This window comes from Sphingopyxis granuli (assembly GCF_001559015.1).
Classification (GTDB): domain Bacteria; phylum Pseudomonadota; class Alphaproteobacteria; order Sphingomonadales; family Sphingomonadaceae; genus Sphingopyxis; species Sphingopyxis granuli.
In genome coordinates, this window is record NZ_CP012199.1 from 4,301,415 (window position 1) to 4,359,085 (window position 57,671).

Here is a 57,671-nt window from a genome sequence, read left to right on the forward strand (position 1 = left end):
GGAAAAACTGAATCTCCACAGGCCATAGCGCGGCGTGCCATAAACCTGCAACGACCCTTATCCGGCAGATTTAAGGCTCAATGCTCTAAACTCTGATGATTTTGGATTGACCCCCTTCGTCATTGCGAGCGGAGCGAAGCAATCCAGAGCGGTTTATGCCTGCTCTGGATTGCCGCGCGGCTTCGCCGCTCGCAATGACGATTCCATTCGATGTCATCTCCATTCGATGTCATCACGCTCCAGGACAGCACCCCCACCGCCTCGCAATGATCGCGATCACAGCGATGACGCCGTGCGTGGCGGATCCTGTGCGCTGCGCGGCAGCGGGTGGACTCCTGCCCCTGTTTCCAGCAGGATAGATACGCCAGCCGGCGCAGGAGAGTTGAGGCGATGATGCAGCGATGGCAGGGGCTGGGCGCACGCTTGGCCGGAAAGATGCGGCTGGCCCTGCTGGTTCCGCTCGGTCTCGCGCTCGCGGCGGCGGGCGGCGACACGGTGCCGCAGGTCACGCTCGCGACGCCGGGCAGCGCCAGCGGCGGTGACGGCGCGATCAGCCGCTTCACACTGCGTTTCTCCGAAGACATGGTGCCGCTCGGCGATCCGCGCGCGAAGGCGCCCGCCACCCATGACTGCAAGGTACCCGGCACCGGACGCTGGGTCGATACGCGGACGTGGGTGCTCGAATTCGACGCGCCGCTGCCCGGCGGCAAGCGTTGCCACGTCGAACTGCGCTCCGACCTCGCCACCGCGCGCGGCGTTTCGGTCGTCGGCAACGGCCGCTTCGCGATCGACACCGGCGGTCCGTCGGCGCGCGCCGTGCTCGCCGGGGGGACCTATGACGGGATCGAGGAGGATCAGCTCTTCCTCGTCGCCACCAACGTCGCCGCCGACCGCGCTTCGGTCGGCCGCTTCGCCTATTGCGCGGTCGACGGGATCGGAGAGAAGATTCCGGTCGACGTGCTGCCGCGCGATACCGCAGAGCGGATTCTGACCGGGCTCGGCGACGGCGACTGGTCGCGCCAGTCCTTCGCCTATGACGCCGGCCTGCCGCTGCGCCTGCCCGCGGCCGGCGCCGATCGTGACGCCGCGCTCGATCGCATCGTGCCGGTCAAGTGCCGCCGGCCGCTGCCGCCGGGCCGCGAGATGGCGCTCGTCTGGGATGCCCGCATCCAGCAGGCCGGCGTCCCCGGCCGTACCGCCGGTCGCGACCAGCGCTTCGACTATAATGTGCGCCCGGCCTTCACCGCCAAGATGGCGTGCAGCCGCGTCAATCCGCAGGCGGGCTGCAACCCGATCAAGGACGTCGTGGTCAAGTTCGCCTCGCCGGTGGCGCGCGAGACCGCACTCGCCGCGACGCTCGCCACCGCCGATGGCAAGCGCCTGACCGCGAAAGCCGACGCCGACGATGCCAATGATCGGTGGCTGACCCAGGTCCGCTTCGCCGGGCCGCTGCCGCAGAATGTCGACGCGACGCTGACCCTGCCCGCCGACGTCGTCGACCAGAGCGGCCGCAAGCTCGCCAACGCGTCGAACTTCCCGCTGAAATTCCACATCGACCGCGCCCCGCCGCTGGTCAAGTTCGCCGCGAGCTTCGGCATATTGGAGGCGAAGGAGGGCGGCGTGCTGCCCGTCACGGTGCGCGGGGTCGAATCGTCGCTCGTCCAGGCGAACCTCAGGATACCGGCGACCGCGCTGAAGGTCGGCGACGACGATGCGGCGGTCGCGCGCTGGCTGAAGCGCGTCGACGACGCCGACGACACCGACTATCGCGAGGAAAAGAACGCGCGCGGCGAAGAGGTTACCGTCAATTACACCGGCACGACATCGGTGTTCGACGGCGCGCCGGCGGGCGGCGAGCGCCGCGACCTGACGCTGTCGCCCCCCGGCGGCGGCAAGGACTTCGAGGTCGTCGGCATCCCCCTGACCGAAAAGGGCTTTCACGTCGTCGAGATCGCGAGCCCCGAACTCGGCGCCGCGCTGCTCGGGCGCAAGGCGACGCGCTATGTCGCGACCGCCGCGCTCGTCACCAACATGGCGGTGCATTTCAAATGGGGCCGCGAAAGCTCGCTCGCCTGGGTGACGGCGCTCGACACCGGCCTGCCCGTCGCGGGTGCGGAAATTCGCGTCAGCGACAGCTGCACCGGCCGCCTGCTCGCACGCGGCACCGCCGACAAGGCGGGCCGCCTCGCCTTCCCGAAAGGCCTGCCGCAGCCCGAAACCTGGTCGAGCTGCGACACGGACGCCGACCCGTCGAACAGCGAAGGCCATGCGCTGATGGTCACCGCGCGCGCGGGCGACGATTTCAGCTTCACCCTCACCGACTGGGGCAGCGGCATCCGCCCCTATGACTTCGACCTGCCCTATGGCTGGTCCGAACGCGGCGACATCCTCCACACCCTGTTCGACCGCGCGCTCGTCAAGGCGGGCGAGACGGTCAACATGAAGCATATCCTGCGCCGCCCCGTGGGCACGGGCTTCGCGGTTCCGCAGCCGATGGCGGGCCGGCTCCGCCTCGTCCATCGCGGCTCCGACACCGAGTTCGAAATGCCCTTCGCCATCGACGCGAGCGGCAGCGGCGACACGATATGGAACGTTCCCGCCTCGGCGCCGATGGGCGACTACGACCTCGTCTTCGTCACCAAGGACAAGGATGGCGAGGACAAGACGATCTGGAGCGACGCGTCGATCCGCGTCGACGAATATCGCCTGCCGACGATGAAGGCGACGGTCACCGGGCCCAAATCGGCGCTCGTCCGCCCGACCGCGGTGCCGCTGGCGCTGTTCGTCGGCTATCTGTCGGGCGGTCCCGCCGGGAACCTGCCCGTCGAGGTGCGCACCGCCTTCACCCCGCGCTGGTCGCCGCCCGAGGATTATCGCGACTGGGACTTCGACGGCCAGCCGGTCCGCGAAGGGGTGGTCCAACTCGACGACAGCGGCGAGGAACCCGAAGCCGACATGCCGCTCGCGCGGTCGGTGCCGATCACCCTCGGCGCCGACGGTACCGCGTCGACGAGCGTGGTCGTCGACCAGCCGATCGTCCGGCCGACCCAGATGGCGGTCGAGATGGATTATCAGGATGCGAACGGCGAGACGCTGACCAGCAGCCGGCGCATCACCCTCTATCCGTCGGCGGTGCGGCTGGGGGTCAAGACCGACGGCTGGCTGATGCGCGACAACGACCTGCGCCTGAAATTCATCGCGCTCGATCTGGACGGCAAGCCGATCGGCGGCCAGCGCGTCGCGGTGACCCTCTACAATCGCGAGATCATCACCGCGCGGCGGCGGCTGATCGGCGGTTTCTACGCCTATGACAACCAGATGCGCACGACGAAGCTCGATGCCGCGTGCAGCGCGACGACCGACAGTCTCGGCCGCGCGAGCTGCGCGATGGCGCCCGGCGTCTCGGGCGAGGTCACGGTGGTCGCGACGACGACCGACGCCGACGGCAACGAAGCGCGCGCGGTTCGCTCGGTCTGGCTCGCGGGCGACGACGACTGGTGGTTCGGCGGCGATAATGGCGACCGCATGGACGTGATCGCCGAACAGCCGCGCTACGCCGCGGGCGACACCGCGACCTTCCAGGTCCGCATGCCCTTCCGCGAGGCGACGGCGCTGGTCACCGTCGAGCGCGAGGGCGTGCTGTCGAGCTTCGTCACGCCGCTGAAGGGCACCGACCCGGTGGTGAAGGTCAAGCTGCCCGCGACCTATGCCCCCGACGTCTATGTCTCGGTGATGGCGGTGCGCGGGCGCGTGACCGGCGGCGAAAGCTGGTTCCGCAAGATGAAGCGCGCGGTCGGCTTCCGCATCGAAAACAGCGAGGGCGCGCCGCCGACCGCGCTCGTCGATCTCGCCAAGCCCGCCTATCGCATGGGCATCGCGCGGATCAAGGTCGGCTGGGAAGGCCACCGGCTCGGCGTCAAGGTGAAGGCCGACAAGGACAAATATGCGGTGCGCGAAACCGCGAAGGTGGCGATCGAGGTCAGGACCCCGAACGGCAAGCCCGCCGCGGGCGCCGACGTCGCCTTCGCCGCGGTCGACGAGGCGCTGCTCCAGCTCGCGCCGAACGACAGCTGGGCGCTGCTCGACGCGATGATGGGCGACCGCACGCTCGACGTGCTGACCTCGACCGCGCAGATGCAGGTGGTCGGCAAACGCCACTATGGCCGCAAAACACTCGCCCCCGGCGGAGGCGGCGGCGGCGACCTCAGCGGCCTGACGCGCGAGGATTTCCGTCCCGTCCTGCTGTGGAAGGGGCATGTCCCGCTCGACGCAAAGGGCCGTGCGACGGTCGAGGTGCCCATGTCCGACAATCTGTCGGGCTTCCGCCTCGTCGCGATCGCCACCGACGGCGCGCAATATTTCGGCACCGGCGAAACGAGCGTGCGCACCGTGCAGGACCTCGCGGTCTTTGCCGGGCTTCCCGAGCTGGTGCGCGCCGGCGACACCTATGACGCGCGCTTCACGCTGCGCAACGGCACCGACCGACCGATGGAGGTCGTTGCGACCCCGACGCTGTCGCCCGCGGTGGCGACCGGCCAGTCGCTGACCGTCACCATCCCGGCGGGCGGCGCGGTGCCGATCAGCTGGTCGATGACCGCCCCCGCCGAATCGGGACCGCTTGAATGGACGATCGAGGCGGTGTCGAAGAACGGCCGGCAACGCGACCGGCTGGTTTTCGCGCAGCAGGTCGAACCCGCCGTGCCGGTCGAGACATGGGCCGCCAGCCTGTTGCGCGTCGGGTCGGACACGTCATTGCCGATCGCCATTCCGGCGGGGGCTCTGCCCGGCGGCACCGTCGACATCGCGCTGGCGGGCACGCTCGCGCCGCCGCTTGCCGGGGTGCGCGACTATATGGCGATCTACCCCTACGACTGTTTCGAGCAATCGACTTCGCGCGCGGTCGCGCTCGGCGACCTCGGCCGCTGGCAAGCGCTCGCGGGCGCGATGCCGACCTATCTCGATGACGACGGCCTGCTGCGCTATTGGCCGAGCAGCCGGCTGGAAGGCTCGCCCGAGCTGACCGCCTATGTCCTCGCGATTACCGCAGCGAACGGCTTCGCGATCCCCGAGGCATCGAAGACAAAGATGGTCAAGGCGCTGCAGGCGGTCGTCGAGGGACGGCTGACCCGGAAGGGATATGGTCCCTACGACATCCGGCCGGTGCGCGTTGCCGCGCTGGCGGCGCTCGCGCGCAATAATGCGGCCAGCCCCGCGCTGGTGGCCGCGATCGACATGGCGCCCGCCGACATGGCGACCGGCACGCTCGCCGACTGGCTCGTCGCGATCGAGCGGACGCCGGGCGTCCGGGGCGCGGCCGCGCTGCGCACCGCCGCCGAGGCCGAACTGCGCAAGCGGCTCGTCTACGAAGGCATGCGTCTCGACCTCGTCGACGACGCGAAGGCGCCATGGTGGATGATGACGAGCGGCGACGAGATGGCGATCAAGACGCTCGAAGCCGTGCTCGGCCGCAAGGGCTGGGAAGACGACGCGGGCCGGCTGATGGTCGGCGTCGCGCAGCGCCAGCGCAAGGGCCATTGGGACACCACTCCCGCCAACGCCTGGGGCGCAGTGACGGTGCGCCGCTTCGCCGATCTCTATCCGGCGAGCGCGATCACCGGCACCACCACCGTCGGCCTCGCGGGCGCCAGCGCGTCGCAAGGCTGGCCGCTGCCCGCCGACGCCGCGCCGCTGCGCCTTCCGCTCGCCGCCGCGCCGATGACGCTCGCCCACCAGGGCAGCGGAGCGCCATGGGCGACCGTCCGCGTCCGGGCGGCAGTGCCGCTCAAGGAACCGCTCAACGCCGGCTATCGCATCAAGCGGTCGATGCACATCGTCAAGGCGGCGAACAAGGACCGGCTGACGCGCGGCGACGTCGTCAAGGTGCGGATCGAGATCACCGCGGCCGCGGGCCGGACATGGGTGATCGTCAACGATCCGATCCCGCCCGGCGCGACGATCGTCGGCAATCTCGGCGGCCAGTCCGAAATGCTTGCCGATCAGGCCAGCGGGTCGGGCTGGCAGCCAAGCTATGTCGAGCGCGGGCGCGACAGCTGGCGCGGCTATTTCGGCTGGATGCCCGCGGGCAAGCACGCGGTCGAATATGTCGTGCGGCTCAACGGATCGGGCCGCTTCACCCTGCCCGCGACGCGGGTCGAGGCGATGTATTCGCCCGCGATCCGCGGCCAGTGGCCGAACGCACCGCTGACGGTGGCGGCGGAGTGATGGAGCTGAAGCGCATCTTTCCATCGCCGTGATGATGGCGCGCATCGCAAGTTCGCAGTCCGACGATGACTGAACACGTCCCCCGCAAACGCCGCTGGCGCAACGCCTTGCTGTGGACCGCACTTGCCATGCTCGTTCTCGTCACGATCGCGCACCTTCTCACCCGCCCGCCCGCGATGCCCGATTACGAAACGGTGCGCGCCGGCTGGAAGCCCAGCGAGGCGTGGCTCTACGACCGCGACGGCCGCCTTCTCGACAGCAAGCGCGTCGATTTCGAACGGCGGCGGACGGCGTGGGTGCCGCTGGCGGCGATCAATTCCGCGCTGCGCGATACGGTGGTCGCGGCAGAGGACAAACGCTTCTGGTCGCACGGCGGCGTCGACTGGCTCGCGATGGCGAGCGCGGCCCGCGCGCGCTGGGGCGGCGGCCGATCGCGCGGTGCCTCGACGCTGCCGATGCAGCTCGCCGCCTTCCTCGCGCCCGAACTCGCACAGCCGGGGCAGCGCGGCTGGCGCGCGAAGCTTCGCCAGATGCGCGCCGGGCAGGCGCTCGCATCGCATTGGACCCGCGAACAGATGCTCGAGGCCTATTTCAACCTCGTGCCGCTGCGCGGCGAGGTGCAGGGGGTCGGCGCCGGCGCGCGCAGCCTGTTCGGCAAGCCCCCGGCACAGATGACGCGCACCGACGCCGTGCTGTTCGCAGCGCTGCTCCCCAATCCGGCGGCCGATGCCGGGGTGCTCGGGCGGCGCGCCTGTCGCCTCGCGCGTGACGACGACTGCGCCCCGCTGCGCGCCGCCGCCGCGACTCTGGTGTCGGGCGAGCGCGCCGCGCGCTTCGACCCCGCCCTCGCGCCGCACCTCGCCGTGCGCCTGCTCGACGCGCCGGGCAAGCGCGTGACGACGACGATCGACCGCCGCATCCAGGGCGCAGCGATCGTCGCGATGCGCCGCCAGCTCGCCGGGCTCGGTGCCGATCGGGTGCGCGACGGCGCGGTGGTCGTCCTCGACAACGCCACCGGCGACGTGCTCGCCTATGTCGGCGGGGTCGGGCTGAAATCGACCGCCGCCGCGGTCGACGGCGCCAACGCCCAGCGGCAGGCAGGCTCGACGCTCAAGCCGCACCTCTATGCGCAAGTGATCGAAAAGGGCTGGCTCACCGCCGCCTCGATTCTCGACGACAGCCCGGTGCAGCTCGACACCGCCTCGGGCCTCTATGTCCCCAAGAATTACGACCGCAGCTTCAAGGGGCCGGTCAGCGTGCGCCACGCACTCGCCGCGTCACTCAACGTCCCCGCGGTGCGCGCGCTCGTCATCGACGACGTCCAGCAGTTCCGCGACCGGCTGTGGGCGCTCGGCTATCATGGACTGGTCGAGGACGGCGACTATTACGGCTTCAGCCTCGCGCTCGGGTCGGCCGAGGTCAGCCTCGTCGAACAGGCGAACGCCTTCCGCACCCTCGCCAACCGGGGCCGCTGGTCGCCGATCCGTTTCGTGAAGGGCGCGGCAAAGGGGGAGGAACGCCGGATCGTCGATCCCGGCGCCGCCTTCATCGTCGCCGACATCATGGCCGACGCCACGGCGCGCGCCGACGCCTTCGGTGCCGACAGCGCGCTGCGCCTGCCCTTCTGGGCCGCGGCGAAGACGGGGACATCGAAGGGGATGCGCGATAACTGGTGCGTCGGCTTTTCGGATCGCTACACGGTCGCGGTCTGGGTCGGCAATCTGGAGGGGGATTCGATGCGCGCGGTGTCGGGCACCTCGGGCGCGGCGCCGGTGTGGCGTGACGTGATGCTCGCGCTCCACGCCGGCCGCCCCGGCAGGCCGCCGGGGATACCCGAAGGCGTCGAGGCGCGCCGCGTCAACCTGCCCGGCACGCGCGAGCCGCCGCGCCGCGAATATTTCCTGCGCGGCACCGCGCAGGCCGAGATGGCGGCCGCCCCCGCCGCCGCGCGCCGCCAGCGCATCACCAGCCCGGTCAGCGGCAGCGTCTATGCGCTCGACCCCGACATCCCGGCGGGCCGCCAGCAACTCGCGGTCGTGGTCAGCGGCGAGGTCACGGGTTTCCGCCTGATTCTCGACAAGCAAGTGCTCGGCGACGCCGACGCGGGACAGCAGATCGTGCCGCGCCCCGGCAGTCATATATTGACCCTCACCGATCCCGGCGGGCGGACGATCGACCGCGTGCGCTTCACGGTGCGATAGGACAGGCCGGCCACCGAACCGCGCCCGGAGCCGCCAAATTCACGGCGGAGCGATGGAAGCGAAGTTAAGCCATTCCCCATGAAATTATGTTGCGCTGACCGGCGGAGCGGTTAGTCTGCGCCGCCAGGAGACGGGCGGCGGCCCTTGCCGCCCGACAAGGGGACACTCGCATGGTATTTGGTCGTGTCAAACCGCTGGACGCCATATTGGCGACGGCGGAAAAGAAATCGTTGCACCGTTCGCTCGGCGCCTTCCAGCTCACCATGCTGGGGATCGGCGCGGTGATCGGCACCGGCATTTTCGTGCTGACCGCCGAGGCGGCGCAAAAAGCCGGGCCCGGCATGATGATCAGCTTCGTCATCGCCGGCTTCGTCTGCGCCTTTGCCGCGCTCTGCTATGCCGAAATGGCGGCGATGGTGCCGGTTTCGGGATCGGCCTATACCTATAGCTACGCGGTGATGGGCGAGCTGATCGCCTGGATGGTCGGCTGGGCACTGATCCTCGAATATGCGGTGGCCGCGGGCGCGGTCTCGGTCGGCTGGTCAGGCTATGTCGTCGGGCTGGCGGAGAATGCGCTGGGGATCGACATACCCTCCACATGGGTGCTCGGGCCGTTCGACGGCGGGATGATCAACCTGCCGGCGATGGCCATCGCGGGGCTGGTCACCTGGCTGCTGGTGATCGGCACGCGCGAATCCGCGACCGTCAACGCGATCCTCGTCGTCATCAAGGTGGCGGCGCTGACGCTGTTCATCGCGCTCGCGGTGCCGGTGATGAACATGGAGAATTTCGAACCCTTCGCACCGCTCGGCATCGGGGGGATCGGCGCCGCCGCCGCCTCCATCTTCTTCGCCTATGTCGGGTTCGACGCCGTGTCGACCGCGGCGGAAGAGACGAAGAACCCGCAACGCAACATGCCGATCGGCCTGATCGGCAGCCTCGCCATCTGCACCGTCTTCTACCTGCTTGTCGCCGCGGGCGTCATCGGCACCGTCGGCGCACAGCCGGTCGGCATCGACGCCGCCACCGGTCACGCGCTCGAACCCGGAAGCCGCGCGCTGGCGTCGGCATGCGGCGCGATCGGCGACCAGGCGGTCGTCTGTTCGAAGGAGGCGCTGGCCTGGACGATGCGTGAAATCGGCTGGCCGCAGGTCGGCAACCTGATCGGCCTCGCCGCCGGGCTTGCCCTGCCGTCGGTCATCCTGATGATGATGTTCGGCCAGACGCGCATCTTCTTCGTGATGAGCCGCGACGGGCTGCTGCCGCAGGCCTTCTCGCGGATTCACCCGAAGTTCCACACCCCGCATGTCATCACGATCATCACGGGCATTGCCGTGGCGCTGTTCGCCGCCTTCTTCCCGGTCGGACAACTCGCCAACATCTCCAACTCGGGCACGCTGTTCGCTTTCGCCGCCGTGTCGATCGCGGTGATGACGATCCGCCGCACCGATCCGACCCGGCACCGGCCGTTCAAGACGCCGATGATCTTCGTCACGGCGCCGATCGCGGTCCTCGGCTGCATCTATCTGTTCTTCAACCTCGATCACAAGAGCATCACGCTGTTCCTGATCTGGGCGGCGGTCGGTCTCGTCGTCTATTTCCTGTACAGCCGCTCGCGCAGCTATGTCGGCCGCGGGATCATCGACGTGCACGAAGACGATCCCGACGCACCGCCGCAGCCGGTGCCCCCGATCCCCTGAGCCGGCGATCGGAACTCGAAAGACGAAAGGGGGCCTCGCGCCCCCTTTCTCTTGCGCGGCCTCTCTGCTGCGCGGGCCGCCACCGTCCGGCGCGTCAGAAGGGGGTTTTGGCCGCGGTTCCCGGCCGGGTGAACAGCTTGCCGCGCTCGGCCCACAGGACCAGCGCCAGGCCGATGACGGCGCAGGCGCAGAAGGCATAGGCGAGCGGCAGCGTCGTCCCGTCGTACAATTGCCCGATCAGCGCCCCCGCCCCCGCGGCGAGCAGCGTCTTCGCAAAGCTCTGATAGGAGGAGGCGACGCCCGCCATATGGCCGAAATCCTCCATCGCGATCGAACCGAAATTGCTGCCGATGAACCCGATCAGACCGACGTTGATCATCATCAGAACCGTGAACATCCACAGCGTCTCGCCGCCGCTCAGCGCGACGAGGATCTGTGCGATCGACGTCGCCATGAAGGCGAAGACGGCGCTTTGCGACACGCGCCGTGCACCGAAGCGCTCGACGATCGCCGCGTTCGAGAAATTCGCCGCCGCGATGCCGATGGCGACGCAGGCGAAGACCAACGGAAACAGGCTTCGCGCGTCGAAGACGTCGGCGATGATCTGCTCGCTACTATTGAGATAGCCATAGAGCGCGGCCTGCATCATGCCCGAGGCGATCATGTAGCCCGCGGCGCGGCGGTGCCGCGTCACCGTCGCCCAGCCCGCAACCATCGTGCGCCAGTCGAGCGGGCGCACGTCGGCGTGAGCGAGCGTTTCGGGCAGCCGGCGCAGCCAGAGGATCATCACCACCCCCATCACCGCGAGGACGATGAAGATCGCACGCCAGCCGGCGACCGCCTCGACCCCCGCGCCCATCGTCGGGGCGATGATCGGCACGACCATGAAGACGAGGAAGATCAGCGACAGGCGCTTCGCCATCGCATCGCCCGAAAAGAGATCGCGGATCACCGCGACGACGATCACGCCCAGCGCAGCGCTGACCAGCCCATGCCCGAAACGCAGCGCGAGCAGCATCGGAAAGCTCATCGCGAGCCCGCAGCCGATCGACAGGATCACATAGCCGACCAGCGCCGGCACCAGCACCCCCTTGCGCCCGAAGCGGTCGGCGAGCGGGCCATAGACGAGCGAACCGATCCCGATGCCGAGCAGATAGACCGAGATCACATATTGGCGGTGGTTCGCCACCGCGACCTCCAGCCCGCGGCCGATCGCGGGCAGCGCGGGCAGCATCGAATCGATGGCGAGCGCGTTCAGCGCCATAACCATCGCCATCATGATCACCATTTCACGATCGCCGGGGAGGCTCAACCGCGGCGAAGGCTCTGTCATTTTGTGCATTGCAACAATGTATGCACATGCCGCCGCTTTGGATAGCCCCTATCCACGTGCCGGCCGGCGAAAGACTGGACGGCCCCATAAGCAAAGGGCCGCCCCGGTCGCCCGGGACGGCCCCTTCGCCGGAAATATGGTCCGGACCGGACGGTCAGGCCTGGCGGGTGCCAGTCATCGCCATCGAACCGAAGGGACCGGCCTTGATCGTGCCGGTCAGCGTGTCGCCGTCGATGGTCGCTTCGCATTCGAGCGTCATCGGCATCGGCACCTTCATGTTCATCGTCCAGTTCAGCTTGTTGCCGTCGACCTTGCCGTTCTCGACGTCGAGCGATCCCATCGTGCCGGCGTTCTGGCCGGTGAAGCTGTCGCCCTCGCTCTTCACGGTGAAGACCGACTTCTGGTCGCCCATCGGCGACTTGGTCACGCAATCATAGCTGCCGTCGACTTGAGACATCGAAACCCTCCTACTGAAACTAATGTCAATTAGCTGGAGCCACTGTTTCGACGTTCAAACCCAGTCCGTCAAGCTGTGGTTTCACGATCGAGGCGTCGCCGACGACGACATAGACGAGATCGTCGACGCTCAGCGCCTCGCGCGCCACGGCGTCGACGGCGGGCATGGACATCGCCTCGTATTTCGCGGCGATCGTCTCGTAATAATTGTCGGGGCGATCGAACTTGACGATCGAGCGCAGCCCGCCGAGCACGTCGCCCGACGTCTCGAAGCTGCCGGGCAATTCGCGGACGCTGCCGTTGACCGTCCGCTCCAGCTCCGCCGCCGTCACCCCCTTGTCGCCGAGGAAGGTCTGGAGGTCGCTGCGGAACTCGCGGATCGAATCGCCGGTGCGGTCGGTCTGCACCGGCGCGACCACGACCCAGGTCAGCCGGTCCTTGTCGGCCGAGACCGCCGAACGCACGCCATAGGACCAGCCCTTGGTCTCGCGCAGGTTCATGTTGAAGCGCGACAGGAAGTCGCCGCCGAAAATGTCGTTCGCGGCGCGCAGCACCTCGAGGCTGTCGGAGCCCTTTGCGGCGAGCACCTTGCCCGCCATGATGACCGATTGCGGCGATTTGGGCCGGTCGACCAGCAGGATGCGCGGCTGCGGCGCGGGGATGGCGATGTCGAAATGCTTCTCGCCCTTCGGCGCCGCGGGCGGCTTCCACTGGCCGAGCGTCGCGTCGAGCTGCCGCCGCACTTCGGCGAGCGTGGTATCGCCGACGACGAAGATGCGGGCGTTGTCGGGGCGGATCCACGCCGAATGGAAGGCGACGAGCTGGTCGCGCGTCGCCGCCGCGACCGCCTTGGCATTCCCGAGGCCCGAGGGCGGGATACCATAGGGATGGTCGGCGCCATAAAGCGCCGGCCGCAGCACGCGCGAGGCGATCGCGTTCGGGTTGTTGAGCTCGGCCTTCAGGCGGTTGAGCTGCTGCGCGCGCACCCGCTCCAGTTCCTGCGCGTCGAAGGCCGGGTGGCGGATATAGTCGGCGAGCAGGCCAAGCGAGGCGCTGAGGTTGGGCTTGAGCGCGAACAGGCTGAAAATCGTCTCGTCGGCGTTGGCGGTCCCGTCGATCTGCGCGCCGAGCCGCTCCTTCGCCTCGGCGAAGGCAATCGAATCGAGGCTGGTCGTCCCCTCGTCCATCAGGCTGAGCATCAGCGACTGGGTGCCAAGCGCATCGTGCGGGTCGGCGGCATAGCCGGCGTCGAAGCTGACCGCGACCTGCACCGTCGGCACCGCGGTCCGCCGCGCGAAGACGACCTCGATCCCGTTGCGCAGCGTCGTGCGCTCGATTGCCGGGAAGTCGAGCGCGGTGAGCCCGCTCACCGCCGGCAGCTGCGACCGGTCGGCGATCGCCGTCGCCCCCGCCGCACCCGTATCGGGCCCGACGTCGCCGAGCGCCGCGTTCCAGTAGCGGTCGGGCGCGACGGCCGCCGCGGCTTTGCCCGCCGTCACCGCGCCGCCGCGGTTCTCGCCGCCCTCGGTGCGCTCGCCGGGCGTGTAGGTGAGCGAGAAGGCCGGTCGCGCCATCCATTTGCGCGCCACCGCCGCCGCCTGCTCGGGGGTCGTCTTCGCAAGCCGGTCGAGCTCGGTCCGGTAATGATCCGGATCGTTCGAATAGAGCGCGCCCTCGGCCAGCGTCACCGCCTTGCCGCCGAAGCCGCCGACCGATTCGAGCCCGGCGATCGTGCCGCCCAGATAGCTCGCCGCCGCGCGTTGCAGTTCGTCGGCGGTCGGCCCGGTTTCGAGGAATCTGGCGATCTCTGCGTCGAGTTTCTGGCCGACCAGCGCCGGATCGACGCCTTCCTTCACGTCCGCCTGGACAATCAATATGCCCGCATCCTCAAAGGTTTGCGCATAGGCGGCGACCGCCACCGCGACCGGGTCCTTGCGGACCATCGCATTGTCGAGCCGCGAAGAGGAAAGCCCGCCGAGCACGGTCGCCGCCATCTGCAGCGGCACCGCCTCGGGATCGTTGAGACCGGGGATCGCCCACATGCGATAGAGGCGCGTCGTCGGGATCAGGTCACGGACCTCCCTGGCGAGCGGCGCGGGCAGCGTCGGCACCGACACCGGTGGCGCGGTCACCGCGGGGCCCTGCGCAATGTCGCCGAACCATTCGGTCACCTTCGCCTTCGCGGTCGCGACATCGATGTCGCCCGCGAGCACGAGCACCGCGTTGTTCGGTCCGTAATGGTCGGTGAACCAGCGCTTCACATCGTCGAGCGACGCCGAATCGAGGTCGGCCATCGAGCCGATGGTGCTGTGATGATAGGGATGGCCGGTGGGAAAGAGATTCTCGAAAATCTCGTAGCGCAGCAGGCCGAAGGGATTGTTGTCGCCCTGCCGCTTCTCGTTCTGGACGACGCCGCGCTGATTGTCGAGTTTGTCCTGCGTCACCGCGCCGAGCAGATGCCCCATGCGGTCGCTTTCGAGGAACAGCGCGCGGTCGAGCGCGCCGGTCGGCACCGTCTCGAAATAATTGGTGCGGTCCATGCTGGTGGTGCCGTTGAAATCGGTCGCGCCGACCTGTTGCAGCGGCTCGAAGAAATCGCCGGGCGCATTCTCCGATCCGTTGAACATCAGATGCTCGAACAGGTGCGCGAAGCCCGTCTTGCCCTTCGGCTCATGCTTCGACCCGACGCGATACCACACCGACACCGCGACCACCGGCGCCTTGCGATCCTCGTGCACGATCACGCGCAGGCCGTTGTCGAGCGTGAAAGCCTGCCACGGAATGTCGACCGCCTTCACCAGTTCGGCGACCGGCGCGGGCTGCGCCGCCTTGCTTTTGGCGAGCGCGGGACCGGCGGCGACCAGCGCGGTCGACAGGGCAAGGGCGGCGGCGAGACGGGAAAGACGCGGCATGGACATCCTCTCGAACGGGGAGAAACCGGCCGGCCTGCGGACCGGCCGTGCCGAACGGCAGTGTATCAATGGTGTAGGACGGCCGTGCGGGGCTTTCAAGGCCGATAGAAACGCGCCCCGCTGGCGCGCAGCGCCGCCGGGTCGAACAGCACCGGCTTCAACCTGTGCGCCACGAACAGCGGCGCCTGGTCGTTATAGTGCGGACTGTCCGGCCGCGTCGTCGCGGCCCCGAAGGGCTGGATCGATTCCGAATGCACCCGCCCGTCGCGGTCCCACGTCACGAACAGGATGAAGCTGTCGCCGTGGCGCACTTTCAGCCGCCCGTCGGGCTCCACATCCCACAGCGTCGAGGCGCGGATCGTGTCGTTGCCGCCGTCGAGCGGCAGGTCGACACGGTGCGGTCCCTCGCCGTGCCGCAGCCGCAGCACCGTGCCCAGCTTCGGATCGAGCGTCGCGAAATGGTCCTGTAGATGCACGACCGTCTGCTTGAGCACGGTCAGCGGGTCGGGCGGCGGGCGTCGCTGGTAATGGCGCCCGCCCGCGGGGCGCAGCAGCATCAGCGCCAGCGCATCGCCATGCCCCTTGCCGTCGAGGTTCCAGTCCCACTTGCGCAGCAGCCGCTGCGCCTCGGCCAGCGCCGGGTCGCCGCTGACGTCGAGCGCGAGCAGCCGGTCGATCCACGCCTTGGCATAGCCGGTCTTCGCATAGCTGGTGTCGTATTTGATCGCCTTCAGCCGCGCCTCGTCGATCGGCCCCGACGCCTCGAACAGCTCGATCAGCCGCGACGCGCGGTTGGTCATATCGTCCTCGATCCCCAGCAAGGGCGAAAAGGCCGCAGCGTCGAGCTCGTCGCCCGGCCCCGCCGCGACCCACGGCGTGTTGTTCGCGTTCATCACATAGCCCGAGCGCGGATTGACCAGCGCCGGCACCCGGTCGAAGGGCAGCGCCTTCGTCCACAAATTCGCCGATGTGTCGCCCGGCAGGACGCCGCGCCAATTATAGCCGGCGGGCCGGTCGGGGAACATCGCATTATAGAAGAAGCCGATATTGCCCCTGGCATCGGCATAGACGAAATTGGTCGCCGGCACGCCCTGCCCTGCCATTGCCGCGCGCCACTCGGCGAAATCGCGCGCCTTGTTCAGCCGGTAATATTGCGTGACCATGTTCGCCTGGTCGATCCCGGCGTAGCGGATGGCGAAGGCGCCCTTGGCACCGACGATCACCGGCCCGTGCACCGAGCGATGGACGGTGCGCGGCACCGGCAGCACGAAGGGACCATATTTGACGCGCAGCCAGACCCGCTTCGTTTCCAGCGGCACCCACTTCCCGTCGAAGCGGTAATTCTCGCCGCTGTCATCGAGTGCCAGCTGGTAGACGTCGATCAGGTCGGGCCGGTTCACCGTGTTGGTCCAGCCGAGATACTTGTTGTGACCGAGGAAAGGATAGGGCGACCCCGGAAAATTCGCCCCGGCGAAATCCCAGCCCTCGCCCGAATGGACGACCAGTTCGTACCAGGCGACGCCGCCCGTCCACGGCTGGTGCGAGTTGGAGACGAGCCGCGTCGCGCCGTCGGTCGAGCGCGACGGCGCGACCGCCATCGCGTTCGAGCCATTGTCGTCGGGATCGCGCCCGACCGGGGTCAGGTCGCGCGCGACCGGCTGCCCCTTGGGGTCGAGCGCCGGCCCGCCCTCGCGCGCCAGCGGCGTGCCCTCGGCGAGCGAGCCAATCGTCGAATCGAGCCCGAAGAAGAAGGGCGACCGCAGCACGAAGCCTGCGACGACATCTTCGCCGGTGACGGGGAACAGCCCCGACAGGCGGACTTCGTCCGGATGCTTGTCGGCATAATGATTGAGCCCGGCGGCATAGGCGGTGAACAGCGCCCGCACGTCCGCAGGCAGGCGCGGCCAGTCGCGCGCGGTCGTCGCGCGCACGCCGAGCAGTTCGGCGACATAATCGATCTTCGCCCCGTCCTCGCCCAGCATCGCCCCGGCGCGCCCGCGGGTCATCGCAAGCACCTCCTGCCGGGTCGAGAAATCATCCTCGGCATGGGCATAGGCGACGCCATAGGCGACGTCGGCATCGGTCTTGCCGAAGATGTGCGGCACCCCGAATTTGTCGCGCGCGATCTGGACGTCGGTCGGCCGGAAGGCAGGCGCGGCGGGCGCCTGCGCCGTCAGCGGCTCCCACAAGGCCAGCCCCAGCGCGGCGGCCGCCAGCAGCAGGAGCAATCCCAGCACAGCCCGTCGCAGCATGTCCGCCATCCTTCCTGTCTTCGGCCGCGATGGTGTGGCGGGCGAACGGTGCGAAGGCAAGCGGCTGTGTCGCCTGGGGGCTTCGGAAACGATTCGCGCAGAGGCGCAGAGATCGCAGAGATCATGTTCACGCGGAGCCGCGGAGGCGCGGAGATATGGTTAGGGCCGACAGGCCCCATATTTTCCCGATCTCGGCGCCTGACGACAAGGTGGGCGAGAAGAAGCCGCTTCGCGGCAAGCGCGAGTTCTCCGCGTCTCCGCGGCTCCGCGTGAACCCGATTCAAACTCTCTGCGATCTCTGCGCCTCTGCGCGTATCTTCCCCAACCCTGCGCTCCTCCCGGCCGATTTTCGCCGCACCTCCCCCTCTCCACGCGAATCTCGAAACGCGCTCTTGTGTTGCATAACGGCAACACTATCTCTGTCGGCAAGAAAGGGGATCCTTTACATGAACCTCGAAAAATTCACCGACCGCGCCAAGGGTTTCCTCCAGTCGGCGCAGACGATCGCGATCCGCATGAACCACCAGCGGATCGGCCCCGAGCACATCGCCAAGGCGCTGCTCGAGGACAAGGACGGCATGGCCGCCGGCCTGATCCAGCGCGCCGGCGGCGACGCCGCGCGCGCCGTGCAGGGCATCGACGCCCTGCTCGCCAAGGTGCCCGCCGTGTCGGGATCGGGCGCGCAGGCCACGCCGGGGCTAGACAATGACGCGGTGCGCCTGCTCGATCAGGCCGAACAGGTCGCCACCAAGGCCGGCGACGGCTTCGTCACCGTCGAGCGGCTGCTGCTCGCCATGGTGCTCGCCGCGACGACCCCGGTCGGCAAGGCCTTCGCCGACGCCGGCGTGAAGGCCGACGCGCTGAACACCGTCATCAACGAGCTGCGCCGCGGCCGCACCGCCGACACCGCGGGCGCCGAGGACAGCTTCGAAGCGCTCAAGAAATATGCCCGCGACCTTACCGAAGTCGCGCGCGAGGGCAAGCTCGACCCGGTCATCGGCCGCGACGAGGAAATCCGCCGCACCGTGCAGATTCTCGCGCGCCGCACCAAGAACAACCCCGTCCTCATCGGCGAACCCGGCGTCGGCAAAACCGCGATCGCCGAAGGGCTCGCGCTGCGCATCGCCAACGGCGACGTCCCCGACAGCCTCAAGGACCGCCGCCTGCTCGCGCTCGACATGGGCGCGCTGATCGCGGGCGCCAAATATCGCGGCGAGTTCGAGGAGCGCCTCAAGGGCGTGCTCGACGAGGTCAAGTCGGCCGAGGGTGAGATCATCCTGTTCATCGACGAGATGCACACGCTGGTCGGCGCCGGCAAGGGCGAGGGCGCGATGGACGCCTCGAACCTGCTCAAGCCCGCGCTCGCACGCGGCGAGCTCCACTGCATCGGCGCGACGACGCTCGACGAATATCGCAAATATGTCGAGAAGGACCCCGCGCTCCAGCGGCGGTTCCAGCCGGTGTTCGTCGGCGAGCCGACGGTCGAGGATTCGATCAGCATCCTGCGCGGGCTCAAGGAGAAATACGAGCTGCACCACGGCGTGCGGATCACCGACGGCGCGATCGTCGCCGCGGCGACGCTGTCGAACCGCTATATCACCGACCGCTTCCTGCCCGACAAGGCGATCGACCTGATGGACGAGGCCGCGAGCCGCATCCGCATGGAGGTCGAATCGAAGCCCGAAGAGATCGAGACGCTCGACCGCCGCATCATCCAGATGAAGATCGAGGAAGCCGCGCTCGGCAAGGAAAGCGACGACGCGTCGCGCGACCGGCTTGCGAATCTGCAGGCCGAACTCGCCAACCTCGAACAGCAGTCGGCCGAACTCACCCAGAAGTGGCAGGCCGAAAAGGAGAAGATCCACGCCGAGGCGAAGATCAAGGAACAGCTCGACGCCGCGCGCGTCGCGCTCGACCAGGCGCAGCGTGCGGGCGACCTCGGCAAGGCGGGCGAACTCAGCTACGGCACCATCCCCGCGCTCGAAAAGCAGCTCGAGGAGGCGCAGGCCGTCGCGGGCAATGCGATGCTGCGCGAGGAGGTCACCGCCGACGACATCGCCGCGGTGGTCAGCCGCTGGACCGGCATTCCGGTCGACCGGATGCTGGAGGGCGAGCGCGAGAAGCTGCTCGGCATGGAGGCGCATCTCGGCCAGCGCGTGATCGGGCAGGACGAGGCGGTGCGCGCGGTCTCGACCGCGGTTCGCCGCGCGCGCGCCGGGCTGCAGGACCCGAACCGGCCGCTCGGCAGCTTCCTGTTCCTCGGCCCGACGGGTGTCGGCAAGACCGAGCTGACCAAGGCGCTCGCGCGCTTCCTGTTCGACGACGACAATGCGATGGTCCGCATCGACATGTCCGAATTCATGGAAAAGCACAGCGTCGCGCGACTGATCGGCGCGCCGCCGGGCTATGTCGGTTACGAGGAAGGCGGGGTGCTCACCGAAGCGGTGCGTCGCCGCCCCTATCAGGTCGTGCTGTTCGACGAGGTCGAGAAGGCGCATGGCGACGTGTTCAACATCCTGCTCCAGGTGCTCGACGACGGGCGGCTGACCGATGGGCAGGGCCGCACGGTCGACTTCACCAACACGCTGATCATCCTGACCTCGAACCTCGGCAGCCAGGCGATCGCCGCACTCCCCGACGACGCGCCGGTCGAGCAAGCCGAGCCTGCGGTGATGGAGGTGGTGCGCGCCCATTTCCGGCCCGAGTTCCTGAACCGGCTCGACGAGATCGTGCTGTTCCACCGCCTGGGCCAGCAGCATATGGGCGGCATCGTCGACATCCAGGTCGCGCGCGTGCAGAAACTGCTCGCCGACCGCAAGGTGACGCTCGACCTCACCGACGCGGCGCGCAGCTGGCTCGGTCGTGTCGGCTACGACCCCGTCTACGGCGCCCGCCCGCTCAAGCGCGCGGTGCAGAAATATCTGCAGGACCCGCTCGCCGACCTCATCCTCAAGGGCGAGGTCAGGGAAGGTCAGACGGTCAAGGTCGACGAGGGCGACGGGGCGTTGGTGCTGACGCCGGTATAAGGAGGCCAAAGACAGGACCACCGGTCTGGATTCGATCCAGACCGGTGGTTCTGAAATCCGCTTCTACCGTATATTTTGCCGTTTTGTCAGGCCAGGCACCTGGCGTTCGATGCGCTGGAGCCTACTGCCCACTCGGGCGGCTGCGACTGAAGTCTATGATGTCGCGGGCGGCCGCATTGCCGGAATCCGCCAGACGGCGCCACTCACCGCGCGTCTTGCACACCCGTTCCTTGCGGGCGAGCGAGCCGGTCACGTCGACCCGGCGGCAAACCATTTCCGCATCGGGGTCCTCTTTCTTGTCCGCCACGGGCTGCGGGTTGGACGCCTGCAAGAGGGCGCTCAGGATAATGGATGCCACGTACATGTCTGCCCCTTCCGGCCAATCAGCCCGAATTACCAATGGATCGCGCCACTCGCAAGAGGCTCATCGCGCCGCCGGCTCGGTCAGCGCGTCGGCCGTCCGGCAATAATCGGCGATGACGGCCTGCTCTTCGGGGCTCAAATGCGGGTTCCACACGTCGAAGATGAGGATGGCGCGCAGCGAGTCGCTTTCGTTCCAGGCTTCATGTTCGATGGTGTCGTCGAAAGCGAAGGGCCGGCCTTCGACCCATTCGCGCGTTTCCCCGCCGACGCGGAAGCCGCAATGCGGCGGCACGATCAGCGGCAGATGGATGATCGCCCGGGTATTGGTGACGCCGGTGTGCGGCGGAATGCGTGTATGCGGGCGCAACATCGAGAAAAAGGCGCTGGGCGCCCGGCCCGGAATATGCGCGCTGGGCGTCGCGGCGAGCGCGGCGGCGGTTTCCGGACAGCGGTCGAGGACGGGCTGGTTGGGCTGGCCATATTCCCACAGGAAACAGGCGCTCCAGTCGGCATTGTGATCCAGCTGGTCCCACTGGCTGCCCGATGCACCTTTGTCCATGCGGACATAGGGCCGCAGCGCGTCGCCGGGATCGGCGAGCAGCGCCTCGAGTTCGGCGCGGATCGCCGGAGCGCGCGCGGCCAGATCGTCGAACCACGGAAAATGGCGGTCGTCGAAATATTCGTCGGCCGGCAGGAACGGATAATGGAGGCCCGCGCACTGGTTCCGATAGACGCGGCGACGCCCGAGGGCATGGTCGAGGAAAGCGGTGGAACGCCGGCGCGCCGTTTCATCGAGCGCCGAGAGGCGCGAACCGAATTCGCGCTCGACGAAGCCGGCGAGCGCGGCCTGCTGCGCCTGGCAATAGGCGCGCGCATGATCGAGAATCTGCACAAAGGCCGGCGCGGGATCGGCGATCTGCTCGCCGAGCTGGAGCACCGCCGACCAGCGCAGAAGCGCGTCGCGCGTTTCGCTGCGCCGTTCGTGCAGTTCGGCCAGCCGGACGAGCGCGGCAACGTCGCGCTGATCGGTCTCGAGCGCGCCTTGCAGGGCCTGCCGCTCACCGTCGTCGTCACCGAGCAGGCGGTGCGCATGCGCGAGGTTGCGCCACAGGCTTCCGGCTTGCGGATCGATCGAGACGGCGTGCGTGAACAGCCGAACCGCGGTCGCGGAATCACCGGCGTTCAGCGCTGCGAGCCCCTGGGCATTGGCTTCGTGGGACGAAAGAGTCGACTTGGACATGGCTTTCCCTACGCTGCGAACGGCGCATTGGAAAGACGGCACTTGTCGCCCGGCCGGTCCCGATTATGGTGCGACTATGGTTTCCACACCCGCTTTCGATCCCGCCGATCCGACTTGGCTTGCCCACCGCTACGACATGGCGGCGGACCGCCTGCTGTTCCGTCACGTGCCCCACGCAATGCACGCCGCGGGACCATTTCTGACCGACGAACTTGTCGGCGGGCAGCCCGAGATTATCGCGCCGCGCGCCGCGAGCGTCGAGGCCGCGCGCGGTAACGCCGGCGCAATCCATTTCCTGTTTCATTCCGCCTTCTGCGCCTCGACGCTGCTCGTGCGGGCGCTGGATATTCCGGGTCATTCGATGGGTCTTTCCGAACCCGTCCTGCTCAACGACATCACCGGCATTCATCGCCGTGGCGAGCGCCGGGGGGCGGAGCTTGCACATCTGCTCGACGATGCGCTCCTGCTGCTCGCGCGGCGCTGGACACCAGCGGAGGCGGTCGTGGTCAAGCCTTCCAACATCCTTGCGGGGTTGATGACGCCGATGATGGCACTGCGCCCCGACGCCCATGCGCTGCTCCTGCATGCGCCCCTGCGCGAGTTCCTGCTGTCGGTCGCGCACAAGGGTTTGTGGTGCCGTCTGTGGGCGCGCGAGCTTCTAGAAGGATTGCTGCGCGAAAATCTCGTCGATCTGGGCTTCGAGGCCCGCGACTATTTCCGGCTCAGCGACCTTCAGGTGGCGGCGGTCGGATGGCTGGCCCAGCAGCGCCTGTTCATCGCACTGGCCGAACGCTTTCCCGATCGCGTCCGCACCCTCGATTCGGAAAGCCTGCTGGCCGACCCCGCGGCCACGCTCAAGGCGCTCGCGGACTTTTCGATGCTTCCGGCCGCAGCGGCGGCAGGCGGCGACCTGGCCGGCCGCGCCGTCTTCTCGCGGCACAGTAAATCGGGCGCCGATTTCTCGGTCGAAGCGCGAAAGCAGGAGCGCGCCGCGGCGACGACAGCCTATGGCGACGAGATCGACAAGGTGCATGATTGGACGCTGGCAGTGGCTGACGCCGCCGCGATCCCGCTGGCCCTGCCGAACGCCTTGTTACCTCCTGCCGGTGCGCGTTAGCGCGGGACGACTATCGCGAGAATCGCCGGCCAAAGCGGGGTCCGCGCGAGGCGCACCATGCTATCTGAAACCTTGCTTTCGTGGGGGTTCCGGAAGGCGGTACGGTCTTCACCAAAGGCGATATGGCTTTGCATCGGGAAGATGGATTGGTTGCCCCGCTCGCGTACGGCGTTTCGGATCGATTTCCCTGACATAGCGAGAGGCGTGAATGGCGTTACCGCCCAGAAGAACCGTGTCTCCCCTTCGAACAAAACCGTTCGAGCCATTCTTCGGCGATCACCCATAAAAAAAGGGAGCGGACATCACTGCCCGCTCCCGATTTTTTCGCCTATTCGCTCTTAGAAGCGGACGCGAGCCGCGGCGACGTAACGGCGCCCGATCGAATCGTAGGTCGACGGGAAGGTGTTGCCGCTGTTGTAGGTCGTCGAACCCGCTTCACCGCCAACCAGCGGCGGCTTCTTGTCGAACAGGTTCTGCACGCCCACCGTCACGGTCAGGTTCTCGAGAACGTTGAACCGCGTCGTCAGGTCGAAATAATCATATGCCTTAATACGATTAAAGTTGACCTGCTTGCCGGACAGGGTGCCCGTGCCGGCGCCCAGCGCGCCCTCGAAGATTTCGCGCGAGTTGTCATCGAAACCACGGTCCGCGTAGTCGCTGGCCAGACCTTCATACTTGCTACCGCCGATGTGGCGCCACAGCAGCGAGACGTCGAAGTCGTCGAAAGCCAGCGAGGTGCGAAGCGACCACTGCCACTCGGGGATCGGCTGACCGCAGTTCGCCGAGAAGTAGCCGACGCAATCACGGTTGTAGCCGCCCGGAGCCGACTGGAACTTCGACTGCTCCGTCCAGTTCAACTGGCCGGCAAAGCTGAGGTTCGCAAAGCCCACGTCGCGCGAGTAGTTCAGGTTGACGTCGATGCCGCTGGTTTCCAGCGTGCCGAGGTTCGACGTCGTCAGGAACAGACCCGGCGTCGTGTTCGGATCACCGTTCAGACCACCCGTCAGCGGATCGCGACGGATCGAGGTGCAAGCGGCCGTTGACGATGCGCCTGCCGCCGGCGACGAGGGATCGGCACCGAAACAGGCCGAGATAGCGTCACCAGGAGTCGGCGACGTGATCGCACCCGTGATCTTGATGTGGTAATAGTCGACCGACAGCGACAGTTTCGGAACGAAGCTGGGCTGCAGCACGACACCCACCGTCCAGGTCTTGCCGATTTCCGGCCCAAGGTTCAGGTTGCCGCCGCCCGTAGCGTTGGCCTGACCCGAAATCGGCTGGGCGATGAAGTCCACCGTGCTGGCCGGCGTACCCGGCGCGAGCTGCGCAATACAGACAGCGCGCAGTTCGCCGGTCGGGTTAGCACGAATGACGTTGCCGTTATCGTCGCGCGTCGCGCACGGATCGTCCTGCAGGTTGGTCAGTGTCGTATTCACCGGTGAGAACAGTTCGGCGATATTCGGCGCACGAACCGCCCGCGCATAGTTGCCGCGGAACTTGATGTCGCTGATCGGAGTCCAGCTGCCGCCGACCTTCCACGTCGTGGTGTTGTACGACGGGCTGCCGACCGCATCGACCTTGTAGGACGAATAGCGGATGCCGCCTTCGATGGTCAGATCCTCGAAGAAGGGCTTGTCCTGAACCAGCGGAACGATGAGTTCACCGATCGCTTCATAGACGTTGAAGCCACCATCGATGTTCGGCGCGGCGCCACCGGCACCGCCGAGGTCACCGCCAGCTGCGAGTGTATCGGACGCCTGCGACGCCTTATACTCGCGATATTCGCCGCCGACCGCGAAAGAGATCGGGTCTGACGCCATCGGGCTGGCAACGCCGAAGTCACCGCTGAGCATCGCGCGGGCCTGCGCCATCGACGTCTTGGTGCGGACCGTCGACACTTCGTTCAGGAAGCTGATCGCCTCGGGCGTCCAGCTGCTGTTGCCTTCCACGCCGAACCAGTTGATCGGAACGCAGCCTGCGGCCGCGCCGTCAAAACAGCTTGTCGTGTTGTTCGCGAGGAAGCTGTCGCGCACCCGCGAGTTCAGCGTATAGCCGCCGATCTGCTGCAGGTTTTCGGATTCGCCATAGCTGCCGAAGACATCCCAGCTGATCGTATCGGTCACACCACCACGGAAACCCAGCCGATAATCGAAGAAGTTGGTCGTGTATTCGCTGATACGCGGGCCGACTTCGGTCGCACGACGGAACAACGAACTCGTCACCGTCCGATAGGCTGCATCGCCGGGCGTCAGAGACGGATCGGCGGCGGCGGTGCAGGTCGCTACATCAATGCCGTTCGCATCACAGAAGGTGGTGCGCAAAGCATCGTTGAGGAACGGGTTGTTCAGCGGAATATCGACCCCGATGCCGAAAGCGCCAGACGGTGCGATGATCGTGCTGACGGTATTCTTCGAGAAAACGCCGCGCGTATAGACTTCCAGCGCATCGCTGATCTCATAGTTGGCGGCACCGTACATGTTGAACCGCTTGAAGGGTGTCTGGTAGACGTTGTACGGGTTGAAGTTGAACGCCGTAAAGGTGGTGCCCGGATTGAAGTCCGTGCCGGCGGCGTTGATTTGCCGCGTACCCTGACCCGGAAGCGAGAAGCGCGAGGGAACTGCGGTTCCCGAACCGCCCGCACCGCCGGAGCTGGAGCTGAGAGCATAGAGGCCATGCTCGCGGCCGCCCTGATAGATGGGGTCCGATTCCTGATAGCCGATGCTGAACACGGCGTTGCCGCGGCCATCGTCGAAGTTCGCACCGATCGTTACGTCGGCGCGCAGCGTGTGGCCGTCGCCGCGCTCGGTGATCTGGTTCGAGATATTGGCCTCAATACCCGCGAAGTTGCGCTTCGTGATGAAGTTGACGACACCCGAGACGGCGTCGGCGCCATAGGTGGTCGAAGCACCGCCGGTCAGGACGTCGACGCGCTCGATCAGCGCCAGCGGAATGTTGTTGAGGTCGAAGCGGCCGTTCAGTTCGGCGGGCACCAAGCGGACGCCGTCGATCAGGACGACGTTGCGGTTCGAGCCGAGGTTGCGCAGGTTGACGAACGACGCACCGCCGTTGCCGTTGTTGACCGCCGAGCCGATCGACGGCGTGACGCCGGGCAGTTCGCGCAGCAGTTCTTCGGCGACGTTCGCCTGCTGCATGTCGATCTCATCCGCGCCGATGGCGGTAACGGGCGAGGCCGATTCCAGGTTCGGGTTGCGGATCAACGTGCCGGTCACGACGATTTCCGAGCTGCTGGTCGCGCCTTCGTCCTGCGCATAGGCAGGAGCCGAAACGAGGGCGACGCCGAGCACCAGCGGCGCAGCGCCCAGCTTCAGCTTCGAATATTGGGTTTTCTTCACAGTGCAGTCCCTTGCTCTGATGGATCGAGATACCCGGGCATACACGGCGTGGACGATTCAACGCCCCCGCATAGACACCCCGATAGCGTGCGGGATGGCCGGTCATTCATCTGGAGTAAAGGAAATTCCCGGCGCTTTCTGCCGTTTCGCCAGCGATTGTGACGTATTTGCAACAACCCGGAGACGTCACGAAACACTATGCGCCGGGGCGACCACTTTGCGTTATTTTGTTTCAACGGTTACGATTTTGCGGCCCGGCTCCCGTCGGTCAGCGCGGCATCGGACCCGCGAGCGTGCCGGGGTCGAGCCGCGCGCCGCGCCACATCAGGCCCCAGTGCAGATGCGGTCCTGTCGCGCGGCCGGTCCGGCCCACCGTTCCCAGCACCTGCCCCTGCGCCACCCGGTCGCCGACCGCCACGTCGAGCCGCTGGCAATGCAGGAAGGCGCTGTTGAGGCCCATGCCGTGATCGACGATGAGCAGATGGCCTTCGAGCGTGAAGGGAACCGCCGCCGCCAGCACGACGACGCCGTCGGCGGGGGCGCGGAAGGGGGTGCCGGCGGGAACCGCGACGTCGGTGCCGCTGTGATAGCTCCCCGGCTTGCCCTGATAGACGCGCTGCGACCCGAAGAAGCCCGACAGGCGGCCGGTCGCCGGCCAGAGGAACGTCTGGCGCCAGCCGTCCGAATCGGCCTGCACCGCGCGCGCCGCGCGGATTTGCGCCAGCTCGTCGGGGCGCCGCCGCTCGAACTCCGCGTCGCTCGCCGCGCTGCCGCGCCAAGGCGCGTTGACATGCTCGATCCGCCACTGGCCCACCGCGACCGCCAGCGTCCGTTCGACCCGTCGCCCGTCGGACAGCGTCGCGACGAGGCGCTGGGTCGCGGGCGCGTCGCGGTCGAAGGCGACCAGGAATGCCCCGTCGGCGGCGAGCGCCACTGCTTCGCCGTCGAGCGCCAGCGCGCGCGTGCCGCCCGGCGCCTGCCCGATCAGCGCGCCGCCCTGGACGGCGGTGCCGCGAAAATGGAAATCGGCGGACCCGGCGACGGAAGGCGGTGGGGCGGGCGGCGTCGCGACGGACGCCTCGGGCGCGGGCGGCGGCGGCGGCGGGGCGGGCGGCGCGTCCTCCGCTGCCGGAACGCAGCCGGCGACGACGATCATGCCAAGCAGCGACAGGAAGACCGGCCCCCGGGGCCGCGCCCCGCGTGCCGTCATGCGCCGGGCACCGCGTCCAGCATCGCCCGCGTCGCGATTGCGGCGCTCGCATAGGGTTCCTGCCGCGCCACCGACCAGTAGCGCAGTTCGTCGAGCCCGATCGGCGCGCCGCTGACCGCGCACAGCACATGGTCGCCGGGCGACAGGGTGCGAAAGCCGTTCGGGCCGTATTGCAGGCGGGCGAGGCGGTTGCGGCTGGCGATCAGCATGATTCGATGTCCGTTCGAGCGTAAATCATGGCAGAGCTTATAGCAGCTCCGCCCCCGGCGGCCACCCCCGCCGCCGTCAGAACAGCTCGCCCTGCCCGCGTCCGGGCGCAGCGAGCGGCGGCTTGCGGGCGGGTTTCGGCGCGGGCGTAGGCGGCGTTCCATCGGCCGCCGCCTGCACCGGCACCTCGCCATCGGCGAACTGGAGCCGCAGATGCCCCGCCGCGCGCGCGCCGGCCGCGGTCGTCACGATCGTCCCGCCGGCATCGCGCACCATCGCATAGCCGCGCGACAGCAGCGCGCGCGGATCGAGCGAGGCGAGCAGCCGCGCCAGGCCCGACAGCCGCGCCCGGTCGCGATCCCATGCCCGCGCCAGCAGCGCCGGGCGCAGTGCCGCCGACCGACTCGCCAGCCGCTCGGCGACGACCGCGAGCCGGTGGCGCTGACAGCGGTCGAGCCTGTCCCCGGCATCGTCGAGCCGCTGGCGCTGCGGCGCATAGAGAGCCTCGCGCCGCGGCAGGTGCCGCGCCAGCGCAGTCAGCCGCTCGCCTGCCAGCCCCTGATGGCGATTCGCCGCGCCGAGCATCCGACCGCGCCACGTCGCCAGCTGCGTCATCAGCTCGGCACGCACCGGCACCGCCATCTCGGCCGCTGCGGTCGGGGTCGGGGCGCGCACGTCGGCGGCATAGTCGGCGAGCGTCACGTCGGTCTCGTGCCCCACCGCGCTGATCGTCGGGATGCGGCAATCGGCGATCGCGCGCACGACGACCTCCTCGTTGAACGCCCACAGATCCTCGATCGAGCCGCCGCCGCGCGCAACGATGACGAGGTCGGGACGCGGTATCGGACCGCCGGGTTCCAGCGCGTCGAAGCCGCGGATCGCGGCCGCGACCTGCGCCGCCGCGCCCTCGCCCTGCACCAGCACCGGCCAGACGATCACATGCGTCGGACAGCGGTCGGCGAGGCGATGGAGGATGTCGCGGATCACCGCGCCGGTCGGCGATGTCACGACCCCGATCGTGCGCGGCAGGAAGGGCAGCCGGTCATATTTGCGCTCGCGGTCGAACAGCCCCTCGGCGCCGAGCCGCGCCTTCAGCTTCTCGAACAGCAGCATCAGCGCACCCTCGCCCGCGACCTCGAGCGATTCGACGACGAGCTGATATTTGGAGCGGCCGGGATAGGTGGTGAGCTTGCCGGTCGCGATCACCTCGATCCCGTCCTCGGGCCGGAAGGCGAGGCGGCCCGCCTGCCCCTTCCACATCACCATGTCGATCAGCGCATTGTCGTCCTTCAGGCAGGCATAGAAATGCCCCGACGCCGCGCGCTTGGTGCCCGACAGCTCGCCGCGGACGCGGATGCGGCCGAATCCATCCTCGACCGCGCGCTTGATCGCCGCCGACAACTGGCTGACCGTCATCGCGGGCGCGCCAGACGCCCCGGATGCCGCGGACGCATTGTCGCGCGCGCCTGCCTCGGCTAACAGCCGCGCGGGCGCTTCGCTGTCGGACGCCGGATCGGGAAAAGGGACTGCCATGAATATCCTGCTCATCGGGTCGGGGGGCCGCGAACATGCGCTGAGCTGGCAACTGGCACAATCGCCAAGCTGCGCCAAGCTCTATGCCGCCCCCGGCAACCCAGGGATAGAGGCGCACGCCGAATGCGTGCCGATTCCCGCCGACGACCTCGACGGCCTCGTCGCCTTCGTCAGGACGCACGCCGTCGACTTCGTCGTCGTCGGACCGGAGGCGCCGCTCGTCGCCGGCCTCGCCGATCGGCTGCGCGCGATCGGCGTCGCGGTCTTCGGCCCCTCGGCCGCCGCGGCGCGGCTCGAAGGGTCGAAGGGCTTCACCAAGGATTTGTGCGCGCGCGCCGGCATCCCCACTGCCGCCTACGCCCGCGCCACCTCGGCCGAGGAAGCGCTGGCGCTGCTCGACGGCTTTTCGATTCCCGTCGTCATCAAGGCCGACGGCCTCGCCGCGGGCAAGGGCGTGATCATCGCCGCGACGCGCGCCGAGGCAGAGGCGGCGATCGAGGACATGTTCGCCGGCGCTTTCGGCGGCGCGGGGGCAGAGGTCGTCCTCGAAGACTATCTGACCGGTGAGGAGGCGAGCTTCTTCGCGCTGTCCGACGGCACCGACGTCATCGCCTTCGGCAGTGCGCAGGACCACAAGCGCGTCGGCGACGGCGACACCGGCCCCAACACCGGCGGCATGGGCGCCTACAGCCCCGCGCCGGTACTGAACCCCGATCTCGAGGCGCAGGTGATGGACCGCATCGTCCGCCCGACGGTCGCGGCGCTCGCCGCCGACGGCACCCCCTATGTCGGCGTGCTGTTCGCCGGGCTGATGCTGACCGACACGGGGCCGCAGCTCATCGAATATAACTGCCGCTTCGGCGATCCCGAATGCCAAGTGCTGATGATGCGCTTTCTCGGCGATTTCGCCGGATTGCTCCACGCCGCCGCGACCGGCGGCCTCGCCGACGCGCCACCGCCGGCCTTTTCTGGAGACTATGCGCTGACGGTGATCATGGCCGCGAACGGCTATCCCGGCACCCCCGAAAAGGGCGGCGCCATCCGCGGCATCGCGGAGGCGGAAGCGGGCGGCGTGCGCGTCTTTCACGCCGGCACCGCACGCACCGACGGAGCGATCGTCGCCGCCGGCGGCCGCGTGCTCAGCGTCACCGCGACCGGCCACAGCGTCACCGAGGCGCAGGCGCGCGCCTATGCCGCGGTCGACCGGCTCGATTTCCCCAGCGGCTTCTGCCGCCGCGACATCGGCTGGCGCGAAGTCGCGCGCGAGGCGCGCTAAGGGCGGAATCGCCTGAAAAAACAGCCTTGTGCTCCCGCGCAGGCGGGAGCCCAGAACGACGAAAAGCCTGCGTGGTATTATGCCGCTCTGGGTCCCCGCCTGCGCGGGGACCCAGCCCGACCGCGATGGCGCGGCACTGGACGCGCCGCGCGCCGCCGCATAAACTGACGGCAAAGCAGGGAGATCATCATGACGTGGCTACAGGAAAACTGGATCATCGCGGTCGTCGGGCTCGTCGTCGCGATCGCGCTTCTCTGGTGGCTGTTCGGGCGATCGAAAGCCGAAGAGGCCGCGCCGCCGACCGTCGCGCCCGCCGAGCCGCGCAAACCGCTCGAACCGACGAAGCCCGACATCGTCGCCGCCGAGCCCGCGCGCTTCAAGCCCGTCGAGCCGGCTCCGGCCCCCATCCCCCCCGCACCGCCCCCGCCGCCCGCCCCGGCCGCCGAAGCGCCGCTCCCGGCTCCAGCTCCAGTCGAAGCCCCGCCGCCGCCCGCCCAGCCAGCGGCAGCCGGCGACAATCTGCGGCTGCTGAAGGGCGTCGGCCCCAAGCTTGCGACGCTGCTGAACGACCTCGGCATCACGCGCTTCGACCAGATCGCGGCATGGACCGAAGCCGACATCGCCGCCATCGACCCGCAACTCGGCACCTTCCAGGGCCGCATCGTCCGCGACAACTGGGTCGACCAGGCCTCCTACCTCGCGCGCCGCGACAAGGCCGGGTTCGAGGCGAAATACGGGGCGCTCGGCGGCGAATTGTAGCGGCAGGGACGCAGCCGAAAGGCGCCATTCCCGTTTTTCACATCGTCATTCCCGCGAAAGCGGGAATCCCGGGACAGGTCGGCTGACGAATGCTCTCGATCCCGCTTTCGCGGGGATGACGAAGAAGGGGGATATCGGGAAGCCGTCCCAAAGCCGCCACCTTTCGAAAATAATCCTTCCCCACATTGTTCCGCCGTGGTCCAAACTGCCGGATAGAGCGCACACCAGCCTCGCCCCGGCGGCTGCTTGCCGACAGCTGCCTCGCCTTCACTCCCGTGCGCTCGCGGCGGCAGCGCGCCGATGGCTGGACGCCCGAAACGCAGGCGCATTCCATTCGCGCGCTCGAAGCCATGGGTTCGGTGGGAAAGGCCGCAAAGGCCGTCGGGATGGGCCGCGCGTCGGCCTATCGCCTCCGCGACCGCCCCGGCGCGGCCGGCTTTGCCGCCGCATGGGATCGCGCGATTTCGATGGGGCGCACGCATCAGTACAGCATCGCGATGGATCGCGCGCTCAACGGCGTTACGACCGTTCGCGTTCTCAACGGCGGAGCGATTGATGTCAGCGACGGTCCCGACATAGCGGTTATCCATGCCGCCTTGCGCGGCGAAGCAAAGCGGCCCTGTCCCACCAAGGCGACAAAGGAGACAGAATGACGGCGCACGTCCGTCTCTTTGTCGCTTCAAGAGTTACAAAAGCACGAGGTCACTCGCCTTCGTCCTCCCGCGGCTTGCGGATTTCGCTGACCAGCAGCTTGTCGATCTTGCGCCCGTCCATGTCGACGATCTCGAAACGCCAGCCCTTGTCGGTGAAATGCTCGCCCTCCTCAGGCAGGCGCTTGAGCACCGCGAGCGCATGGCCGGCGGCGGTCGCATAGTCGCGGTCGTCGTCGAGTTCGATCCCCAGCCGCTCGGCCATCTGGTCGGCGGGCATCGATCCGGCGATCAGCAGGCTGCCGTCGTCACGCTCGACGACGAAGGGCTCGCTGCCGATATCCTGGTCGGACGCGAATTCGCCGGCGATCGCTGACAGCAGGTCGGCGGGGGTCACCAGCCCCTCAAAATGCCCATATTCGTCGTGGACGAGCAGCATCGGCACGTCGGCCGCACGCAGGCCTTCCAGCGCGTCCATCGCGTCGATCTGATCATGGATGACGCTCGCATGGCGGGTCAGCGTCTCGAGCGCGAGCGTCTCGCCGCGGAACAGCGCGGCGGCGATGTCGCGCGCCTGCACGACGCCGACGATGTCGTCGACCGATCCGCGCGCCACCGGCAGCCGCGTGTGCGGCGTTTCGAGCAGCTTGGCGCGCACCGCGGCGGCGTCGGCGGCGACGTCGATCCAGTCGACGTCCTTGCGCGGCGTCATCACCTCGCGCACCGGCCGGTCGGCCAGCCGCACGACGCCCGAGATGATCGCGCGCTCGCTTTCCTCGATCACCCCCGATTTCGACGCCTCGGCGACGATCAGGTGCAATTCCTCCGCCGTCACCCTGTCCTCCGATTCGCGGTTGAGGCCGAGCAGGCGAAAGACGAGACTCGAACTGGTGTCGAGCAGCCAGACCAGCGGCGCGGCGATGCGCGACAGCCAGTACATGAAGGGTGCGACGATGATCGCGACGCGCTCGGGCGAGCGCAGCGCGAACTGCTTGGGCACCAGTTCGCCGGCGATCAGCGAGGCATAGGTGGTCAGCGCGATGACGATGGCAAACGCCGCGCTCAGCGCTGTCTGCGGGTCGATTCCGAACAACGCCGCCAGCCGGTCGGCGACCGGCTGGCCCAGGCTGGCGCCCGAATAGGCACCGGTCAGAACGCCGATCAGCGTGATGCCGACCTGCACCGTCGACAGGAAGCGGCCCGGATCGGCGGCGAGCTGACGCGCGATCCGTGCGCCGTTGCTCCCTCTTTTCTCGGCCGCTTGCAGCCGCGGGTCGCGCGACGACACGATGGCCAGTTCGGACATGGCGAAAACGCCGTTGAGCAGGACGAGGATCGCGATGATGGCGACGTCCGACCAGGGGAAGGGCGTCATGGGACGGGCAACGGGCGCTCCGGCGCCTGGCCCCTGCAAGGATCGGTCATGGCGCCCCTATACGGCAAAGCCGCCGCGTTGCACAACAATATGCTCCGCAAGCCGGCTCAGCCGCCGTTCAGCAAGATTCTGGAACCAGATGCGCGGCCATATGTTATCGCCATGGAGGGCGGCCGCCGCAAGACCAGCCGGCGGCGCCCATGAAAGGGAGCGACCCATGAAGAACAGGACGATCAAGCTCACCATGTTCACCGCCGTCGGCGCGCTGATGCTCACCGGCTGCGTGACCGATCCGGAGACCGGACAGCAGCGCATTTCCAAGGCCGCGATCGGCGGCGTCGGCGGCGCGCTCGGCGGCTATCTGCTCGGCGACCTCATCGGCGGCAAGCGCGACCGCACCGAAAAGATCGTCGGGGCCGGCATCGGTGCCGTGGCGGGTGCGGGCGCGGGCTATTACATGGACCAGCAGGAAAAGAAGCTGCGCGAACGCACCGCCGGCACCGGCATCGACGTCGAGCGCCAGGGCGACCAGCTCGTCCTCAACATGCCCGGCGACGTGACCTTCGACTATAACAGCGCGGTCGTGAAATCGCAGTTCCGCAGCGCGCTCGACAGCGTCGCCTCGACGCTCTCCGAATATCCCAGCACCTATATCGACGTCTACGGCCACACCGATTCGACCGGCAGCGACAGCTACAACCAGGGCCTGTCCGAACGGCGCGCCTCGTCGGTCGCCGACTATCTCGCCGGCCGGGGCGTCAACCGCGCGCGCATGGCGACGATCGGCTATGGCGAATCGCAGCTCAAATGCGCGCCCGAACGCAGCGAGGCCGATTATCAGTGCAACCGCCGCGTCGAAATCCGCATCGCGCCGGTGACGCAGAACGACGTCAACGCCGCGCGGTAAGCCACGCTCCCCCGTCCGGCCTCCCGCGCTTCGGGATGCCGGGCGGGGCCTGCGTCAGGCCAGCGTCGGGAAGCTCGCCTTCAGCCCGTCGATCACGAACTGCGCGGCAAGCGCGGCGAGCAGCACGCCGAGCAGGCGCGTGATCACCGCCTCGCCCTTGTTGCCGATCAGCCGCATCATCGGCCCCGCCATCAGCAGCGCCGCCAGCGTCAGCAGCAGCACGAGCAGCAGCGCGGCAAAGATCACCAGCGCGCGGTCGAGCCCGTTGTTCTGCGCGACGAGCAGCATCACCGATGCGATCGAGCCGGGACCCGCAAGCATCGGCATCGCCATCGGGAACACCGACACATCGTCGACCTCGGCCGCGGCCTTCACTTTCTCGGCGCGTTGTTCGCGTCGTTCGGTGCGTTTCTCGAACACCATGTCGATGGCGATGATGAACAGCATGATCCCGCCGGCGATGCGGAAACTGTCGAGGTCGATGTGCAGGAAGCTGAGCAGCGCCTCGCCGAACATCGCGAAGAAGATCAGGATGCAGCCCGCGATCGCGACCGCGCGGAACGCCATCGAGCGCCGCTGCGCCGCGCCCGCGCCGGTCGTCAGGCTGGCATAGATCGGCGCGCAGCCGGGCGGGTCGATCACCACGAACAGCGTGACGAAGGCGGAGATGAAGAGGTCGATCATGCCGCCGCGCCGGGCGCCGCGACCACGTCGTCGACGACGGGCACCATCGCCTCGCCGTCCCAAAGGCGGATGGTGACGCGCCGCGACTTGTCCGGCCGGACGGTCGAGGTCCAGCTCATCGTCTGGTCGCGCGACAGGCCGACCGCGGTATCGTCGCCCTCACCGCCGGCTTCGATTCCTACCGCCGGGCGGGCGCCGCACGCCGCCTGCTTCGATGCGATGAACTCGGGCACTTCGCGCGGCGTCACCAGCCCGTCGCCATGGTCGAGCACCCAGCGCAGTTCGCCCTTCAACGGGTCGCGCAGCCAGACGGTGGTGTAATAGCCGGTGCTGCCGTCGGGCTGTTGCCACGCCCCGGTCGTCGCGCCGGCGCTGCCGTCGCAGCTCGAAAAGACCGCGTGCGGCTGCCAGCGGACCGACGCCGGCGGGTCGGCGCGCCCCTTGAGCCAGGCCTTCGCATTGACCCGCTCCGGCACGAACATCACCGCATCGGGCGCCGAGGTCTCGCGGAACGCCGTCCATTGTCCCTTGTCCTGCGCGAGCCGCGCGAAGGCGAGTTCGGCGGCGACGAAGCCGCTCGGATTGGGCGCGAGCGGCCGGTTCCGCATGTCGGACCCCGGCCCGGCGCAGCCGCCGAGCAGCGCGAGCGCGGCGCCCGCGAGCCAGAGCCGCCGCATCAGAATCCCTCCGGATCGGCGAGGCCGGCGCGGCGGTGCGCCGCGACCAGCGTGTTGCGTAGCAGGCAGGCGATGGTCATCGGACCGACGCCGCCCGGCACCGGGGTGATCGCGTCGGCGACGGCGGCCGCCTCGGCATAGGCGACGTCGCCGACCAGTCGGCCCTTCGCCGCGCCGTCGGCGGGCGGCAGGCGGTTGATGCCGACGTCGATGACCACCGCGCCGGGCTTGATCCAGTCGCCGCGCACCATCTCCGGCCGCCCGACCGCCGCGACCACGATGTCGGCGCGGCGGACGAGCGCGGGCAGGTCCTTCGTGCGGCTGTGCGCGACGGTGACGGTGCAGTTGGCGCCGAGCAGCAGCGCCGCCATGGGCTTGCCGACCAGGATCGAGCGGCCGACGACGACCGCATCCTTGCCGCTGAGGTCGCCGAGCCGGTCCTGCAGCAGCAGCAGACAGCCATAGGGCGTGCACGGCACCATGCCGGCTATGCCGAGCGCGAGGCGCCCGGCGCTGACCGGGGTCAGCCCGTCGACGTCCTTGTCGGGATCGATCGTCGCCACCGCGCGCTGCTCGTCGAGATGGCCGGGCAGCGGAAGCTGGAGCAGGATGCCGTCGACCGCGTCGTCGGCGTTGAGCGAGGCGAGCAGCGCCTCGACCTCTTCCTGCGTCGCATCGGCGGGCAGGCGGTGTTCGAAGCTTTCCATGCCCGCGGCGACCGTCGCCTTGCCCTTCGAGCCGACATAGACCGCGCTCGCCGGATCGTCGCCGACGAGCACGACCGCCAGTCCGGGCGCGCGCCCGGTCGCGGCGCGGAACGCCGGCACCGCTTCTGCGATCCGGACCCGCAGGCCCGCCGCGAACGCCTTGCCGTCGATGATGTGCGCCCCCGCCGCCATCACGCGAGCCCGTTGGTGTAGGCGAAGCGCGCGAGGTAACCGAGCACCGGTCCCTGCAGGATGATGATCAGGATCAGCACCAGCATCGGGGTCAGGTCGATGCCCCCGAAATCGGGCATGATGCGGCGGAAGGGCCGGTAGAGCGGTTCGGTGATCCGGTCGAGCACCATCCACAGCTGGCCGACGAAATCATTGTGCGTGTTGATCACGTTGAAGGCGATCAGCCACGACATCACCGCCTGCGCGATGATGAACCACCACAGCACCGTCAGCAGGATGTCGACGATCTGGAGGAGCATGAGAAGCAAGGCAGGGTCTCCGTCTAGAGGCGTTGGTCCGCTTTCTTAGCGGTGAATGAGCGTGCCCGCACCCCTTGCGGTGAAAATTTCGAGCAGCATCGCGTGCGGGATGCGGCCGTCGAGGATGACCGCCGCCTCGACCCCCGCGTCGACCGCCGCCAGGCAGGTGTCTACCTTCGGGATCATGCCGCCGGTGATCGTCGCGTCGGCCTTCAGCGCCTCGATCCCGCCACGGTCGAGATCGGTGAGCAGCGCGCCGTCCTTGCCCAGCACCCCGGCGACATCGGTGAGCAGGAAGAAGCGCTTCGCGCCGAGCGCGCCGGCGATCGCCCCCGCCATGGTATCGGCGTTGATGTTGTAGGTCGCACCGTCGGCCCCGAGCGCGACCGGCGCCACCACCGGAATGAAATTGTCGTTCGCCAGATTGGTCAGGATCGTCGGATCGACCGCCACCGGCTCGCCGACGAAGCCCAGGTCGACATGGCGCTCGATCCCCGAATTGGGGTCGGGTTCGGTCCGGCGCACCTTTTCGGCGAGGACGAGGTTGGCGTCCTTGCCCGACAGGCCGACCGCGCGGCCGCCGAGCCCGGCGATCCAGCCGACGATCTCCTTGTTGATCTTGCCCGCGAGTACCATTTCCGCGACCTCCGCGGTCGCGGCGTCGGTGACGCGCAGTCCGCCGACGAAGGTCGATTCGATCCCGAGCTGTTTCAGCATCCGGCCGATCTGCGGGCCGCCGCCATGGACGACCACCGGGTTGATCCCCACGGCTTTCAGCAGCACGACATCCTCGGCGAAGTCGCGCTGCGCCTCCGGATCGCCCATCGCATGGCCGCCATATTTGATGACGAAGGTCTGGCCTGCATAGCGTTGCAGATAGGGCAGCGCCTCGACGAGCGTTTCAGCCTTGGCAAGCAGGTCGGGCATTTTCGAAGGGTCGGTCATCGATATCATCCAGCGGTCTTTGCATCGAGGTTGCGGCCGAGAGCGACAAGGCCGGTAATCACGAACGGGATGACGAGCACCGACAGCGCGACCTTGGCGAGCATCTGGCCGCCCATCAGGTTCGCGATCGGAAACACGCCGTAAAAGGCAATGGTGACGAACAGCAGCGTGTCGACGATCTGACTGAGCGCGCTGGCGATCGCGCCGCGGATCGCCAGCCATGTCGACGTGCCTGTCCCGACGCTGCCGCGCAGCCGGGAAAAGATGGTGACGTTCAGGAATTGCGACGTCCCGTAGGCGACGATGCCCGCCGCCATCAGGCGCGGGCTCTGCCCCAGGATCATGTCGAACGCCGCCAGCCGTTCGGGCTGCATTTCGGGCGACGCGGGCAGCGCGAGCACCAGCGCCGTCAGCATGATCGACAGCACCAGCGGGACGAACCCCCACAGCACCAGCCGATTGGCGACCGATTGTCCGTGCAGTTCGGACACCGCGCTCGACAGGGCGACCAGCAGCAGGAAGGCGAATATTCCGGCCTCGACCGCCAGCCAGCTTCCCAGCGCCACCTGCTTGTTCCCGAGCACGCCCGCCAGCACCACCATCCCGCCGTAGAGGATGGAGAACAGGAACAGCGATGGGGACAACGTGCGCGGCAACGCCGTCGATGTGGTGTCGGTCATGCCGCCCGATAGTCGGTTTTGCCAGGACAGGGAAGGCCGAGAAACACGGCTCGGCGCGCGCCCCTTGCCCCGCCGCCAAAGCCCGCTAGACAGGCGAAACAACCTTGCGGGGTACGCACTCTATCCATGGAACGCCTGATCGGTCTGCTCGGCATCGTCGCATTGCTCGCGATCGCCGTGCTCTTTTCCTCGAACCGCCGCTGGATCCGTCTGCGCGTCGTCGTCCCCGCCTTCCTGCTGCAGGCGGGGTTCGCGCTGCTGGTGATCGGCACGCCGTGGGGGCGCGCGGTCATCCAGGCGATGTCGAACGGCGTTTCCAACCTGCTCGGCTATGCGAAGGCGGGCACCGACTTCATCTTCGGCCCGCTCGCCTCGCCCGAAATGGGCGCGAACAGTTTCGCCATCGCCGCGCTGCCGGTGATCATCTTCTTCGCCTCGCTGATCTCGATCCTCTATTATCTCGGCATCATGCAGCTCGTAATCAAATGGGTCGGCGGCGCGATCCAGAAGGTGACGGGCATCACCAAGGTCGAGAGCCTGGGCGCCGCCGCGAACATCTTCGTCGGGCAGAGCGAAAGCCCGCTGGTCATCCGCCCCTATCTCGCCGGGCTGACGCCGTCGCAGCTCTTCACGGTGATGACCGTGGGGATGGCGGGGGTCGCGGGGACGATCCTCGGCGCCTATGCGAGCATGATCGGCGAGCAGCTGCTGCCCTATCTGCTCGCCGCGAGCTTCATGTCGGCGCCCGGCGGCATCCTGATGGCGAAGATCATGATGCCCGACGACCCCAGGGACATCGGCATCGAACCCGTGATCATGCCCGAGGCGAGCCATGACGAGGAGAAGCCCGCGAACATCATCATGGCGGCGGCGCAGGGCGCGCAGACCGGCGTCCGGCTGGCGGTCGCGGTCGGCGCGATGGTGCTCGCCTTCGTCGCGCTGGTCGCGCTGGCGAACGGGCTGCTCGCGGGGGTCGGCGGCTGGTTCGGCCAGCCCGACCTGTCGTTCCAGGCGATCATCGGCGCGATCTTTCGCCCGGTAATGTGGCTGATGGGGGTGCCGTGGGACGAGAGCGCGTCGGTGGGCGGGCTGTTCGGCACCAAGGTCGTGCTCAACGAATTCGTCGCCTTCATCGACCTCGGCAAGATACAGGGCGGGCTGTCGGCGACTTCGGTGGCGATCGCGACCTTCGCGCTGTGCGGCTTCGCCAATTTCAGCTCGATCGCGATCCAGATGGCGGTGACCGGCGGCCTCGCCCCGAACCAGCGCCCGATGATCGCGCGGCTGGGCCTGAAGGCGCTGCTTGCGGGCAGCCTGTCGAACCTGATGTCGGCGGCGCTCGCCGGGCTGATGCTGTCCTTCACCGCGCCGCTGTAGCGCCGCCGCGGCGTCCCGCCGCCCCCTTAAAGCATCGTGCGTTAAATCTGAACCGTTTGCCCTGAGCTTGTCGAAGCCTGTCCTGAGCGCCTGCAAGGCAGTCGAAGGGGGCCGTCCTTTCTTTCGGGGACGCAAGAAGAAGGACGGTGCTTCGACAAGCTCAGCACGAATGGCAGAAAGGGTGATGCCTCTTCCGAAAGGTGCATCAGAGCGTCATCAGGGCGAAGGCGGCGCGAAGCTCGGCGACGAACAGGCCCGGCTGTTCCCACGCCGCGAAATGACCGCCGCGGTCGAGTTCGTTCCAGTAGACGATGTTGCGATAACGCCCCTCGGCCCAGCGGCGCGACAGGCGCATGATCTCGTTCGGGAACAGGCTGCACCCGGTCGGCACGTCGATCGCGCCCGCCGCGAAGCTGCGGAAGCTGTGCCAATAGAGCCGCGCCGAAGAGGCCGCGCTCGCGGTGAACCAATAGAGGCTGACCGTGTCGAGCATCGCTTCGCGCGACAGCGCCTTTTCGGGATGGCCGCCGACCGACTGCTCGCCCGGCCGGTGTCCGCAATCGGTCCAGCCGTGGAATTTCTCGACGATCCACGCCATCTGGCCGACGGGCGAATCGGTGAGCGCGTAGCCGATCGTCTGCGGCCGCGTCCCCTGCTGGGTCGCATAGCCATTGTCCTTGTCGCGATACCAGCCGAAGCGCGCGAGATAGCGTTTCTCCGCATCGGTGAGGTCGGCCATCGTCGCGGGATCGGGCTGGCCGACGACCATGTTGACGTGGATGCCGGCGCAATGGTCCGCATGATGCATGCCGAGCGCGCAGGTCACCGCGCTGCCCCAGTCGCCGCCCTGCGCGAAATAGCGGTCGTAGCCGAGGGCGCGCATCAGCGCGTCCCACGCGGCGGCGATCCGCTCGACATCCCATTCCGCGACGTCGGGCTTGCCCGAAAAGCCGTAGCCGGGCAGCGACGGGATCACGAGATGATAGTCGGCCGACAGCGGTTCGACGACGTCGAGGAATTCGAGCACCGACCCCGGCCAGCCGTGCGTCAGGACCAGCGGCCGCGCGGCGGGATTGGCCGACCGGACATGCAGGAAATGGATGTCGAGCCCGTCGATCGTCGCGAGGAAATTGGGCAACGCGTTGAGCCGTGCCTCGACCCCGCGCCAATCGTGACGATCGTGCCACCAGGCGGCAAGCTCCTGCGCATAGGCGAGCGGAACGCCCTGGTCCCAATCGGCGACGGTTTCCTTCTCCGGCCAGCGCGTGCGCGCGAGCCGGTCCCGCAGGTCGTCGATCGCGGCCTGCGGCACCGCGACGCGGAACGGACGGATATCCTCGACGTTCATGTTCCCCCCTTCCCCCCGATCCTAGGGCCGCGCCGGCGCCTTGCAACCGCGCTGAAGGCCGACGCCTTTCAGGAAGCCGCGCCGGACGGTGCCGGCATAGACCGCCTCGGCATAGCGCCGCCGTTCGGCATTGGCGCCCGTCACTTCGCCGATCAGCCCGCCGAAGGGGATGACCGAGCCGGCGACGGTGCCCGCGACGCGGCCGGCGGTTTCCTCGCGCTTCTTTGCCAGGCTCTTGTCGACGCGCTCGTTGACGTCGGGGCCGAGGACGGCGTTCAATTCCTGAACCTCGCGGATGATCGCCGCGCATTTGCCCAGACCGGCGAGCGAATAGGGATTGTCCTGAATCGCCTTCAATTTCTCCGGTGCTTCCTTGCCGTCGAAGGGTTCGGTGACCGAATCGCCGGTCTTCTTGAGCGTCGGTTCGTCGGGCGCGCCCTGCTGCGCGAGCGCCGGCGCGGCGGACAGCGACAGCGCGGCGGCGGCGAATGCGAAAACCCCGGCCTTGAGCATGACATGATCTCCATTGATGTTTCGGCCGATCAACGCGCGAAGGCGCGATTCGGCTCCCGCCTCCTACCCGCGCGCGCGCAGCGCTCGCTCGGCCATCCGCGCGGCGGTTTCGCGTTCGGCCATCACGACATGATCGGCGCCGCGGCGCACGAGATCATCGACCTCTTCGTCCGAATGCGCGCGCGCGACGATCAGCAGCTTCGGATTGATCGCGCGCGCGCGCCGCACGATCGCGCCCGATTCGACCCCCTCGGGGATCGCGATCAGCAGCGTCGCGGCGGTGTCGATCCGCGCCTGGCGCAGCACGCCCTCGCTCGCGGCGTTGCCGACGATCACGATCGCCCCCGCCTCGCCGGCCGCCGCGGCGCGGTCCTTCTGGTCCTCGATCACCGTCAGCGCCTCGCCGCGCCCGCACAGCAGCGTGCCGATATGGCTGCCGACGCGGCCGTAGCCGATCAGCACCGTGCGCGCCGCCTCGCGTTCGGGCGGGGGCGAATCGGGGGCATCGGGTGGCGCCTCCGCTTCCTCGCCGCGCGTCCACCGGATCGCGAGCGTGAAGACGAGCGGGTTGAAGAGGATCGAGAGGATCGACCCCGCGAGGATCAGGTCGCGCGCCGCGTCGGGCATGACTTTCAGCCCGACGCCGAGCGAGGCGAGGATGAAGGAGAATTCGCCGATCTGCGCGAGGCTGGCGGCGATGGTCAGCGCGGTCTGGTTCGAATGGCCGAAGGCACGCACGATCCCCCACGCCGCCGCCGACTTGCCGACCATGATGATCGCGACGGTGGCGATCAGCGGCCCCGGCTGTTCGAGGATCACGCGGGGGTCGAACAGCATGCCCACCGACACGAAGAACAGCACCGCGAATGCGTCGCGCAGCGGCAGCGTCTCCTCCGCCGCGCGGCGCGAAAGCTGCGTCTCGCCCAGGATCATACCGGCAAAGAAGGCGCCGAGCGCGAAGGACACGTCGAAGATCACCGCCGCGCCGAAGGCGACGCCCAGCGCGATCGCCAGTACCGACAGCCGGAACAGTTCGCGCGACCCCGAATGCGCGACCCAGTGCAGCACCGCGGGCAGCACCCGCCGCCCGAACACGAGCATCAGCGCGACGAAGCCCGTCACTTTGAGCAGCACGATCGCGGTCGAGCGCAGCAGCCCCATCGCGTTCGCCTCGTCGCCGCGCGAACCGAGCATCGCGGGGAGCAGCACCAGCGCCAGCACCATCGCCAGATCCTCGACGATCAGCCAGCCGACCGCGATCCGGCCCCTTTCGGTCTCGATCAGGTCCTGCGCCTGCATCGCGCGCAGCAGCACCACGGTGCTCGCGACCGACAGCGCGAGGCCGAAGATCGCGCTGCCGGCGAACGGCCAGCCGAGCCACAGGCCCAGCGCGATGCCGAGCGCGCTGGCGACCGAGATCTGGACGATCGCCCCGGGCACCGCGATCCCGCGCACCGCGAGCAGGTCCTTGAGCGAGAAATGCAGCCCGACCCCGAACATCAGCAGGATCACGCCGATCTCGGCCAATTGAAGCGCCAGTCCGGTGTCGGCGACGATCCCCGGCGTGAACGGCCCGACGATCACCCCGGCGAGCAGATAGCCGACGATCGGCGCGACGCGCAGCCGATGCGCGAGCGCACCCATCAGGAACGCCACGCCGAGCCCGGCGACGATGGTTCCGATCAGGCTGGTATCGTGCGGCATGGCCCAGCCTAAAGGGCGGCGCGGCGGCCGGTCAAGCAACTCAAGTGATTCCGTTGCGATTGGGCGGAAAGCCCGCGGCAAGGCATCGATGTCGCTTCGGATATCGGCCCTAGACCGTTCCCTCTTCCTTCTCCGCCTGCTGGCGCGCCCACATGTCGGCGTAGAGCCCGCGCATCGCTAGCAGCTGGTCGTGCGTCCCGGTTTCCGCCACCCGCCCCTTTTCGAGCACGATGATGCGGTCGGCGCCCGTCACCGTCGACAGGCGGTGCGCGATGACCAGCGTCGTGCGCCGTTCGGCGATGCGGTCGAGCGTCGCCTGGATCGCCGCTTCGGTCCGGCTGTCGAGCGCGCTCGTCGCCTCGTCGAGGATCAGCACCGGGGGGTTCTTGAGCAGGGTGCGCGCGATCGCGACGCGCTGCTTTTCGCCGCCCGACAGCTTGAGCCCGCGCTCGCCCACCTCGGTGTCATAGCCTTGCGGCAGCAGCGCGATGAAGCCGTCGATCGCCGCACCCTCGGCCGCCGCCGCGATCGCCCCGGCGCTCGCACCCTCGCGGCCGTAGGCGATATTGTAGCCGATGCTGTCGTTGAACAGCACCGTATCCTGCGGGACGATGCCGATCGCAGCGCGCAGGCTGGCCTGCGTGACCTGCGCGATATCCTGTTCGTCGATCAGGACGCGCCCCTGCTGCGGATCGTAGAAGCGGAACAGCAGCCGCGCGATCGTCGACTTGCCCGCCCCCGACGGCCCGACGATCGCCAGCGTCTCGCCCGCCCCGACCGCAAAGCTGACCCCGTTCAGGATCGTGCGGTCGGGTTCGTAGCCGAAGACGACATTGTCGAACGTCACCGCGCCGCCGGCCACCACCAGCGGCCAGGCATCGGGGGCATCGGCGATCTCCGGCGGGGTGTCGATCAGGCGGAACATCGCCTCCATGTCGATCAGCCCCTGGCGGATGACGCGATAGACCATGCCGAGCATGTCGAGCGGGCGAAAGAGCTGCGCAAGCAGCGTGTTCACCAGCACCACGTCGCCGACCGCGAACTGCCCCTTCGACCAGCCCCACACCGTATAGGCCATCGCCCCCGCCATCGCCGCGTTGGTGATCAGGCTCTGCCCGACGTTGAGCCAGGCGAGGCTGTTCTCGCTCTTCACCGCGGCGCGTGCATATTGGTCGGCGACGTCGCGATAGCGCGCCGCCTCGCGCGCCTCGGCGCCGAAATATTTGACCGTCTCGTAATTGAGCAGGCTGTCGACGCTGCGCCCGACGGTCAGCGTGTCGAGATCGTTCATCCGGGTCCGTAGCGCGTTGCGCCAGTCGGTGACGCGGCGGGTGAAGACGATATAGACGACGACCATCAGCGCGGTCGCGCCCGCGAGGCCGAAGCTGAACTTGCTCCAGAAGATGACGAGCACCGCGACCAGCTCGATCAGCGTCGGCGCGATGTTGAACAGCAGGAAATAGAGCATCGTATCGATGCTCTTGGTCCCGCGCTCGATCACCTTCGTCACCTCGCCGGTGCGCCGCGCGAGGTGGAAGCGCAGCGACAGCGCATGAAGATGGGTGAAGGTCGCGGTCGCCAGTTCGCGCGTCGCGTCCTGTCCGACGCGCTCGAAGACGACGTTGCGCAGATTGTCGAACAGCACGCCCGCGAAGCGCGCGCCGGCATAGGCGAGCACCAGCCCGATCGCGAGCGCCACGCCTTCCTCCATCCCCGGCGCCATGCGGTCGATCGCGGCGCCGTAGAGGAAGCCCATCGAAAGCTGCACGCCCTTCGACGCGAGCACGATCAGCGCGGCGAGGACGATGCGCACCTTGTGCCCGCGATGCCCCGCCGGCCACAGATAGGGCAGGAAGCGCTTCAGCGTCGCAAGAACGGGCGGTTCGCGTGCCGCATCGGCAGAGGAGGTCGTGTCGGGCGGCATGAACGCCCCATGTAGGGGCGCGGGGCGCGAACGCCAAGGCACGGATAAACCGCCCTCCCTTCCCGGAAGGGGGCTCCGCCGGGCTGCCCGGTTACTGCCCCTTGCGCTCCGGCACGGTGAAGGTGCCGGTCACGCGGCCGCCGGTGCCGCCCTGCACCGCATTGCCGTCGGGGCCGCGCGCGGCGCCGCGGCCGTCGACGGTCGCGCGCCCCGAATTGAGGTCGATCAGCAGCCGCCCACCCGACAGGCGGTTGCCGCGCTGGCGCAGTTCGACATTGCCGACCATCGTGATCAGCCGCCGGTCGAGGTCGTAGATGGCGACATTGCCCTTCGCGGTCTCGTCGCCCTTGGTCACGGTGACGCCGCCGGTCGCGTCGAGCCGGTTGACGTCGGTGCCGCCCTGCCGCGTGTAGGCGACGGTCATGCGCGGCGCGGTGACGGTCAGCCCGGCCTGCGTCACGCGGACGTTGCCGGCAAGGACGACGCGGTCGGCGCGATCCTGCACCTCGATGCTGCCGGCCGAGAAATCGACGGGGGCGCCGCTGTTGTGATTCGCGAGCGCCTGCGCATGCGCGGCGCCGCCGCCCTGCCCCGCGGCGAGGATGGCGAGGCTGGTCAGCGCGAAGCTCGCGCCGCCGAGCGCGAAACCCTTCCAGCCGGATGACGGACGGTTCATTTGAGCACTCCCTGGTTGATCCTCAGCCGCGCGTTGCCCGACAGGCGCACGATCCGCCGGTCCAGATCGGCATAGAGTTCATCGGCGGAGAAATGACCGATGTTGAGCGTCCCGTCGACCCCCGATCCGCCGGCGAGGCTGCGGTTCTTGAGGTCGATCGCGACGCCCTGCGCATCGATCCGATAGCCGTCGGCGCTCTTGACCTGCACGAGGCCGGGCACCGACACCTTTTCGCTGTCCATGTCGTATTGCGCCTGCCGCGCGGCGATCGTCGCGGGCCCGTCGGCGAGGCGGATCGCACCCGACAGGTCGGTCATCCGCACGATCGGCTCGGCGCTCGACTTCTGCACCGCGCTGCCCGCGACCAGCGCGAAAGGCTGTCCCTTCGCATCCTGTCCGCGATATTCGGCGCGCGTCACGCGCATCCGTTCCTGCGCCACCTCGACCTTGTCCTTGGCGAGCAGGAAGCTCACCTCGGCGCGCTGGGTGAAGGGAGAGAAGACGAGCACCGCGGCGATGACGCCGATGACGACCGGCAGCGCGAAGCGCAGCAGGCGCACGACGCGGTCGTGGTTCGACCCGCGCGCCGCCCACATGCGGCGCATCGTGCGATCAAGGTCGGCGCGTTCGGACATGGCTCAGCCGGCTCGCTCGCTCATCGTCATCACGTATGCGCGAAGATGTCGACCTCGGGCCAGCCCGCGAGGTCGAGCGCCGCGCGCGCCGGCAGGAAGTCGAAACAGGCCTGCGCCAGTTCGGTACGCCCCTCACGCGCGAGCCGCGCGTCGAGCACGGTCTTCATCGCGTGGAGAAAGCGCACGTCGCTCGCGGCATAGTCGCGCTGCGCCTCGGTCAGTTCGGCGGCGCCCCAGTCGCTCGACTGCTGCTGCTTCGACACTTCCTGCCCCAGCAGTTCGCGCACCAGTTCCTTGAGCCCGTGGCGGTCGGTGTAGGTGCGCACCAGCTTCGAGGCGATCTTGGTGCAATAGACGGGCGCGGTGACGACCCCCAGCGCATGCTGCAGCGCGGCGATGTCGAAACGCGCGAAATGAAAGAGCTTCAGGCGGCCGGGGTCGGTCAGTATCGCCTTCAGCACCGGCGCGTCATAGGCGCTGCCGGGGCCGAAGCGGACGAGATGCTCGTCGCCCGAACCGTCGCTGATCTGGACGAGGCACAGCCGGTCGCGCAGCGGGTTGAGCCCCATCGTTTCGGTATCGATCGCGACGGCGCCGGGCCCCAGCACGCCTTCGGGCAGGTCTTCTTCGTGGAAATATACGCTCATGCGCCCGCCTTAGGCGAAGCGGCCGCGTCGCTCAATGACTGGTTTGCGCGGCCGCGCCGGGCTTTCCGCGTCGCGCGGCAAAGCGTGCGAAACCGGGCACCGACGCCGTGCATTTTCTGTTCGCAGAAGCCATTCATATAGGCTATATATTGCGCCGCAAGCGGCACGGGACGAGTCTGTGCTCATGGTGAACTGCGTCCCCGTCCGGCGCAATGAGCCGGTAAATGGGGTGTGGACGAACCGAAAGCGACTACTAAGCAATGAGTTTCAACAAGGATCGCCGCGGCCATCGGGGACGCGGCAAGCGCGATGACTTCGGCAATTTCGACAGTTTCGAACCGGCGCCCTACAGCGGCGACAGCTATGGCGGCGGCCGTGGCGGGTTCGGCGATCGGGATCGCGGTGGTTTCGGCGGTGGTGACCGCGGCGGATTCGGCGGCGGCGATCGCGGCGGCTTCGGCGGCGGACGCGGTGGCGGCATGCCCGCGCAGGTCGTCGGCGAGGGCCAGGGCCAGGTGAAATTCTTCAACCCGGCAAAGGGATTCGGATTCATCGCACGCGACGACGGCGGCGAGGACGTGTTCGTCCACATCAGCGCGGTCGAGCAGGCGGGGCTGCAAGGGCTCGCCTCGGGCCAGCCGCTCGGCTTCACGCTCGTCGAGCGCAACGGCAAGGTGTCGGCGATCGACCTCAAGATCGAGGGCGAACCGATGCCGGTCGAGGAATTCGCGCCGCGGCGCGACGATCGCGGCGGCGAGCGCCCCGGCGGCGCGCGCGGTCGGCGCCAGCTTACCGGCGAGCGCACGTCGGGCACGGTCAAGTTCTTCAACACGACCAAGGGATTCGGCTTCATCGCGCGCGATGATGGACAGGCCGACGCCTTCGTCCACATCAGCGCGGTACAGCGCGCCGGCATGGCCGGCCTCGAAGAGGGCGACCGCGTCGCCTTCGACATCGAGGTCGACGATCGCGGCAAGTTCGCGGCGGTCAACCTCCAGCCCGCAAGCGAATAAGCCTTCGCCACAGCGAAACGACGAAAGGGCGGCCTGCGGGCCGCCCTTTTGCGTTTCGGGGCTCCTCGCTGGCGGGTCTTGCGCGGAGCATATAGAGCGATGACTTTGGATTGACCCGCTTCGTCATTGCGAGCGGAGCGAAGCAATCCAGGGCGGTTTACGCGACTCTGGATTGCCGCGCGGCTTCGCCGCTCGCAATGACGAACTCAACCGATGTCATCATGCTCTAAATCTGCGCCGTTTCGATCGGGTGAGTCAGATATAGGGCTCGACGCTCCAGCTCGGACCCCGGCCCTAATCGCCCCAGCGCAGCGGCGGGCGCCAGCCCGCTTCGTCGACCGCGTCGCTGACCTTGTAGACCAGGCCCTTGCCGTTGAGGAACAGCTTCTCCATCTCGGGCCGGGTGAAGGGGCGCGAGCCGATGCGGCCGAAGATCGCGATCTGACCGCCGCTTTCATCGACCGCGCGGTCGCGGTCGAGCCCCTTCGACAGCGCGAGCGCGGGCGCCGGCGTCTTCGCCCACGCGATCAGCTCGGGCGTCGGCTTCGGCGAGAAGCCGTAGAGGCCCGGATTGTCGGGGCTGGTGAGCTGGAGCACCTTGATGCCGTTCCGCCCGTCGGCGACATAGGCGAAGAGTGAGGCGTTGGTCGATCCGACGATGACGTCCTCGGCATCGCTCATCGCGCCGCCGAAGGTCAGCCCCGGCCACGCGACCGGCGCCGCAGGCCGCGTCACGTCGACGATCACCAGCCCGTCCTGCTTCGCCGCGACATACAGATAGGTGCGCGCGACATAGAGCTTGCGCGCATCGGCGAGCCGCACCGTCCCTTCGGGCACCGGCACCGGCCGGTCCATGCGGGTGATGTCGAACAGCTTCACCCCCTCGGCATCGCTCACCCACAGATAGCGGAACTGCGCCGCGCTGGCGCGCGCGCCGGTCAGCGGCAGCCGCGCCGTCACCTTCGGTTCGAGCGGCGTCGACAGGTCGACCACGACGAGCCCGCTGTCGGCGGCGATATAGGCGTGGTCGCCCGCCAGCGTCACGTGCCGCGCCCCTGCAAGCAGATTGTCGGGGTTCCAGGTCAGCGCCCGCGACAGCTTGTTGTTGCGGAACTCGCCGTCGGCCAGCGTGTCGATGTCGACGAGGATCAGCCCCTCGACGCTGTCGGTGACGACCGCATAGCGATAGAGCGGGTGCAGCGCCTGCTCGTGATTCTGCGGGAAGTGCTTCCGGATGAAATCGTTGCGTTCCATGCTGATCGGCTGGTTGGTGCCGATCGCCATGCAGGTCGCATTGCGGGTCTTCACATGCGTGTCGTGGCCGAGCGGCGAGAAGGGCGCGCGCGTGATGCGTTCGGAAAAGCCCTTGTTGCCGATCGAGACGACGTCATAGACGCGGAAACCGCCCTTGCCCTCTGCCACGAACATATATTCGCCGCGCTGCTGGAGGCAGTTCACCCGGCCGCTCGTCCCCTGCACGATATTGCGGAATTCCTCGAGTGCGCGGGATTCGCCCGACCCCTTGCTGTCGAAGGTCTTGCCGCGCACCCAGTTCTTCAGTTCGCGCCCGTTCCGTTCGACGTGCAGGCGCCAATAGTCGGGATAGGCGTATTTCTGCAGATAGCTGCCGATCACCGCCTGCGGCTCGTCCCATTCGGTGACGCGCGTCGCCTGGAAACCGTCCTCCAGCCCCGACCAGACGTTGAGCCCGACGAAGTTGACGAAATTGGTGCCCATCAGCAGCAGCTGCGACATGATCGCATTATTGTCGTCGGCCGCAGACAGGTGGCAGTCGGTGCATTGCTTGGTTTCCTGGCGGCGGACCGTGTGCGGGAAGTGCGGCGCGAAGGCCTGGCTGGAGAAGCCCGCGGCCGAGATCGGCGGCTGCTGCACATAGATGCGCTCGCGGTTGACGTTGGTCGACGACAGGATCAGCGCCGACGACGAGCGCACCGGCGCGATGATACCGCGCGGGTTGCCGTCGGTGTCGGGCTCGCCCGGCTTGGTGAGCTGGTGCCGGCCGAGCTGGAACATCTCGTCGCGCGCCACCTGCGGGTTGTAGGTGGCGAAGTTCCGCGATTCCTCCCCTTCGAAATGGTGCGAGCTGGTCTTCCAGTTCGCCTCGATCGGCAAGTGGCAGCCGCCGCAGCTCGTCGTCCACGACAGGTGGCAGGTGAAACAGGTCATGCGGTCGTCGCCATGCGCGCGATCCGCCTTTGCCACCCCCGGCCCCCAGGCGAAGCTGCCGTCGTCGGCGCCCGACCGCGACATCAGCTTGGCGCGCGCCGCCTTCGCGTTGAAATGCGGCCCCGGCGTCACCGCCTGCTTGACGAGGCTGACCTGCCATTCGAGCTTCGGATCGACGATCGAGCGCTGGATCAGGCCCGTGACCTCGCCGTCGTCGTCATAGCGGAATTCGAAGCGGCGCCGGCCATCGGGGTTGCGGAGCAGCGCAAGGTTGGTGCCCTGCGGCCGCGCCGCGACATTCGAGGTCAGCAGGTTGGGCAGCGCGTCGGCGGTGCCGTGGCAATCCTTGCAACCGATCTCGATCGCATTGGCGACCTCGCCCTGGATATAGCCGTTGCCGTGCGAATCCTGCGCGAAATGGCAGTCGGCGCACTGCATGCCCTTTTCGGCGTGGATGTCCATCATGTGGACCGTCTTGCCGGGGTTGAGGCCGGGGGGCACGAACTTGCCTTCGACCCCCGGCCGGCCCAGATCGGCGCTCGCCAGGCAGAGGTCGCGCTGCTTCGCATCGCTGTAGCTCGCGCAGTTCTTGCGCCATTTCTCGGGATCGTTCGGGTCGACGATATGCGCCGTGTCGGTGCCGTAGGTCGCCATATTGCCCTCGGCATCGAGCAGATTGCCGTTGCGGTCGCGCTTGAAGACGCCGCGGAAGTTCCAGCCGTGGCCGTGATAGTCGGCGAACTGCGTCACCCTGTTCGTGTCGTTGACGTCATAAACGTCGCGCAGGAACTCGACGTCGGACCACAGCCCGCGCGGTCCCGCCCCTTCCGGGTTGCGTTCGAGCGTCCGGTGCACCTCGGCCGCGGTCGGATAATGCTGTTGCTTGTAGAGGCGCTGATAGTCGGCGTCGCTCATCCCCGGCGGGCGCGGCGCGGTATTGTCCGGGCCGGGCCACAACTGCGGCGCGTCCGATTCATAGTCCCACATCGTGTAGCCGAGATAGGAATTCAGGAAGATGTTCGGCTGGTGCATGTGGCAGGTCATGCACTGCGAGGTCGGGATCGCGCGCGTGAAGGCGTGGGTCAGCGGATGCCCCGATTCGCCCCGCTCGCGCGCCGGGGCCGCCGGGTCGATCAGCGCGCCGTGGCCGCTATCATGGCCGTCGCCTTCGGGCTTCGCCTTCTTGCCGGCGATCGTCGGGTCGATCGTCGCACTCTCTCCGTCGCGGCCATATTGGGCATAGATCAGGCTGTGCCGCGGCTCGCGGTCGTTGGCATAGACGACATGGCACCCCGCGCAGCCCGAATGGCGGTAGTCGCCGGGTTGGTCGTTTGTGCCCATGAACCACATATAGGGGTCGTTGAGGCGCGTCTTGTGGATGTTGAGCACCGCGATCGCGACGCGCAGCCCGGTGCCCGGCCCGCGGTTCGACTGTTTGAGGTCGGGGCGCCCCGGCTCCTCGAGCCGCTGGATCTGCCCCGTCGGGTTGGGTAGCCCGACCTCGGCGAACTGGGTGCTGACGTTGCGCCCGCCGCGCTCGAAGACGCGGAACACGTCGCTGGGCGGCATGACGTTCCAGCGCGGCAGCGGATAGATTTTGGCGAGCGCGCCGCGCTTCTTTTCCGCGTCGGTCAATATCTTGTCGAAGCCGAAGTTCGGCTTGCAAGCCTCCTTATACTCTTCAGCGGTCAGCAGCGAAGAGGGCGACAATAGGCAGGCCGCCACGCCCTCGCGCGTATAGGCTTCCCCGAACAGCGAGTTCTTGAACGGCAGGATGCCGTTGTTGTAGGCGCCGCCCGCCCAGAACATCGCCGCCGTCGCCATCAGCGACCGCTCGGCCGCCTCGATCGTCTCCTGATGGCAGGCGCCGCACGCCTCGCGCGCGACGCGATAGTCGCTGGGGTTGACGAAGCGGATGAATTCGGGCGCCTCCTTGTTGAGCAGCGTGTAGCTGCGCTTCGGGTTCGCCGAGGTGTCGCCCCACGCGCCCGGCAGCGTCGGCTGCGGGTGGGCGCGCGCCATCACCGCCCGGTTGCGCGGATCGTCGTAGCCAAGGCGCGGGTCGCCGACCTGAGCCGCGTCGCCGCCGTGGCAGTCGGTGCAGCCGAGCCGCACCGCGGGGCTCGCGTGCATCGTCGGCCGGTCGGTGCGGACGTGGCAGCTGTAGCAGCCCTCCGACTTCGCAATCATCTCCGCCTCGCTCTGTTCGCGCGGGGCGGGCGGGGTAAAGCGATACTCGACCTTGACCGGCTTTTCTCCCTCGGACGCGCGCGCGGCATGCGGGCCGACCGCGAGCATCGTCAGCACGAAGGCGAAGAGGGCGAGGAGCGTGCGGATCATCGGCTAGAAACTCAGCACCAGATTGGCGAGGATCGACACATAGGCATCGTCCCGCGCCTTATTTTCGAACAGGTCCCTGAACCCCTTGCCGGGGAGCAGGACCGCGGCGCTCAGACGCCCGACGATATTCTGCGTCGCCCTGGGCCGCCAGATGCCGGCGACCGACAGGTCCCAGCCGATGTCGGTCGGGATCGACCCTTCGCTGCGCAGCACCTGCAGCGTCGCGGTATCCTGGAACCACAGATGGTTGAAATTGGTGCTGACCCGCATCTCGGGCGACAGGTCGAAATCGCCCCCCGCGCCGACCAGGATCGTGCCGGGGTTGTTGAAATTCGACTGCCCCTCTTCCTTCGACGAGCGCAGCGAATTGAGGATGCCGTTGCGGCCGTTGATCGAGATCGCGCGCCCGCCGCCCGCGAACGGAATCGTCTGGCGGATCCAGTAGCTGGTATCGGCGCCGGCGAAGACCGGGTTTTCGAAGATCGCGTCGAAGCCGCCTTCGACGTCGTCATAGGGATCGCCGTCGCCGGTCGCATAGAGGCCCGAGAGGCGGAACCGCATCCAATCCTGATCGTAGCTGAGCTCGGCCGCCCCAAACCCCGCGCGAATCCGCGCCGGGCGGCTGGTGAAGATGCTGTTGCGATCCCGTCCCAGCGCGGCATAGAGGCTGGCGGTCAGGTTGAGGCGCCCGATACGCCCGTCGGCGCCATAGCCCAAATAGACGACGTCGTAGGATCGCCCGCGCAGATCGCCGAGCAGCGCCGGTCGCACGGGAAAGCCGTTATGGTCGATCTGGATGTCGTCGCGTTCGCGGTTGATGTTCCACGTCGCGCTGATCTGGCTGGTCAGGCCGACAAACGGGAAATCCTGCCGATAGAGATTGGCGGTGAGGACGAAATCGTCGCGCGGCGTCTGGGTGACGTCGTTGAGGCCGCTGTTGGTATCCTTTTCCAGCCGCCAGAAGGCCGCGAGATTATATTGGAAGCGGTTGTTGTCGCGGTTGCCGAACAGCCGGATGCCGAGCTGGCTGTCGTTGAACAGGAAGCCGCGAAAATCGCTCTGGAACGGCTGGATGCCGACGCGAATCGAATGGAAGTCGTAGCGATCGCTGTCGTTGCCCAGATGCTTGTCGACGAAGGCTTCCTGCACCCCCAGGAACGCGTCGGTGCGATGGCTGGGCCGCGACGGACGCACGTCGAGCACGCGCCGTTCGGGCACGTCGACATGGTTGACATTATAGGCGAGCGTCAGGCGATATTCGACGTCGGGCGGCTTGAATGCGGTGTTGCCCTTGATCAGCGCGAAGCCGCCGATCAGCGTCTGCGACAGCACGACGCTGCGGTTCTTGCCGAACACATCGAGGCTGCCCGGGCGCGCCGACGTCTGGATGCCGTTCGGGATCGGGAAGGTGCGCGGTTCGACTACCGCGTCCGAAATCAGGTTGGCGACGAAGAACCAGTCGTCGCCCCGGATCGGCAGCCACTTCACCTTGTCACGGTCGATCGGCCGGTCGCCCTTCAGCGTGTTCTGGTGATAGGGGTCGAACCAGCGTTCCTTGACCACCCCCAGCGTCTCGATCAGCCGCCAGCGGTCGGGGATCGGAAGCTGATCCTCGATCCCCGGAAAGGCCTGCGGCGGCGGCGGCCGCAGCGCGCCGACATTGTCCTGGCTGGATCGTTCGGGAAGGTCGGGGCGATACCCCGGCCGGCGACGCCCGTCGAGAATCCGGGTGACGAAATCGTCGTCGAGCATTTCCTTCCACTCGACCGGCGGCGGGGGCGGCACCGGTTCGTCGGCTTGCGGCGCTGCGGCGGCGGGCGGGGCCGAGGGGGGCTCGCCGGCGGGCGCGCCCTGTGCGGCCAGGCTGGCGACGATCGGCCAAAGGCTTGCCCCCGCGCTCATCGCCTACAGCCCGTCGCAGACATTCTGCTGCGCCGTGTCGAGGAAGGGCGCGAACGGACAGGCGATGTAGCGCAGGCGCACCGTCTTGCCGTCGGCGAGGCGCACGACGACCCGGTCGGCGCGCATCGCGGCGGGCGCATTGCCGATGCCGCCGGCGCGCGCGCCGCCGTTGTGCGCACCGAGGAAGCTGATCATGTCGTCCTGGTCGATGCCGTCGCCCGACACCCCGATCGCCCCGACGAGCCGGTCGCCGCGATAGATGGGGACCGAACCCGGAAAGATCTGGATGCCGTTCTGCAGACGGTTCATGCCCGGCGCGACATCGGGCAGCGTCGTGCAGCGCTGCGGCGTGTCGGTCGCGCTCGCCCCCGACACGAAGCCGAGGTGCTGGCCGAGATTGCCGATGATCAGCGCCGACTGGAGCCCGGTGGAAAAGGGATTGAACTGCGCGATCGGGCGCGACAGCGGCCCGTTCGGCCGCCCGACCTCGCCATCGGGGAAATAGGGGCGCGACAGATTGCCGTTCGCGCGGTCGGGGAAGGCGATGGTGCCGGTCAGCGCCGCCGGATCGTTCAGGAAGCTGCGTAGCGCGGGAACGAACTGGCGCACGTCGGCGCTGGCGTTGGCGCTGAGTTCCGCGCCCGCCTGCGCCCCGGAAAAGAAGGCGGCGGTGCGCGCCTTCTGCAAGCTGACGTCGGTGCCGAAGATCGGCGCGTCGGGCGAGCGCACGATGCCGAGCGGCGCGCCGTGCGTGTCGACGACGCTGATCGACACCTGTGCACGGCTGTCGAGCGGACGGCGAATCTGCGCGCGCGCGCGGCTCATCACCGCGAACGCCTCTTCCAGCACCGCGCGCACCTCGGCCTCGGTGAGCGGCGCGCCGTTGGTCGCGCCGTCGGTGCCGGCGCGGATCGGGTAACGGTTAGCGCCGCTGCCGTCCGACAGCACGAACGCGTCGCGGTTCGAAAATTCGGCGCCGGTCGATGGTCGGATGCCCGACGCCTCGCTGCCATAGGCGGTCCCGGCGACGACCGCCGCGCCGGCATAGCCGATGACCGCGACGAGATTGCCGGCGGTGCCGTTCAGGCTCGCGAAGCTCGCGCCGCCGCCCGCCTTCAGCCCCGCATAGCTGGCGTCGGAAAAGCGCAGGGTCGTGCCGTCGATGCTGATCCGGTCGGCAAGGATGCCGGCCGGCACCTCGAACCCGCGCGTGCCGGCGAGCGCGATCGCCTCCTCGGCATCGTCGTCGATGTCGAGGATGTCGGGATCGCTGCCGTAGACGCCGTCGCCCATCACGCCGATGCCGCCGACGAGCACGCCATTCTTGTAGAGCGGAAAGCCGCCCGGATCGGCGGCGAGGCCGAGCGGCGAGCGCTTCGGCCCGATCAGCGCCGCGCCGCCCGCCGCGCCGAAGCGCGCCGACAGGTCGCTGCACGGCAACTGGCTGAACTGCACCCCGAACAGCGGCCCGCTTTCCAGCCCCACGGTGGTCGGCGCGGGCGGGAAATGCTGCTGGACGATCTGGCTCGCGGTGCGGGTCGAAAAGGCGTTGCCGCCGCTCGACAGATAGGCGCCGGTGATCGCCTTGGCGATCGCGCCGCCTTCAGCGGGGAAGGTGACGTTCTGCGCGTCGATGCTGTCGCCGTTCGGCGCCGGCGAGGTCGTCGCGGTCGCGCGCGCGCCGGTCATGCGAAAGACGCCCAGGACATTGCCGACGCGGTCGGTCACCGCAATCACCGACGGCAGGCCGCGCGCCTGTGCCTCTGCAATCGCCTGCGCGAGGATCGTCTGCACGTCGGCGACGCTCAGCGCTTCGGCGGCGGGCGGAACATAGACGCCGGTCGGCGTCGGCGTGGGGGCCGGGGTCGGAGCGGGCGACGGGGTCGGCGTCGAACTGCCGCCACCACCCCCGCACGAAGCGAGCAGCAGCGAGGCCATGACCGCCTGCGCGGAGGCGCGGAACAGGCGCGCGCGGATCGTCATCGCCCTCACCGCAGCGCCCGGATCGCTTGCACCGCGCGGCCCAGCGCCGCATGGAATTCGGACGGCTTGTAGCTGTTGGGGTCGGCGACCGCGGTATAGGCGCGGTCGATGTCGCTGCGGATGCCCGCCGCCGCGCCGACCGTGACGCGCCCCGAAGAGACCATCGCGCCGAGCAGCGTGTCGACCCCCATCACCGCCTGCTGCGACCCCGCATAGTCGGTGAAGCGGTCGCTGACCGCCTTCGCGGCGATCGCGTCGACCATCGTGAACGTATCGGTGCCGGCGAAACGGCGCGCGGCGAAGGCGCCCTTGAGCGCCGCGACCGTCTGCGCGAGCTGCGCCGCCGCGGCGACGGCGCTCGGCCGGTCGGTCGCCATCGCCCGGTGGAACGCCGCGCTGCGCACCGCGAGCTGGTCGGCCAGCGCCGGCGCCGCGACGCGCGCCGCCGCCGCCAGCATGATCAGATTCTCGTCATTATAGGGCGGCATGCCCTCGGGAATGCCGGGGCGGCCCGGATTGTCGAGGCTCGTCTTCACCGGTTTCGCCTGGTCGTAGATGCGGCGGTGGCAGCTGTGGCAGTCGAGGAAAAAGAATTCGGGGAAAATCCCTTCAGTTCCGCGCTTCGACTGGAATAGCGCGAGGCTGCGTTCGAGCGCGGTCGCCTGCCCCACCGCCCACATCTGGACATGGTCGGTGCGCGCCGACGGCGCCCCGAACTTGCGCCAGCCATAATCCTCATCCTCCTGATGATGCGCCTGGAGCGAGGAAAAGAGGTCGAGTTCGAACGCGATGCGCGGATGCCCCGCGGCCATGATGCGGTGGGTGACGAACTGCCCCTCGCCCGCCGCGCCGAAATGGCAATCGACGCACACGCCCGCGCGCACCACCGGGTCCTCCAGCTTGCGCAAGCCAGCACGCAGATTCGCCAGATGCTTCTCGCGCATCTCCGCCCCCGGATTGGCGTTGGTGCCGACGCCGGCATAATGGCTCGCGATCCAGCCGCCCGCCGGACCGTGGCACGATTCGCAGCTCACCCCGTCGGCGAGCGGCGCGGTGCCGCGGCTGACGGCGGCGTCGCTGTGACAGCCGAGGCACATCGGCGCCCGCGCCGGATCGCCGATGCCGAGGTTGCGCGCGATGAACTGG

39 protein-coding genes (1 of these 39 only partly in view) are annotated in these 57,671 nt (G+C 68.2%); 11 read left to right on the plus strand and 28 right to left on the minus strand.

What is annotated here, in order from left to right; all coding sequences use genetic code 11:
- Nucleotides 1-390: 390 nt before the first annotated feature.
- The 3 genes from SGRAN_RS19760 to SGRAN_RS19770 all read left to right on the plus strand — a co-directional run bounded on the left by SGRAN_RS19760 (nucleotide 391) and on the right by SGRAN_RS19770 (nucleotide 10,123).
- Nucleotides 391-6,222 (plus strand): alpha-2-macroglobulin family protein, encoded by a 5,832-nt coding sequence (locus SGRAN_RS19760; RefSeq protein WP_082737374.1) that lies wholly within the window; start codon nucleotides 391-393, stop codon nucleotides 6,220-6,222.
- Between the two features lie 65 nt (nucleotides 6,223-6,287).
- On the plus strand, nucleotides 6,288-8,423 hold the full coding sequence (gene pbpC, locus SGRAN_RS19765; RefSeq protein ID WP_067107290.1) for a penicillin-binding protein 1C: 2,136 nt from the start codon (nucleotides 6,288-6,290) through the stop codon (nucleotides 8,421-8,423).
- A gap of 170 nt (nucleotides 8,424-8,593) precedes the next feature.
- Nucleotides 8,594-10,123 carry an amino acid permease gene (locus SGRAN_RS19770; protein WP_067107288.1) on the plus strand — a complete coding sequence of 510 codons (1,530 nt, stop codon included), beginning with the start codon at nucleotides 8,594-8,596 and terminating at the stop codon, nucleotides 10,121-10,123.
- 94 nt (nucleotides 10,124-10,217) lie between these two features.
- On the opposite strand, the gene SGRAN_RS19775 is transcribed toward SGRAN_RS19770, so the two are convergent.
- From SGRAN_RS19775 to SGRAN_RS19790, 4 genes are all read right to left on the minus strand, one after another.
- Nucleotides 10,218-11,402 (minus strand): multidrug effflux MFS transporter, encoded by a 1,185-nt coding sequence (locus SGRAN_RS19775; RefSeq protein ID WP_234002514.1) that lies wholly within the window; start codon nucleotides 11,400-11,402, stop codon nucleotides 10,218-10,220.
- A gap of 208 nt (nucleotides 11,403-11,610) precedes the next feature.
- Nucleotides 11,611-11,913 carry a hypothetical protein gene (locus tag SGRAN_RS19780; RefSeq protein ID WP_067107285.1) on the minus strand — a complete coding sequence of 101 codons (303 nt, stop codon included), beginning with the start codon at nucleotides 11,911-11,913 and terminating at the stop codon, nucleotides 11,611-11,613.
- 25 nt (nucleotides 11,914-11,938) lie between these two features.
- Nucleotides 11,939-14,824: a M16 family metallopeptidase gene (locus SGRAN_RS19785; RefSeq protein ID WP_067107284.1), complete on the minus strand. Its 2,886-nt coding sequence runs from the start codon at nucleotides 14,822-14,824 to the stop codon at nucleotides 11,939-11,941.
- A gap of 95 nt (nucleotides 14,825-14,919) precedes the next feature.
- Nucleotides 14,920-17,076, minus strand: coding sequence for an acylase (locus SGRAN_RS19790; protein WP_210434177.1), 2,157 nt, complete (start codon nucleotides 17,074-17,076; stop codon nucleotides 14,920-14,922).
- A 446-nt stretch (nucleotides 17,077-17,522) separates the two neighbouring features.
- Between SGRAN_RS19790 and clpB the strand changes: the two genes are divergently transcribed.
- On the plus strand, nucleotides 17,523-20,102 hold the full coding sequence (gene clpB, locus SGRAN_RS19795) for an ATP-dependent chaperone ClpB (protein WP_067107283.1): 2,580 nt from the start codon (nucleotides 17,523-17,525) through the stop codon (nucleotides 20,100-20,102).
- A gap of 121 nt (nucleotides 20,103-20,223) precedes the next feature.
- Here the strand turns inward: clpB and SGRAN_RS19800 are convergent, their stop codons facing one another.
- Nucleotides 20,224-20,466 (minus strand): hypothetical protein, encoded by a 243-nt coding sequence (locus tag SGRAN_RS19800; RefSeq protein ID WP_067107281.1) that lies wholly within the window; start codon nucleotides 20,464-20,466, stop codon nucleotides 20,224-20,226.
- 60 nt (nucleotides 20,467-20,526) lie between these two features.
- A complete protein-coding gene (locus SGRAN_RS19805; RefSeq protein WP_067107279.1) occupies nucleotides 20,527-21,705 on the minus strand; it encodes an aspartyl/asparaginyl beta-hydroxylase domain-containing protein in 1,179 nt (392 codons plus the stop codon).
- A 76-nt stretch (nucleotides 21,706-21,781) separates the two neighbouring features.
- On the opposite strand from SGRAN_RS19805, the gene SGRAN_RS19810 reads away from it, so the two are divergent.
- Nucleotides 21,782-22,822 (plus strand): hypothetical protein, encoded by a 1,041-nt coding sequence (locus tag SGRAN_RS19810; protein WP_067107277.1) that lies wholly within the window; start codon nucleotides 21,782-21,784, stop codon nucleotides 22,820-22,822.
- Nucleotides 22,823-23,160: 338 nt separating this feature from the next.
- On the opposite strand, the gene SGRAN_RS19820 is transcribed toward SGRAN_RS19810, so the two are convergent.
- From SGRAN_RS19820 to xseA, 4 genes are all read right to left on the minus strand, one after another.
- On the minus strand, nucleotides 23,161-26,175 hold the full coding sequence (locus tag SGRAN_RS19820) for a TonB-dependent receptor (RefSeq protein WP_067107273.1): 3,015 nt from the start codon (nucleotides 26,173-26,175) through the stop codon (nucleotides 23,161-23,163).
- 268 nt (nucleotides 26,176-26,443) lie between these two features.
- Nucleotides 26,444-27,385 carry a M23 family metallopeptidase gene (locus SGRAN_RS19825; protein WP_067107271.1) on the minus strand — a complete coding sequence of 314 codons (942 nt, stop codon included), beginning with the start codon at nucleotides 27,383-27,385 and terminating at the stop codon, nucleotides 26,444-26,446.
- Nucleotides 27,382-27,594 (minus strand): DUF2093 domain-containing protein, encoded by a 213-nt coding sequence (locus SGRAN_RS19830; protein WP_067107269.1) that lies wholly within the window; start codon nucleotides 27,592-27,594, stop codon nucleotides 27,382-27,384. The genes SGRAN_RS19825 and SGRAN_RS19830 overlap by 4 nt, the downstream gene beginning before the upstream one ends.
- Before the next feature lie 76 nt (nucleotides 27,595-27,670).
- A complete protein-coding gene (gene xseA / locus SGRAN_RS19835; RefSeq protein WP_067107267.1) occupies nucleotides 27,671-29,125 on the minus strand; it encodes an exodeoxyribonuclease VII large subunit in 1,455 nt (484 codons plus the stop codon).
- Here xseA and purD point away from each other — a divergent pair.
- The 3 genes from purD to SGRAN_RS19850 all read left to right on the plus strand — a co-directional run bounded on the left by purD (nucleotide 29,124) and on the right by SGRAN_RS19850 (nucleotide 31,813).
- Nucleotides 29,124-30,401, plus strand: coding sequence for a phosphoribosylamine--glycine ligase (gene purD / locus SGRAN_RS19840; RefSeq protein WP_067107264.1), 1,278 nt, complete (start codon nucleotides 29,124-29,126; stop codon nucleotides 30,399-30,401). The two genes, xseA and purD, sit on opposite strands and share 2 nt — an antisense overlap.
- 189 nt (nucleotides 30,402-30,590) lie before the next feature.
- Entirely contained in the window at nucleotides 30,591-31,160 is a 570-nt protein-coding gene (locus SGRAN_RS19845; protein ID WP_067107261.1) for a hypothetical protein, read from the plus strand.
- Nucleotides 31,161-31,345: 185 nt separating this feature from the next.
- The gene (locus tag SGRAN_RS19850) at nucleotides 31,346-31,813 is read left to right on the plus strand and encodes a hypothetical protein (protein ID WP_210434178.1); all 468 of its coding nucleotides are present in this window, start codon (nucleotides 31,346-31,348) and stop codon (nucleotides 31,811-31,813) included.
- A 49-nt stretch (nucleotides 31,814-31,862) separates the two neighbouring features.
- On the opposite strand, the gene SGRAN_RS19855 is transcribed toward SGRAN_RS19850, so the two are convergent.
- A complete protein-coding gene (locus SGRAN_RS19855; protein ID WP_067107255.1) occupies nucleotides 31,863-33,185 on the minus strand; it encodes a hemolysin family protein in 1,323 nt (440 codons plus the stop codon).
- Nucleotides 33,186-33,402: 217 nt separating this feature from the next.
- On the opposite strand from SGRAN_RS19855, the gene SGRAN_RS19860 reads away from it, so the two are divergent.
- On the plus strand, nucleotides 33,403-34,092 hold the full coding sequence (locus SGRAN_RS19860; RefSeq protein WP_067107252.1) for an OmpA family protein: 690 nt from the start codon (nucleotides 33,403-33,405) through the stop codon (nucleotides 34,090-34,092).
- Between the two features lie 54 nt (nucleotides 34,093-34,146).
- On the opposite strand, the gene SGRAN_RS19865 is transcribed toward SGRAN_RS19860, so the two are convergent.
- From SGRAN_RS19865 to SGRAN_RS19890, 6 genes are read right to left on the minus strand one after another with little or no spacing between them, the layout of a single operon-like run.
- Nucleotides 34,147-34,776: a MarC family protein gene (locus SGRAN_RS19865; RefSeq protein WP_067107249.1), complete on the minus strand. Its 630-nt coding sequence runs from the start codon at nucleotides 34,774-34,776 to the stop codon at nucleotides 34,147-34,149.
- Complete coding sequence (locus SGRAN_RS19870; protein ID WP_067107247.1) at nucleotides 34,773-35,453, minus strand: hypothetical protein; 681 nt, start codon at nucleotides 35,451-35,453, stop codon at nucleotides 34,773-34,775. The genes SGRAN_RS19865 and SGRAN_RS19870 overlap by 4 nt, the downstream gene beginning before the upstream one ends.
- Complete coding sequence (folD, locus tag SGRAN_RS19875) at nucleotides 35,453-36,352, minus strand: bifunctional methylenetetrahydrofolate dehydrogenase/methenyltetrahydrofolate cyclohydrolase FolD (RefSeq protein WP_067107245.1); 900 nt, start codon at nucleotides 36,350-36,352, stop codon at nucleotides 35,453-35,455. Before folD ends, SGRAN_RS19870 begins: the two co-directional genes overlap by 1 nt.
- Nucleotides 36,352-36,651: a YggT family protein gene (locus tag SGRAN_RS19880; RefSeq protein ID WP_067107243.1), complete on the minus strand. Its 300-nt coding sequence runs from the start codon at nucleotides 36,649-36,651 to the stop codon at nucleotides 36,352-36,354. The genes folD and SGRAN_RS19880 overlap by 1 nt, the downstream gene beginning before the upstream one ends.
- 45 nt (nucleotides 36,652-36,696) lie before the next feature.
- A complete protein-coding gene (gene argB / locus SGRAN_RS19885) occupies nucleotides 36,697-37,605 on the minus strand; it encodes an acetylglutamate kinase (protein ID WP_404950385.1) in 909 nt (302 codons plus the stop codon).
- Entirely contained in the window at nucleotides 37,602-38,276 is a 675-nt protein-coding gene (locus SGRAN_RS19890; RefSeq protein ID WP_067107241.1) for a queuosine precursor transporter, read from the minus strand. The genes argB and SGRAN_RS19890 overlap by 4 nt, the downstream gene beginning before the upstream one ends.
- Nucleotides 38,277-38,402: 126 nt before the next feature.
- Between SGRAN_RS19890 and SGRAN_RS19895 the strand changes: the two genes are divergently transcribed.
- Nucleotides 38,403-39,653 (plus strand): NupC/NupG family nucleoside CNT transporter, encoded by a 1,251-nt coding sequence (locus tag SGRAN_RS19895; RefSeq protein ID WP_067107239.1) that lies wholly within the window; start codon nucleotides 38,403-38,405, stop codon nucleotides 39,651-39,653.
- A gap of 205 nt (nucleotides 39,654-39,858) precedes the next feature.
- On the opposite strand, the gene SGRAN_RS19900 is transcribed toward SGRAN_RS19895, so the two are convergent.
- The 7 genes from SGRAN_RS19900 to SGRAN_RS19930 all read right to left on the minus strand — a co-directional run bounded on the left by SGRAN_RS19900 (nucleotide 39,859) and on the right by SGRAN_RS19930 (nucleotide 47,100).
- A complete protein-coding gene (locus tag SGRAN_RS19900; protein ID WP_067113214.1) occupies nucleotides 39,859-41,001 on the minus strand; it encodes an epoxide hydrolase family protein in 1,143 nt (380 codons plus the stop codon).
- Nucleotides 41,002-41,022: 21 nt separating this feature from the next.
- A complete protein-coding gene (locus SGRAN_RS19905; protein WP_067113217.1) occupies nucleotides 41,023-41,514 on the minus strand; it encodes a hypothetical protein in 492 nt (163 codons plus the stop codon).
- Between the two features lie 63 nt (nucleotides 41,515-41,577).
- Entirely contained in the window at nucleotides 41,578-43,218 is a 1,641-nt protein-coding gene (ybaL, locus tag SGRAN_RS19910; RefSeq protein ID WP_067113220.1) for a YbaL family putative K(+) efflux transporter, read from the minus strand.
- Between the two features lie 109 nt (nucleotides 43,219-43,327).
- Nucleotides 43,328-45,142, minus strand: coding sequence for an ABCB family ABC transporter ATP-binding protein/permease (locus SGRAN_RS19915; RefSeq protein ID WP_067113223.1), 1,815 nt, complete (start codon nucleotides 45,140-45,142; stop codon nucleotides 43,328-43,330).
- A gap of 91 nt (nucleotides 45,143-45,233) precedes the next feature.
- Nucleotides 45,234-45,818 carry an LptA/OstA family protein gene (locus SGRAN_RS19920; RefSeq protein WP_067113226.1) on the minus strand — a complete coding sequence of 195 codons (585 nt, stop codon included), beginning with the start codon at nucleotides 45,816-45,818 and terminating at the stop codon, nucleotides 45,234-45,236.
- Complete coding sequence (locus SGRAN_RS19925; protein WP_067186361.1) at nucleotides 45,815-46,453, minus strand: LPS export ABC transporter periplasmic protein LptC; 639 nt, start codon at nucleotides 46,451-46,453, stop codon at nucleotides 45,815-45,817. Before SGRAN_RS19925 ends, SGRAN_RS19920 begins: the two co-directional genes overlap by 4 nt.
- 29 nt (nucleotides 46,454-46,482) lie before the next feature.
- The gene (locus tag SGRAN_RS19930) at nucleotides 46,483-47,100 is read right to left on the minus strand and encodes a ribonuclease D (protein WP_067186362.1); all 618 of its coding nucleotides are present in this window, start codon (nucleotides 47,098-47,100) and stop codon (nucleotides 46,483-46,485) included.
- A 260-nt stretch (nucleotides 47,101-47,360) separates the two neighbouring features.
- On the opposite strand from SGRAN_RS19930, the gene SGRAN_RS23205 reads away from it, so the two are divergent.
- A complete protein-coding gene (locus SGRAN_RS23205; RefSeq protein ID WP_067113233.1) occupies nucleotides 47,361-48,113 on the plus strand; it encodes a cold-shock protein in 753 nt (250 codons plus the stop codon).
- 294 nt (nucleotides 48,114-48,407) lie between these two features.
- Here the strand turns inward: SGRAN_RS23205 and SGRAN_RS19940 are convergent, their stop codons facing one another.
- The 4 genes in view from SGRAN_RS19940 to SGRAN_RS19955 are tightly spaced (at most 5 nt apart) and all read right to left on the minus strand, a layout consistent with a single transcriptional unit that may run on beyond the window.
- Entirely contained in the window at nucleotides 48,408-52,640 is a 4,233-nt protein-coding gene (locus SGRAN_RS19940; RefSeq protein ID WP_067186364.1) for a hypothetical protein, read from the minus strand.
- Nucleotides 52,641-52,643: 3 nt separating this feature from the next.
- Nucleotides 52,644-54,542, minus strand: a complete 1,899-nt coding sequence (locus SGRAN_RS19945; protein ID WP_076077310.1) for a hypothetical protein — start codon at nucleotides 54,540-54,542, stop codon at nucleotides 52,644-52,646.
- Between the two features lie 3 nt (nucleotides 54,543-54,545).
- On the minus strand, nucleotides 54,546-56,525 hold the full coding sequence (locus tag SGRAN_RS19950; RefSeq protein ID WP_067186366.1) for a heme-binding protein: 1,980 nt from the start codon (nucleotides 56,523-56,525) through the stop codon (nucleotides 54,546-54,548).
- Nucleotides 56,526-56,530: 5 nt separating this feature from the next.
- Nucleotides 56,531-57,671 carry the 3' portion of a multiheme c-type cytochrome gene (locus SGRAN_RS19955; RefSeq protein WP_067186368.1) on the minus strand. It continues 299 nt past the right edge of the window, so the window shows 1,141 of its 1,440 coding nt (coding positions 300-1,440); the start codon falls outside the window, past its right edge — the gene reads right to left on this strand; the stop codon is at nucleotides 56,531-56,533.

Coding starts and splice junctions, on each gene's coding strand:
- SGRAN_RS19905 (WP_067113217.1), bottom strand. CDS start 41,514: ATGCTCAAGGCCGGGGTTTTCGCATTCGCCGCCGCCGCGCTGTCGCTG.
- SGRAN_RS19810 (WP_067107277.1), top strand. CDS start 21,782: ATGGTTTCCACACCCGCTTTCGATCCCGCCGATCCGACTTGGCTTGCC.
- xseA (WP_067107267.1), bottom strand. CDS start 29,125: ATGGCAGTCCCTTTTCCCGATCCGGCGTCCGACAGCGAAGCGCCCGCG.
- folD (WP_067107245.1), bottom strand. CDS start 36,352: ATGGCGGCGGGGGCGCACATCATCGACGGCAAGGCGTTCGCGGCGGGC.
- SGRAN_RS19830 (WP_067107269.1), bottom strand. CDS start 27,594: ATGCTGATCGCCAGCCGCAACCGCCTCGCCCGCCTGCAATACGGCCCG.
- SGRAN_RS19760 (WP_082737374.1), top strand. CDS start 391: ATGATGCAGCGATGGCAGGGGCTGGGCGCACGCTTGGCCGGAAAGATG.
- SGRAN_RS19845 (WP_067107261.1), top strand. CDS start 30,591: ATGACGTGGCTACAGGAAAACTGGATCATCGCGGTCGTCGGGCTCGTC.
- argB (WP_404950385.1), bottom strand. CDS start 37,605: ATGATATCGATGACCGACCCTTCGAAAATGCCCGACCTGCTTGCCAAG.
- SGRAN_RS19945 (WP_076077310.1), bottom strand. CDS start 54,542: ATGAGCGCGGGGGCAAGCCTTTGGCCGATCGTCGCCAGCCTGGCCGCA.
- SGRAN_RS19800 (WP_067107281.1), bottom strand. CDS start 20,466: ATGTACGTGGCATCCATTATCCTGAGCGCCCTCTTGCAGGCGTCCAAC.
- SGRAN_RS19790 (WP_210434177.1), bottom strand. CDS start 17,076: ATGCTGCGACGGGCTGTGCTGGGATTGCTCCTGCTGCTGGCGGCCGCC.
- pbpC (WP_067107290.1), top strand. CDS start 6,288: ATGACTGAACACGTCCCCCGCAAACGCCGCTGGCGCAACGCCTTGCTG.
- SGRAN_RS19925 (WP_067186361.1), bottom strand. CDS start 46,453: ATGTCCGAACGCGCCGACCTTGATCGCACGATGCGCCGCATGTGGGCG.
- SGRAN_RS19860 (WP_067107252.1), top strand. CDS start 33,403: ATGAAGAACAGGACGATCAAGCTCACCATGTTCACCGCCGTCGGCGCG.
- SGRAN_RS19880 (WP_067107243.1), bottom strand. CDS start 36,651: ATGCTCCTCCAGATCGTCGACATCCTGCTGACGGTGCTGTGGTGGTTC.
- SGRAN_RS19865 (WP_067107249.1), bottom strand. CDS start 34,776: ATGATCGACCTCTTCATCTCCGCCTTCGTCACGCTGTTCGTGGTGATC.
- SGRAN_RS19770 (WP_067107288.1), top strand. CDS start 8,594: ATGGTATTTGGTCGTGTCAAACCGCTGGACGCCATATTGGCGACGGCG.
- SGRAN_RS19930 (WP_067186362.1), bottom strand. CDS start 47,100: ATGAGCGTATATTTCCACGAAGAAGACCTGCCCGAAGGCGTGCTGGGG.
- SGRAN_RS19870 (WP_067107247.1), bottom strand. CDS start 35,453: ATGCGGCGGCTCTGGCTCGCGGGCGCCGCGCTCGCGCTGCTCGGCGGC.
- SGRAN_RS19890 (WP_067107241.1), bottom strand. CDS start 38,276: ATGACCGACACCACATCGACGGCGTTGCCGCGCACGTTGTCCCCATCG.
- SGRAN_RS19805 (WP_067107279.1), bottom strand. CDS start 21,705: ATGTCCAAGTCGACTCTTTCGTCCCACGAAGCCAATGCCCAGGGGCTC.
- SGRAN_RS23205 (WP_067113233.1), top strand. CDS start 47,361: ATGAGTTTCAACAAGGATCGCCGCGGCCATCGGGGACGCGGCAAGCGC.
- ybaL (WP_067113220.1), bottom strand. CDS start 43,218: ATGCCGCACGATACCAGCCTGATCGGAACCATCGTCGCCGGGCTCGGC.
- SGRAN_RS19780 (WP_067107285.1), bottom strand. CDS start 11,913: ATGTCTCAAGTCGACGGCAGCTATGATTGCGTGACCAAGTCGCCGATG.
- SGRAN_RS19940 (WP_067186364.1), bottom strand. CDS start 52,640: ATGATCCGCACGCTCCTCGCCCTCTTCGCCTTCGTGCTGACGATGCTC.
- SGRAN_RS19915 (WP_067113223.1), bottom strand. CDS start 45,142: ATGCCGCCCGACACGACCTCCTCTGCCGATGCGGCACGCGAACCGCCC.
- purD (WP_067107264.1), top strand. CDS start 29,124: ATGAATATCCTGCTCATCGGGTCGGGGGGCCGCGAACATGCGCTGAGC.
- SGRAN_RS19825 (WP_067107271.1), bottom strand. CDS start 27,385: ATGACGGCACGCGGGGCGCGGCCCCGGGGGCCGGTCTTCCTGTCGCTG.
- SGRAN_RS19895 (WP_067107239.1), top strand. CDS start 38,403: ATGGAACGCCTGATCGGTCTGCTCGGCATCGTCGCATTGCTCGCGATC.
- SGRAN_RS19785 (WP_067107284.1), bottom strand. CDS start 14,824: ATGCCGCGTCTTTCCCGTCTCGCCGCCGCCCTTGCCCTGTCGACCGCG.
- SGRAN_RS19775 (WP_234002514.1), bottom strand. CDS start 11,402: ATGATGGCGATGGTTATGGCGCTGAACGCGCTCGCCATCGATTCGATG.
- SGRAN_RS19855 (WP_067107255.1), bottom strand. CDS start 33,185: ATGACGCCCTTCCCCTGGTCGGACGTCGCCATCATCGCGATCCTCGTC.
- clpB (WP_067107283.1), top strand. CDS start 17,523: ATGAACCTCGAAAAATTCACCGACCGCGCCAAGGGTTTCCTCCAGTCG.
- SGRAN_RS19900 (WP_067113214.1), bottom strand. CDS start 41,001: ATGAACGTCGAGGATATCCGTCCGTTCCGCGTCGCGGTGCCGCAGGCC.
- SGRAN_RS19920 (WP_067113226.1), bottom strand. CDS start 45,818: ATGAACCGTCCGTCATCCGGCTGGAAGGGTTTCGCGCTCGGCGGCGCG.
- SGRAN_RS19950 (WP_067186366.1), bottom strand. CDS start 56,525: ATGACGATCCGCGCGCGCCTGTTCCGCGCCTCCGCGCAGGCGGTCATG.